General features: G+C 66.4%; 48 protein-coding genes, 2 tRNA genes and 2 pseudogenes. 24 read left to right on the top strand and 28 right to left on the bottom strand.

Annotated elements, in window-relative coordinates:
* Positions 1-38: 38 nt before the first annotated feature.
* On the top strand, positions 39-989 hold the full coding sequence (locus F813_RS0112575; RefSeq protein ID WP_017926832.1) for a PDC sensor domain-containing protein: 951 nt from the start codon (positions 39-41) through the stop codon (positions 987-989).
* A gap of 515 nt (positions 990-1,504) precedes the next feature.
* Positions 1,505-3,796, top strand: coding sequence for an EAL domain-containing protein (locus F813_RS0112570; protein ID WP_017926830.1), 2,292 nt, complete (start codon positions 1,505-1,507; stop codon positions 3,794-3,796).
* Positions 3,797-4,165: 369 nt separating this feature from the next.
* Here F813_RS0112570 and F813_RS0112565 read toward each other — a convergent pair whose 3' ends face one another.
* Complete coding sequence (locus tag F813_RS0112565; RefSeq protein WP_017926829.1) at positions 4,166-4,777, bottom strand: bifunctional 2-polyprenyl-6-hydroxyphenol methylase/3-demethylubiquinol 3-O-methyltransferase UbiG; 612 nt, start codon at positions 4,775-4,777, stop codon at positions 4,166-4,168.
* A gap of 113 nt (positions 4,778-4,890) precedes the next feature.
* Between F813_RS0112565 and F813_RS0112560 the strand changes: the two genes are divergently transcribed.
* Positions 4,891-8,025: an error-prone DNA polymerase gene (locus tag F813_RS0112560; protein WP_017926828.1), complete on the top strand. Its 3,135-nt coding sequence runs from the start codon at positions 4,891-4,893 to the stop codon at positions 8,023-8,025.
* A 27-nt stretch (positions 8,026-8,052) separates the two neighbouring features.
* Here F813_RS0112560 and F813_RS0112555 read toward each other — a convergent pair whose 3' ends face one another.
* Positions 8,053-9,483 carry a mannose-1-phosphate guanylyltransferase/mannose-6-phosphate isomerase gene (locus F813_RS0112555; RefSeq protein ID WP_017926827.1) on the bottom strand — a complete coding sequence of 477 codons (1,431 nt, stop codon included), beginning with the start codon at positions 9,481-9,483 and terminating at the stop codon, positions 8,053-8,055.
* 5 nt (positions 9,484-9,488) lie between these two features.
* Positions 9,489-10,835 carry a phosphomannomutase/phosphoglucomutase gene (locus tag F813_RS0112550; protein ID WP_017926826.1) on the bottom strand — a complete coding sequence of 449 codons (1,347 nt, stop codon included), beginning with the start codon at positions 10,833-10,835 and terminating at the stop codon, positions 9,489-9,491.
* Between the two features lie 183 nt (positions 10,836-11,018).
* On the opposite strand from F813_RS0112550, the gene F813_RS0112545 reads away from it, so the two are divergent.
* A complete protein-coding gene (locus tag F813_RS0112545; protein WP_012982498.1) occupies positions 11,019-11,780 on the top strand; it encodes a class I SAM-dependent methyltransferase in 762 nt (253 codons plus the stop codon).
* A 79-nt stretch (positions 11,781-11,859) separates the two neighbouring features.
* On the opposite strand, the gene F813_RS0112540 is transcribed toward F813_RS0112545, so the two are convergent.
* The 4 genes from F813_RS0112540 to F813_RS0112525 form a co-directional block, all read right to left on the bottom strand.
* A complete protein-coding gene (locus F813_RS0112540; RefSeq protein WP_017926825.1) occupies positions 11,860-13,134 on the bottom strand; it encodes a diguanylate cyclase in 1,275 nt (424 codons plus the stop codon).
* Between the two features lie 68 nt (positions 13,135-13,202).
* Positions 13,203-13,595: a CBS domain-containing protein gene (locus F813_RS0112535; RefSeq protein WP_012982496.1), complete on the bottom strand. Its 393-nt coding sequence runs from the start codon at positions 13,593-13,595 to the stop codon at positions 13,203-13,205.
* Between the two features lie 13 nt (positions 13,596-13,608).
* Complete coding sequence (locus F813_RS0112530; protein WP_012982495.1) at positions 13,609-13,956, bottom strand: hypothetical protein; 348 nt, start codon at positions 13,954-13,956, stop codon at positions 13,609-13,611.
* Complete coding sequence (locus F813_RS0112525; protein ID WP_017926824.1) at positions 13,953-15,473, bottom strand: DUF1538 domain-containing protein; 1,521 nt, start codon at positions 15,471-15,473, stop codon at positions 13,953-13,955. Before F813_RS0112525 ends, F813_RS0112530 begins: the two co-directional genes overlap by 4 nt.
* A gap of 60 nt (positions 15,474-15,533) precedes the next feature.
* Here F813_RS0112525 and F813_RS13715 point away from each other — a divergent pair.
* A pseudogene (locus F813_RS13715) lies at positions 15,534-16,237 on the top strand (SDR family NAD(P)-dependent oxidoreductase).
* A gap of 92 nt (positions 16,238-16,329) precedes the next feature.
* Positions 16,330-16,980, top strand: coding sequence for an OmpW family protein (locus F813_RS0112515; RefSeq protein WP_012982492.1), 651 nt, complete (start codon positions 16,330-16,332; stop codon positions 16,978-16,980).
* A gap of 6 nt (positions 16,981-16,986) precedes the next feature.
* Here the strand turns inward: F813_RS0112515 and F813_RS0112510 are convergent, their stop codons facing one another.
* Genes F813_RS0112510 through F813_RS0112500 form a run of 3 tightly spaced genes read right to left on the bottom strand, consistent with a single transcriptional unit; the run spans position 16,987 to position 20,553 of the window.
* Positions 16,987-17,406, bottom strand: coding sequence for an HIT domain-containing protein (locus tag F813_RS0112510; RefSeq protein WP_017926822.1), 420 nt, complete (start codon positions 17,404-17,406; stop codon positions 16,987-16,989).
* Complete coding sequence (locus F813_RS0112505; RefSeq protein ID WP_017926821.1) at positions 17,403-19,379, bottom strand: M1 family metallopeptidase; 1,977 nt, start codon at positions 19,377-19,379, stop codon at positions 17,403-17,405. The genes F813_RS0112510 and F813_RS0112505 overlap by 4 nt, the downstream gene beginning before the upstream one ends.
* Before the next feature lie 13 nt (positions 19,380-19,392).
* A complete protein-coding gene (locus F813_RS0112500; RefSeq protein ID WP_051048364.1) occupies positions 19,393-20,553 on the bottom strand; it encodes a ChaN family lipoprotein in 1,161 nt (386 codons plus the stop codon).
* Between the two features lie 89 nt (positions 20,554-20,642).
* Between F813_RS0112500 and F813_RS0112495 the strand changes: the two genes are divergently transcribed.
* Both F813_RS0112495 and F813_RS0112490 read left to right on the top strand, forming a co-directional pair.
* The gene (locus F813_RS0112495) at positions 20,643-21,431 is read left to right on the top strand and encodes an FkbM family methyltransferase (RefSeq protein WP_017926819.1); all 789 of its coding nucleotides are present in this window, start codon (positions 20,643-20,645) and stop codon (positions 21,429-21,431) included.
* 32 nt (positions 21,432-21,463) lie between these two features.
* Complete coding sequence (locus F813_RS0112490; RefSeq protein WP_017926818.1) at positions 21,464-22,267, top strand: creatininase family protein; 804 nt, start codon at positions 21,464-21,466, stop codon at positions 22,265-22,267.
* Between the two features lie 9 nt (positions 22,268-22,276).
* Here the strand turns inward: F813_RS0112490 and F813_RS0112485 are convergent, their stop codons facing one another.
* Complete coding sequence (locus tag F813_RS0112485; RefSeq protein ID WP_012982486.1) at positions 22,277-23,668, bottom strand: M17 family metallopeptidase; 1,392 nt, start codon at positions 23,666-23,668, stop codon at positions 22,277-22,279.
* An 88-nt stretch (positions 23,669-23,756) separates the two neighbouring features.
* Here F813_RS0112485 and F813_RS0112480 point away from each other — a divergent pair, with 88 nt between their 5' ends.
* The 4 genes from F813_RS0112480 to mnmD all read left to right on the top strand — a co-directional run bounded on the left by F813_RS0112480 (position 23,757) and on the right by mnmD (position 29,068).
* On the top strand, positions 23,757-24,734 hold the full coding sequence (locus F813_RS0112480; protein WP_012982485.1) for an ABC transporter ATP-binding protein: 978 nt from the start codon (positions 23,757-23,759) through the stop codon (positions 24,732-24,734).
* The gene (locus tag F813_RS0112475) at positions 24,731-25,513 is read left to right on the top strand and encodes an ABC transporter permease (RefSeq protein ID WP_012982484.1); all 783 of its coding nucleotides are present in this window, start codon (positions 24,731-24,733) and stop codon (positions 25,511-25,513) included. The genes F813_RS0112480 and F813_RS0112475 overlap by 4 nt, the downstream gene beginning before the upstream one ends.
* 111 nt (positions 25,514-25,624) lie before the next feature.
* Positions 25,625-27,148 carry a peptidoglycan DD-metalloendopeptidase family protein gene (locus F813_RS0112470; RefSeq protein WP_369759351.1) on the top strand — a complete coding sequence of 508 codons (1,524 nt, stop codon included), beginning with the start codon at positions 25,625-25,627 and terminating at the stop codon, positions 27,146-27,148.
* Positions 27,149-27,208: 60 nt separating this feature from the next.
* Complete coding sequence (mnmD, locus tag F813_RS0112465) at positions 27,209-29,068, top strand: tRNA (5-methylaminomethyl-2-thiouridine)(34)-methyltransferase MnmD (protein WP_017926816.1); 1,860 nt, start codon at positions 27,209-27,211, stop codon at positions 29,066-29,068.
* A 352-nt stretch (positions 29,069-29,420) separates the two neighbouring features.
* Here the strand turns inward: mnmD and F813_RS0112460 are convergent, their stop codons facing one another.
* The 4 genes from F813_RS0112460 to F813_RS0112445 form a co-directional block, all read right to left on the bottom strand.
* The gene (locus F813_RS0112460; protein WP_017926815.1) at positions 29,421-31,697 is read right to left on the bottom strand and encodes a diguanylate cyclase; all 2,277 of its coding nucleotides are present in this window, start codon (positions 31,695-31,697) and stop codon (positions 29,421-29,423) included.
* Positions 31,698-31,843: 146 nt separating this feature from the next.
* A tRNA-Leu gene (locus tag F813_RS0112455) sits at positions 31,844-31,930 on the bottom strand.
* 43 nt (positions 31,931-31,973) lie between these two features.
* Entirely contained in the window at positions 31,974-33,947 is a 1,974-nt protein-coding gene (locus tag F813_RS0112450) for a M48 family metallopeptidase (protein WP_017926814.1), read from the bottom strand.
* A 9-nt stretch (positions 33,948-33,956) separates the two neighbouring features.
* On the bottom strand, positions 33,957-34,541 hold the full coding sequence (locus F813_RS0112445; protein ID WP_017926813.1) for a LemA family protein: 585 nt from the start codon (positions 34,539-34,541) through the stop codon (positions 33,957-33,959).
* A 140-nt stretch (positions 34,542-34,681) separates the two neighbouring features.
* Between F813_RS0112445 and F813_RS0112440 the strand changes: the two genes are divergently transcribed.
* From F813_RS0112440 to F813_RS14215, 5 genes are all read left to right on the top strand, one after another.
* Entirely contained in the window at positions 34,682-35,506 is an 825-nt protein-coding gene (locus F813_RS0112440; protein ID WP_012982478.1) for a motility protein A, read from the top strand.
* Positions 35,507-35,508: 2 nt separating this feature from the next.
* A complete protein-coding gene (locus F813_RS0112435) occupies positions 35,509-36,327 on the top strand; it encodes an OmpA family protein (RefSeq protein WP_017926812.1) in 819 nt (272 codons plus the stop codon).
* Between the two features lie 119 nt (positions 36,328-36,446).
* Positions 36,447-37,352 carry an HPP family protein gene (locus F813_RS0112430; protein ID WP_017926811.1) on the top strand — a complete coding sequence of 302 codons (906 nt, stop codon included), beginning with the start codon at positions 36,447-36,449 and terminating at the stop codon, positions 37,350-37,352.
* A gap of 75 nt (positions 37,353-37,427) precedes the next feature.
* Positions 37,428-37,504 (top strand) — tRNA-Arg (locus tag F813_RS0112425).
* A 62-nt stretch (positions 37,505-37,566) separates the two neighbouring features.
* Positions 37,567-37,893 carry a hypothetical protein gene (locus tag F813_RS14215; RefSeq protein ID WP_012982475.1) on the top strand — a complete coding sequence of 109 codons (327 nt, stop codon included), beginning with the start codon at positions 37,567-37,569 and terminating at the stop codon, positions 37,891-37,893.
* On the opposite strand, the gene F813_RS0112420 is transcribed toward F813_RS14215, so the two are convergent.
* Entirely contained in the window at positions 37,801-38,568 is a 768-nt protein-coding gene (locus F813_RS0112420) for an arylesterase (protein WP_017926810.1), read from the bottom strand. The genes F813_RS14215 and F813_RS0112420 overlap by 93 nt on opposite strands.
* Between F813_RS0112420 and F813_RS0112415 the strand changes: the two genes are divergently transcribed.
* On the top strand, positions 38,567-39,277 hold the full coding sequence (locus F813_RS0112415; RefSeq protein WP_026148284.1) for an ABC transporter ATP-binding protein: 711 nt from the start codon (positions 38,567-38,569) through the stop codon (positions 39,275-39,277). The genes F813_RS0112420 and F813_RS0112415 overlap by 2 nt on opposite strands.
* The gene (locus F813_RS0112410) at positions 39,274-41,796 is read left to right on the top strand and encodes an ABC transporter permease (RefSeq protein WP_017926808.1); all 2,523 of its coding nucleotides are present in this window, start codon (positions 39,274-39,276) and stop codon (positions 41,794-41,796) included. Before F813_RS0112415 ends, F813_RS0112410 begins: the two co-directional genes overlap by 4 nt.
* Positions 41,797-41,811: 15 nt before the next feature.
* Here F813_RS0112410 and F813_RS0112405 read toward each other — a convergent pair whose 3' ends face one another.
* Positions 41,812-42,693: an undecaprenyl-diphosphate phosphatase gene (locus tag F813_RS0112405; protein WP_017926807.1), complete on the bottom strand. Its 882-nt coding sequence runs from the start codon at positions 42,691-42,693 to the stop codon at positions 41,812-41,814.
* A 260-nt stretch (positions 42,694-42,953) separates the two neighbouring features.
* Here F813_RS0112405 and F813_RS0112400 point away from each other — a divergent pair, with 260 nt between their 5' ends.
* Both F813_RS0112400 and F813_RS0112395 read left to right on the top strand, forming a co-directional pair.
* Entirely contained in the window at positions 42,954-43,385 is a 432-nt protein-coding gene (locus F813_RS0112400; RefSeq protein WP_012982470.1) for an Rrf2 family transcriptional regulator, read from the top strand.
* Positions 43,386-43,408: 23 nt separating this feature from the next.
* The gene (locus tag F813_RS0112395) at positions 43,409-45,073 is read left to right on the top strand and encodes an ExeM/NucH family extracellular endonuclease (protein WP_017926806.1); all 1,665 of its coding nucleotides are present in this window, start codon (positions 43,409-43,411) and stop codon (positions 45,071-45,073) included.
* Here the strand turns inward: F813_RS0112395 and F813_RS0112390 are convergent.
* The 10 genes from F813_RS0112390 to F813_RS0112345 form a co-directional block, all read right to left on the bottom strand.
* A complete protein-coding gene (locus tag F813_RS0112390) occupies positions 45,070-46,002 on the bottom strand; it encodes a mechanosensitive ion channel family protein (protein WP_012982468.1) in 933 nt (310 codons plus the stop codon). The two genes, F813_RS0112395 and F813_RS0112390, sit on opposite strands and share 4 nt — an antisense overlap.
* A 9-nt stretch (positions 46,003-46,011) precedes the next feature.
* Positions 46,012-46,818 (bottom strand): hypothetical protein, encoded by an 807-nt coding sequence (locus tag F813_RS0112385; RefSeq protein ID WP_012982467.1) that lies wholly within the window; start codon positions 46,816-46,818, stop codon positions 46,012-46,014.
* Between the two features lie 66 nt (positions 46,819-46,884).
* The gene (locus F813_RS0112380; protein WP_012982466.1) at positions 46,885-47,970 is read right to left on the bottom strand and encodes a PA0069 family radical SAM protein; all 1,086 of its coding nucleotides are present in this window, start codon (positions 47,968-47,970) and stop codon (positions 46,885-46,887) included.
* Between the two features lie 92 nt (positions 47,971-48,062).
* Entirely contained in the window at positions 48,063-48,554 is a 492-nt protein-coding gene (locus F813_RS0112375) for an O-acetyl-ADP-ribose deacetylase (RefSeq protein ID WP_012982465.1), read from the bottom strand.
* A 7-nt stretch (positions 48,555-48,561) separates the two neighbouring features.
* Positions 48,562-49,026, bottom strand: a complete 465-nt coding sequence (locus F813_RS0112370) for a hypothetical protein (protein ID WP_012982464.1) — start codon at positions 49,024-49,026, stop codon at positions 48,562-48,564.
* Positions 49,027-49,149: 123 nt separating this feature from the next.
* A complete protein-coding gene (gene pyrC / locus F813_RS0112365; protein WP_012982463.1) occupies positions 49,150-50,187 on the bottom strand; it encodes a dihydroorotase in 1,038 nt (345 codons plus the stop codon).
* A 66-nt stretch (positions 50,188-50,253) separates the two neighbouring features.
* A complete protein-coding gene (locus F813_RS0112360; protein ID WP_012982462.1) occupies positions 50,254-50,511 on the bottom strand; it encodes a DUF167 domain-containing protein in 258 nt (85 codons plus the stop codon).
* 5 nt (positions 50,512-50,516) lie between these two features.
* Positions 50,517-51,263: a class I SAM-dependent methyltransferase gene (locus tag F813_RS0112355; RefSeq protein ID WP_017926804.1), complete on the bottom strand. Its 747-nt coding sequence runs from the start codon at positions 51,261-51,263 to the stop codon at positions 50,517-50,519.
* A gap of 72 nt (positions 51,264-51,335) precedes the next feature.
* A complete protein-coding gene (locus tag F813_RS0112350) occupies positions 51,336-52,229 on the bottom strand; it encodes a hypothetical protein (protein WP_026148283.1) in 894 nt (297 codons plus the stop codon).
* A gap of 164 nt (positions 52,230-52,393) precedes the next feature.
* Positions 52,394-53,251 carry an alpha/beta hydrolase gene (locus F813_RS0112345; protein WP_017926802.1) on the bottom strand — a complete coding sequence of 286 codons (858 nt, stop codon included), beginning with the start codon at positions 53,249-53,251 and terminating at the stop codon, positions 52,394-52,396.
* A 118-nt stretch (positions 53,252-53,369) separates the two neighbouring features.
* On the opposite strand from F813_RS0112345, the gene F813_RS0112340 reads away from it, so the two are divergent.
* Entirely contained in the window at positions 53,370-55,571 is a 2,202-nt protein-coding gene (locus F813_RS0112340) for a bifunctional (p)ppGpp synthetase/guanosine-3',5'-bis(diphosphate) 3'-pyrophosphohydrolase (protein ID WP_017926801.1), read from the top strand.
* A 106-nt stretch (positions 55,572-55,677) separates the two neighbouring features.
* On the opposite strand, the gene F813_RS14335 is transcribed toward F813_RS0112340, so the two are convergent.
* Positions 55,678-56,142 carry a hypothetical protein gene (locus F813_RS14335; protein WP_012982457.1) on the bottom strand — a complete coding sequence of 155 codons (465 nt, stop codon included), beginning with the start codon at positions 56,140-56,142 and terminating at the stop codon, positions 55,678-55,680.
* A gap of 344 nt (positions 56,143-56,486) precedes the next feature.
* Between F813_RS14335 and aat the strand changes: the two genes are divergently transcribed.
* Both aat and F813_RS14330 read left to right on the top strand, forming a co-directional pair.
* Positions 56,487-57,254 (top strand): leucyl/phenylalanyl-tRNA--protein transferase, encoded by a 768-nt coding sequence (gene aat, locus F813_RS0112335; RefSeq protein ID WP_012982456.1) that lies wholly within the window; start codon positions 56,487-56,489, stop codon positions 57,252-57,254.
* 283 nt (positions 57,255-57,537) lie between these two features.
* Positions 57,538-57,671: pseudogene (locus tag F813_RS14330) on the top strand (IS110 family transposase); the annotation flags it as partial.

The following is a 57,671-nucleotide window of genomic DNA, read 5'->3' as shown; positions in this document are numbered from 1 at the left end:
ACGGTATCCTCCGAGCGAAGGCCATGAGTGAAGCGACAATGACGGCGGTGGCCCGGCAGCGACTGCTGCTCCAGGGGCAACTGTCGACCGCACTGGCGCGGCTGGTGACCCCCTGTGCCGAGAGATGGGGCAATCGTGAGGCCCTGGAGCAGCGGCTTGCGGTGGCCCTGGGCGCGCTGCCGTCCTGCAAGTACCTCTATGTGCTCGATCATCGCGCTCACCAGGTGACCGCCAACGTATCCCCAGAAGGCCCCTTGCCAGACCAGGCCGGACGGGATCGCAGCACCCGGCCCTACGTGGCCGATGCCCTGGCCGGTGCCGAGTTCTCCATGTCGTCGGCCTATATCAGCCGCAATCGGCGCCGCCCTACCCTGACGGCCGTGCAACGGCTGACTCAAAGCGACGGCACATTGCTGGGATTCCTGGGGGCGGACTTCGACCTGCGGGAGCTGCCCCTGACCCGCGACCTCTATCAGCAGCCGGACCAATGGATGCAGCTGAAGGGGGATCCAGCGATCCGCGGGGGCCTGTTCAACCAGCATCGGGTGGACAGCCCGCTCGACACCCGTATCGACGAGGTACTGGACCTCCTGACCGAGCTGGTGGCCGCCCACGGCGTATTCCACGGCAAGCTGCATTTCTCCAGTTCCCGGGCCACCTTGTGGCTGCGCGACGACCCATTCCGCTACCGTTTGCTGGACTACGAGGACCTCACGGATCCCGGGATCTGTCTCGCCTATCCCCAGCGGACCTACCCCGAGGAGGCATTACTCTCCACGGAGCAGGTAGCAGCGGTGTTCCGTACCTTCCGTGAGCTGCGCTTCATGGACGACACGATCTACCTGCGCTCAGGCTCCCTCAATATCTTCAACGGCATGGTTGGCCTCAACTTCTCCTGTGACGGGTCCCACTACATGAGCGGGCAGGAGTTTCTCGCCAAACGCCTGGACTTCTGGCTGGGCTCCGGAGAAGAGCACGAACACCCGTAATCCCTCGGCGTCCGGGGGGTTACCTTAGGATTTACCCCGCAGCGCCCCGAGCGAAGGGCAACCTGGGCAAGGATCACAACGCGTCGTAATGGCCCCCGATCGCGAAGATATACATGCGAAAGTGGACACCCATCTTGTTCACATGGCGCCACAGCCCCTTTCTCTCGCAGGAGCCCAGCCCTCTGGGCGATGGGGCATTGGACATGCCCGCTCGGCGAGAGGGCTCGCCTCCTACAGTGGGTAAGCTCCAGCCTCGGTGACGCACAGGCGCAAGCGCTTTGGGGCGGTATCGCCGTTTCGCTGAGGGCTGGATTCCGGCGCAGATCGCTAATGGATCGAGGCAGTACCAAAAAACTCAACCATGCGTGGAAGGGTTGTCTATAGTTCACAAGACACATTCCAAGAGGACTTCGAATCACATGGCCGATGCTTCCGGCAGCACCCCGCAGGCGAAGTCCTCTCCAACTCCATCCGATAACACCACCAGCCGGGAGTTTGTCCGGGGCCTGCCACGGATGGTCGCCGACCTGGCCGACCGGTGGTACATGATCCGGCAGCGGGGCTGCCGCCATGTGGACCTGGGGGAGATCCGCGCGCTGACCCGGGTGATCGCCGGAGGGCTGGCCGGGACGGCGCTGAAGGAGGCGCTGAACACGGCGCGGCGCATTGACGAGCGCGTGGCCCAGCACCTGCAGAGCCCGCTGCCTCCCAGCTCCAACGAACAGGAGACCATTGGCGCTCTGATCCTGCGCCTGCAGGGGACGCTTCCGGATGATCTCGCCGCGTCGGAGGGGCACCCGGCGGCTCCGGAGGCCGACAGTGTGCCGACTCCGGTTCCCGACCGGCTGCGGGTCCAGTTACTCGGGCCCGCAGGCGCGCCGCGGGACGAACTGGCATTGCAACTGGTGGCCTGCGGCTTCCGCGTGGACGCCTTTGCCAACCTGCAAGAGGCGGCTCATGTCGAATCGACGGCAACGCCTCATGCACGCGTCGTCCTGTCAGCGCCACCGGGTCCGCCGACACCGGACGATGAGACCCACCTGCCCAACATCCTGGTTCTGCACGGAGCCCAAAGTGGAGAACAGCCGAAGACGCTGGACGACTGGGACGCGGTCCTGACCATGCCCACGATTCCCTCCGAAATGGCCGCGACACTGGAGGGCCTGGTGGACTCCAGCCCGTGGGACCCGCTGCGGATCATGCTCGTCACCACCGGGCAGTCGGTCTCCCCGACCCGCGCCCTGCAGGAGTCCCCGGCGCTCGACATCCAGCGTCTCTCGCCGGTGGACGACGTGCCTGGCCAAGCGCTGGAGAGCCTGCCCGAGGCCATTGTGATCGACGTGGACATCGCGGCCGACCAGGCCGCGGCCCTGTCCCGCTCCCTGGATCAGGATCCGTCGCTGTTCGACATCCCGCGTGTTCTGCTGACGCCACCAGAAGGCCCTGGAGCCGAGCCGAGCCCTCGGCTTGCGCACATACCGCCGGAGGCGGCGCCCGCGCGTGTCCGTGCAGAGGCGCGCCTCTGCCGCCGACGTCGTCGGGCCGGGCGCGCCCCCGGCACCCTGCGCTCCGGCGATCTGGCACCTCTGCTCGCCCACTGGCGCGCGGGGCTGGCGACTCAGCCCGGGATGGTCGCCCTCGCCTGTATCGAATGGGACGAGGCCTCGAGTCTGATCCGGGAACAGGGGGTAGCCGGTTTCTCGCTGCTTCAGCGGCGTCTGCTGGGACGAATCTCGTCGGGCCTGGCCGCGGGCGAGCGCGTCACCCGATTCAGCGAGAACGCAATCCTGGTGCTGCTCAACCGCGTCGACGCGGAAGCCCTGTCGGACTGGGGTGATGCCCTTTATGCGAAGGTCCCGGCGCCGCATGGTGCCCCGAGCCACGCGCCGTCCCCGGGTTTGAGCATCGGTATCACGGCACTGGCCGACCTTCCCGCGGCGGATGCGGTGGATCAGTCTTTGGCGCTTTGCGCGCAGGCCCGCCGAGAGGGCGGCAACCGTATCCAGCTGGATCCGGCGCTGGTCACACCGGAGTGCGGTGCCGCACAGCAGCAGCACTGGCGCCAGGTGATCACCCGGGCGATTCACGAGCAGCGCCTCTTTCTGGTGTATCAGCCCATCGCCAATATCGCCGGCTCTGATAACGCCGAGCGTTACGAGGTCCTGCTCCGGATTCGCGATCCGGAAGGGCATGTCCAGCTCCCCGGCCCGTTCGTGAACATGGCCGCGCATCTGGACCTCGATCGAGCGCTGGACCGCTGGGTACTGACCAACGCGGTGGACATCCTGGCGGCCCGACTGCGCACCCATCCCGATTCGGTGTTCTTCGTCAAACTCTCGCGGGGATCACTGCGCGATCCGGAACTGGTCGGCTGGCTGGGTCGCATCCTGGCAGATGCGGCCCTGCCGCCTCGGGCACTGGTGCTGCAACTGGCGGAGGAAGACATCGTGGCGGATCCGGAGCAGGCCGAACGGGTCACCGGGGCGTTGCGCGATATCCAGGTGGGAATGGCCGTGGAACACTTCGGTCTGGCCAGCGACCAACCGACCCAACTCCTGCGCAGCCTGCGACCGGACTACGTGAAGGTCGCCCGTCCTCTGACCCACGGGTTGCACGATGCCGCCGACAAGCTCGCACGCCTGGAGCCACTGCTGAACATTGCCCGCGCCAGCGGCGCCCGCACCATGGCGGCTTATGTCGAGGACGTGGATGGCCTCGCCCTGCTCTGGCAATCCCAGGTCGATCTGGTCCAGGGCAACTTCCTGCGCCAGCCCGATGAAGAGCTGCGCTACGACATCGAGTTCTAGCGCACGGTGCGGTGGTGCCTTCAGTCGCAGGAGGGCCCGGGGCCTACCTTCGGATTAAGCAGGCCGGAGCGGTACCCGAAGAGGTCACCCCATCCTGTTCACATACCGCCACAACCCCTTTTTCTTGTAGGAGCCCAGCCCCCTGGGCGATGGGGCGCTGGACATGCCCGATCGGCGAGAGGGCTCGCCTCCTTCAGTGGATAGAGCCCGGCCTCGCCAATGATCCGGCGTGCCGCATGCTGCACAAGCCCCCTTCTCCGGTAGGAGCCCAGCCCCCTGGGCGATGGGGCGCTGGACGTGCCCGATCGGCGAGAGGGCTCGCCTCCTGCAGTGGATAGAGCCCGGCCTCGGCGGCGAGCCGGCGTGCTTTCAGGCAGGGCTGGCGGGTCGGGTAATGGCAAGGACGGATGCACGCGTCCCGTGACTCGCGAGCGTGGTGAACTCGTCGATCACAAACCCCGCCCTCGCCACCTGCTCCCGAAACGCTTCTTCGTAGGTCACGCGGCCGAAGTCGATGGTCGTGATGCGTCTGAGCAGGGGTTTGAAGCGTTCCATCCAGCGGGAGGGGCGAGTCTGGAAGGTCTGGGTGAAAAAGACCTTCCCCTCCGGCTTCAGCAAGCCGCGGCAGTGGCGCAGCGCGCCGTCGGGGTCCGGCAGGAGCATGAAGCTGGCGGAGAAATAGATCGCGTCATACGGACCGCCCGCGTGGTCGTAGATCGATTCGAGGCGGGCCTCGGCACAATCGGCCAGGGGCGAGTCGCGCAGGGCTTGCCGGGCGTGCTTGATGTAGTCGGCATCGATGTCGATCCCCGTGATGACGAACCCCCTCGCGCACGCCGTCTCGGCATTGGCGAGCAGCGCGCCGGCGGTGCCGATGCCCACGTCCAGCAGGGCCGCCCCTTCCGGCAGCCGCCGCATGACCTCGGCATACCACTGCGAGGTCAGGCGCAGGATCAGCAGGTTGTAGATAGCGCTGCGCATAGGAAATTCGTCACTGGGATCGGCCGGTAGCGGGCCTACCATACCGGAGCCGGCGCACCGGCTCGAAGCCAGGGTTTCTTGCCAGTCTGGAATACTGTTTATATAAACAGTATATGGATGCCACTGCCCCCGAACCACCGGAGTACGCCGAGCTGACGGCCATCAGCAACTTCTCGTTCCTGCGCGGGGCGTCGCACCCGGAGGAGCTGGTGGAGCGGGCCCGGGCGCTCGGCTATCGCGCGCTGGCGCTGACCGATATCGCCTCGCTGGCCGGCGTGGTGCGCGCGCACGCGGCGGCAAAGGATTGCGGGTTGCACCTGATCCTGGGGGCCACCTTCCAGCTCGCGGACGGCCCCGCTCTGACCCTGCTGGTGCGCAATGCGGCGGGCTACGCCGCGCTGTGCCGCCTGATCACTCAGGCGCGCGGGGCAGCGGACAAGGGGCATTACCACCTGACCCGGGCGGACCTCGACGTCCTGCCCGCCGAGGCGCGGGCTGGCTGGCACGTCCTGCTGCGTATCGAACCCGAGCCCGCAGAACCGGCGCTCGCCGAAGCCGTCCGCTGGCTGGCCGGATGGGCCACGCCGGGTCAGGCCCATCTGGCGGTCAGCCAGTTGCGTACGCCGGAGGATGCCACGCTCGCAACCCGCGCACGACAGCTCGCCGAGGCGACGAGACTCCCGATCGTCGCCTGCGGCGACGTGCACATGCACAGCCGGGGCCGGCGTGCGTTGCAGGACGTGCTCACCGCTCTGCGCCAGCGCACCACGGTCGCCGAGGCGGCCCCGGCGCGCTTCCCCAACGGCGAGCGCTGCCTGCGCCCGCGCGACGACCTGGCCACGTTGTATCCCGCCCTCTGGCTCGCGGCCAGTGTGCGGATCGCGCGGGACTGCGACTTTTCGCTGGATGCGGTCACCTACCGCTACCCGACCGATCCCCTGCCCCGGGACACGAGCCCGGCCGCCTACCTGCGCGAGGAAACCCTGAAGGGGGCTCGCCAGCGCTGGCCCGACGGCATCCCGCCGAAGGTGACGGAGCAGATCGAGCGCGAGCTCGGGATCATCGCGCAGCTTGGCTACGAGCCCTACTTTCTGACGGTCTACGACATCGTGCGCTTTGCCCGCGGCCGCGGGATCCTGTGCCAGGGGCGCGGCTCGGCGGCGAATTCGGCGGTTTGCTACGCACTCGGCATCACCGAAGTGGACCCCTCGCGCTCCAGCATGCTGTTCGAGCGCTTCATCTCCGCCGAGCGCGGCGAGCCACCGGATATCGACGTCGACTTCGAGCACGAGCGCCGCGAGGAGGTCATCCAGTACATCTACCAGCGCTACGGCCGCGAGCGCGCGGCGCTGGCCTGTACCGTGATCCGCTACCGCCGCCGCAGCGCCCTGCGCGACGTCGGCCGCGCCCTGGGCATCTCGCGCGCACGACTGGATGCGCTGACCGCGAACCTCGCCTGGTGGGACGACGGCATCCCCGCCGAGCGGCTGCGCGAGGTCGGGCTGGACCCGGATGGCGCCCTGGCCCGGCAGTGGCAGGCCCTGACCGCCGAGCTGCTGGGCTTTCCCCGCCACCTGTCGCAGCACACCGGCGGCTTCGTGATCGCCGAGGGCCGGCTGGACGAGCTGGTGCCGATCGAGAACGCGGCAATGCCGGAGCGCTCGGTGATCCAGTGGGACAAGGACGACCTGGATGCCGTGGGCCTGTTGAAGATCGACGTGCTGGCACTGGGCATGCTCTCCTGCGTGCGCCGCGCGCTGGAGCTGATGGCGCGCCACCGGGGCCGCGACTGGGGCCTGGCCGACGTCCCCGCCGAGGACCCGGCGGTCTATCGCATGCTGCAGAAGGCCGACACCCTGGGCGTGTTCCAGATCGAGTCGCGCGCGCAGATGAGCATGCTGCCGCGCCTGAAGCCGGCGAACTTCTACGACCTGGTGATCGAGATCGCCATCGTGCGCCCCGGCCCGATCCAGGGCGAGATGGTGCACCCGTACCTGAAGCGCCGCGCCCACCCGGAGCGGGTGCGCTACCCGAACGCAGAGGTGAAGCGCGTGCTCGGGCGCACCCTGGGCGTGCCGATCTTCCAGGAACAGGTAATCGAGCTGGCGATGGTCGCGGCCGGCTTCTCCGCCGGCGAGGCGGACGGGCTGCGCCGCGCGATCGGCGCCTGGCGCCGCACCGGCCAGCTCGCGCGCTACCGCGAACGCTTGATGGACGGGATGCGGCAACGCGGCTATCCGGAGAAATTCGCCGAGCAGCTGTACAAGCAGATCCTCGGCTTTGGCGAATACGGCTTTCCCGAGTCCCACTCGGCCAGCTTTGCGCTGATCACCTATGTCTCGTCCTGGCTCAAGTGCCATGAACCGGCGATCTTCGCCAGCGCCCTGCTGAACAGCCAGCCGATGGGCTTCTACGCCCCGGCGCAGATCGTCGCCGATGCGCGCCGCCACGGCGTGGAGGTACGCCCGGTGGACGTGCGCTGCAGTGACTGGGACTGCACGGTGGAGCCGGTGGCCGGGAGCGCCACGCTGGCCCTGCGCCTGGGCCTGAACCGGGTCGGCGGGCTCGCGCAGGCCGTGGCCGAGCGTGTCGTCGCCGCGCGCGCCGAACGCCCGTTCGCGGACGTACCGGATCTGGTCGCCCGCGCTGCACTCACCCGCGCCCAGGCCAATCGCCTCGCCCGCGCCGACGCCCTGAAGGGGCTGGCCGGCAACCGCCACCAGGCGCGCTGGGCGACCGAGGCGGTGGAGGAACCCCTGCCCCTGTTCGCCGACGCCCCGGCCGAGACGGTGCGCGAGGCCGACGTAACCCCGCTGCTGCCGCGCCCGGATGCGGTGGACGACCTGGTGCAGGACTATGCCACCCAGGGCCTGAGCCTGGGCCCGCACCCGCTGGCGCTGATGCGCCCGTTCCTGGAGCAAAGACGTTTACCCACCGCCGCCCGGCTACTGGAACGCCCCGGGCACCCCGGCGCCCGCTATGCCGGCCTCGTGATCACCCGCCAGCGGCCCGGCTCGGCCCATGGCACGGTATTCCTGACACTGGAGGACGAAAGCGGCACGCTGAACCTGATCGTCTGGCCGGACCGGGTAGAACGCTTTCGCGCCGAGGTCCTGCACGGCCGCCTGCTGGAGGCCCACGGCGAGTGGCAGTACAGCGAGGGGGTCGGCCACTTGATCGTGCAGCGCCTGATCGACCGCAGCGACTGGCTGGGCGAGCTGACCACCCGCTCCCGCGACTTCGGCTAGCTCGAGGGATCGCCTCTCGGGCGGTATTCAGACGCGCCCGTAGAGGTCCTCCAGCCGCACGATGTCGTCCTCGCCCAGATAGCTGCCGGACTGGATCTCGATCAGCTCCAGCGGGATCGCGCCCGGGTTTTCCAGCGAGTGGATCTGCCCGATCGGCACATAGGTGGACTGGTTCTCCGTTACCAGATAGGTCTCTTCGCCGTTGCGCACTCGCGCGGTGCCGCTGACGACCACCCAGTGCTCCGCGCGATGGTGATGCATCTGCAGCGAGAGCTTCGCCCCGGGTTTCACGGTAATGCGCTTGACCTGATAGCGCCGCCCGACGTCGACGCACTCGTAGCAGCCCCAGGGGCGATACACCGCCGGGTGGTCCACATGCTCGCTGCGGTTGTCCGATTTCAGCCGCTCGACGATGCGCTTGACGTCCTGCACGCGATCACGGTCCGCCACCAGTACCGCATCACGCGTGGCGACCACCGCGAGGTTGCGCAAGCCGATCCCCGCGACCAGCAGGCCATCGGCATCGACCACACAGCCCTCGCTGTCCTCCAGCAGGCAATCGCCGCGCAGGGTATTGCCCTGCTCGTCGGTGCCGCGTACCCCGGCCAGCGCGGACCAGGAGCCAATGTCACTCCAGCCCGCAGCCAGGGGCGTAACCGCCGCGCGGTCGGTGCGCTCCATTACGGCATAGTCCACCGAGATGTTCGGGGCCCGGGCAAACGACTCCGGGTCCACGCGCAGGAAATCGAGGTCCTCGCGCGCGCCCTCCAGCGCGGACTGACAGGCCGTCACGATCTCGGGCTCGAAGCGCTCCAGCTCCTGCAGATACTGCGAGGCGCGGAACACGAACATGCCGCTGTTCCAGAGATAGCCCCCCTGGCTCAGGTACTCGCTTGCGGTGGCGGCATCGGGCTTTTCGACAAAACGCGCGACCCGCGCACCGGCCTCGCCCAGCGACTCGCCCTGCTGGATATAGCCGTAGCCCGTTTCGGCCGTGAGCGGCACGATCCCGAAGGTGACCAGATAGCCGGCCTCCGCCAGCGCCACGGTGCGGCCCACGGCAGCCTGGAAGGCATCGCCATCGCCGATGTGGTGATCGGCGGCCAGGACCAGCAGCAAAGGGTCACGCCCCTCTGCCCGGGCCTGCAGTGCCGCCAGGGCAATTGCCGGGGCCGTGTTGCGCCCCTCCGGCTCCAGCAGGATGCGCGCCTGCTCGACACCAATCGCCCGCAGTTGTTCGGCGGCCAGAAAGCGATGCTCGACGTTGGCCAGCACCAGCGGTGGCGCCGTGTGCAGGCCCTCCAGTCGGGTGACGGTCTGCTGCAGCAGTGTCTGGTCGCCGGTCAGGGGCAGGAACTGCTTGGGGTAGTGGCTGCGCGACACCGGCCACAGCCGCGTGCCGGTCCCGCCCGCCAGGATCACCGGCTGCAGTTGGTTCTGGATATCGGCAGGCGCCATCGTTGTTATCCCCGTATCAGGCGGGAAAGCTCTTCCACGCGGCGCTCCAGCAGGGCTGGATCGGCACGGGTTTCGACGTTCAGCCGCAGCAGCGGCTCGGTATTGGAGCTGCGCAGGTTAAAGCGCCAGTCCGAGAATTCGAGGCTGACCCCATCGGTCCGATCCTCCACCCCGCCCTGCCCGGCAAAGGCCTTCAGGACGCGGTCGGTGGCCGTTGCAACATCCGCGACCTCGAAGTTCAGCTCGCCGCTGCAGGGGTAGCGGGCCATGCGCTCCGCCACCATGTCGCCCAGCGCCTGGCCGCGCCGCCCCATCAGTTCGGCCACCCGCAGCCAGGGCAGCATCCCGCTGTCGCAGTAGTAGAAGTCCCGGAAGTAGTGGTGGGCACTCATCTCGCCGCCGTAGATGGCATCCTCATGACGCAGCCGCTCCTTCATGAACGCATGCCCGGTTTTCGACTGTATCGGCTCGCCACCCGCGGCTCGCACCATCTCGATGGTGTTCCAGGTCAGGCGTGGATCGTGGACGATCCGCTCGCCGGGTTGTCCGGCTTCCAGACAGGCCTGCGCCAGAAGCCCCACGATGTAGTAACCCTCGATGAAATTCCCCGCCGCATCGAAGAAGAAGCAGCGGTCGAAATCGCCATCCCAGGCCACCCCCAGATCCGCCCCATGCCGGCGCACGGCATCCGCCGTCGCCGCGCGGTTCTGCGGCAACAGCGGATTGGGGATGCCATTGGGAAAATGTCCGTCCGGCTCGAAATTCACGCGGATCAGCTCGAACGGCAGATGCGGTTCCAGTGCCTCCAGCACCGGGCCGGCACCACCATTGCCCGGGTTCACGACTACGCGCAGCTTCGGCAGGGCCTCGCGGTCGACCGATGCGAGCAGTCTGGCGATATAGTCTGGCCGGTGATCGAGTGGATGCACCTGGCCCTGCGGCATGGGGTGGAAGTCGCCGCGCTCCGCGCATGCCCGGATCGCCTGCAGCCCGGAGTCGCCACTGATCGGACGTGCCTCGCTGCGCACGAGCTTGAGTCCGTTGTAATCCAGCGGATTGTGGCTGGCGGTGACCATCACCCCGCCGCCGGCCCCGTAGTGCGCAGTCGCAAAGTAGACCTCTTCGGTCCCGCACAGGCCGATGTCGGCCACATCGCTGCCGCCAGCGGTCAGTCCTTCGGTCAGGGCCTGGGCCAGTGCCGGGCTGGACAGGCGGATATCGTGCCCCACTACCGTGCGGCCAGGACGGACCTCTTCGGCAAAGGCGCGTCCGATGGCGTATACCACCTCGGGGTTGAGTTGATCCGGCACGCGGCCGCGTACGTCATACGCCTTGAAACAATCGATCTTCATGCAGTTCCCTTCCGGCCCCCTCCGACTCCCGGCCCCGCCGGCAGCGCGCAATCCTTTCTCCTCATGATACATAGCAGAGCCGCGGCATGATGCGACGGGCGTTACAACGAGCCGAGTGCCGTTACTTGACGATCAAGCGTCATACCCCCGACCATGGTGGGTTTATCAAACGAGGAGAAGCCGATGAGTGAGCCGCAAGTGAAGACCGAGGAGAAGAAGCAGCATTTCGACGATATCTACGTCGCCGAGACCCCGGTGCCGTTCAAGGAGCGCATCATCGACGCGCTCGATTACATCTCCGACGACTTCAACCGGCAAACCTTCGACCGGCTGATTCTCCCCTGGGCGCAGCAGCAGGCGGAAGCAGGCAAGACCCTGAACTACGTCGACCTGTGCTGCTGCTTTGGCAACACCACCATGGCGGCCGTGCACGGTATGGATGTCGAGGCAATCCGCGCCAACTGGGCCGATGAGCAGGCCTGCAAGATGGTCGCCGCCCCGCGCCGCCTGCCCATCAGGACCACCGGGATCGACATCTCCGGCAACGCCCTGGCCTACGGCAAGAGCGCGGGTCTGTTCGACCAGACCTTCGAGGCCGACTTGAACCAGGCCGACGCCGAGACGCGCAACGCGATCGAGCAGTCGATGGAAGAGGCGGACATCGTCATCTCCACCGCGTCGCTGGTTTATCTGGACCCGCCGGCCATCGAAAGCCTGGTGGACGCCTTCGCACGCGGCAAGGGCGAAGGCTACATGCTGGTGAATTTTCTCAACCCCTTCGCACTAGAAAAAGCGGACGCCACCAAGCGTTTGTTGCTGAATCGTCTGGACTTTGTCGGCAGTACCGCGACCCGTCACCGTCGTCTTTCCCCGCTGGAGCAGGAAAATTACCCCGGCGAAGACTGGGCCCTGCTGGAAATCTGGGTGCTGCGTCGCCGCGGATAAGCCGTTTCCGGCGCGTCCGCGCACGCATGAAAAAGGCCGGCGTCTGCCGGCCTTTTTTGTGTCTGAAGAATCGGCTGCCCTACAGGGCCACGACCCGATCACGCCCTGCCTGCTTCGCCTGGTACATGGCCTCGTCCGCGCGCCGCGCGAGGAGCTTCGCGCTGTCGCCGGAGGCGAGTTCGGCGACCCCGAAGCTCGCCGTCACACACGGCACCCCGGGCACGCTCATGGTGGAGACGGCCTGGCGCAGTTTCTCGGCCAGGGCCGTCGCCCCGACCAGTCGCGTCTCAGGCACCACGATGATGAACTCCTCGCCACCCCAGCGACCCAGGGTGTCCGCGTCGCGCAGCTCCGCGCTCACCGTTTGCGCCAGCGCCTTGAGGACCTCGTCACCCGCCTCGTGCCCGTACTGATCATTTACCGCCTTGAAGTGATCCAGATCGAACATGATCAGACTCAGCGGACGACCATAGCGCTGGCTGCGCTCGATCTCCGCCTCCAGCGTGTTCCCGAGGCTTAGCCGATTCGCGACGCCGGTCAGCCAGTCGGTATGCGCCACCCGGCGAATCTCGTCTTCCATGCGCACCCGGTCGGTCACATCCTTGCCCAGGGCGACGTAATGCGAGATTTTGCCATGGTCATCGAGCACCGGGGTGATGGTCTGCTCCAGGTGGATCAGGGAACCATCGCGGCGCCGATTCAGGAATTCGCCCCGGAAGCTCTCGCCGCGCTCCAGTGCCCGCCACATCCCTTGATAGAACGCGTCATCCTGGCGGCCCGACTTGAAGCGCCGGGGATTCTCGCCCAGCACCTCGCTGCGCGAGTAGCCCATCAGCTCCTCGAACGCGGCATTGACGTAGGTGATCGTGCCTTCAGGATCGGTAATCAGCACCGGGTCCCCGGACACTTCAACCGCCGTCGACAACAGCCTTAGCTGCTCATCGCGTGCCCGTTCGTCCGTCACGTCCTGTTGCAGGGACACATAGTGGGTGACCCGCTCGGGCGCCTCCTCGGCATACACGGGGGAGATATACGAGCGCACCACGTACGTGCTGCCATCCTTGCGATAGTTGATGACCTCGCCATCGAAGGTCTCGCCTGCACTGAGTGCAGCGCGCAGGCGGTCGAGGATTACCCGTGATGTCCGCGGGCCCTGCAGCAGGCGCGGGGTCTCGCCCAGCACCTCGTCCGCCGCGTATCCCGTCATCTGCTCGAATCCAGCATTCACGTAGACAATGCGCGGCCCGTCGTCGAGGTCCGCGTCCGTGATCAGGACGGAGTGGCGCGACTGGTCGATGGCTGCATCCAGCAGCCGGAGTTTCTCGAACCCCTCGATGTACGCGACAGTGGCCACGGGACTCCTTTGAAGTGGATTAGCCTGGGACCGGTACTACCGGTCCGAGTGTCCCGCGGCGTGGAGGTTCATTCCATATCCGCCATTTCGAGAATCGATCCCACGATATCGCTGGTGGTGACGATTCCTTCCAGGGTATTGCCCCGCAGCACGACCAGGCGCCGGATGCCCTGATTGACCATCAGCCGGGCCACGTACTTCACATCCATCTCGGCCGGTACGGTGATCACCGGCTTCGCACAGACATCATAGACATTGGAGAGGTCGATATCGCCCTCCTCCGCGACGATGGTCTTCAGGATTGTCGTGTAGGTGATGATGCCGTAGGCGTCGTGCTCGTGCTGCTTGTCCACCACCAGGGACTTGACGTTGTGCCGCCGCATCAACTGCATCGCCTCGCGCAAGGGCGCGAGCGGCGACACGGTAATCACATTGGACTTCAGGATGTCGCTTACCAGCATGCTCGAGTCCTCCTCAGATTTCTTCCTTAACGTGTTCCTGGAACTGCTCGATCTGCTTGCGTCCGATCCCGGCCAAGTGGGCAATATCCACGGTGAATGCAACGCCGCGCGGGTCGCCCTCGAGTTCCAGGTCCTGGCTGACGGCCTTGAGCACGTTCAGCGCGACCTTCTTCTCCAGCACCCACATCAATACGGACTGGCTGCCCTCATAGGTCATCCCCAGAAACGTCTTGCGCGCCTCCGCTCCGATGCCGCGGGCATCCATGATGGTCACACCACCGGCACCCGCGACCTTCGCAGTTTCGATGGCGCGCTGTTCCAGATCGTCCGGAAGCACGGCGATCAGTGCCGAAAATCTCATGGCGAATCCTCCTGTTGCGCGCGGCCCCTGCCGGTCCAGCGCTCGTAGATATCCACCACGATGGCGTAGACCATCACGGTGACGATGGGGAAGATCGAGGCAAAGGCAATCAGGCCGAAGCCGTCGATCAGGACATTGCGGTCTTCCAGGTGGGTGGCCAGGCCGATGCCGAGGGCCGTCACCAGGGGCACGGTCACCTCGGAGGTTGTGACCCCACCCAGGTCGAAGGCCAGCGCCACGATCTGCTTGGGCGCGAGAACCGTCAGCACGATCACCAGCAGGTAACCACCCATGATGTAGTGATGGATCGAATCCCCGGCCAGGATGCGGTGGACACCGATGGTGATGCCGATGGCCACGCCCAGCGCGACCAGGATGCGGATTACATTGCCGCGCAATGAACCGCGCGCGGCTTCCTCGGCCTTCTGGCCAATCGCGATCAATGCCGGCTCCGCCATCGTGGTCGCGAAGCCGATGGAGAACGCGAACAGATAGACCCACAGGAACAGTTCGTTCGTGATCAGCTGCTCGGCCATGCTCTCGCCGATCGGGAACAGGCCCAGCTTGAGCCCCACCACGAAGGCGTACAGGCCCAGCACCACCAGCACGAACCCGAAAATGACCCGGGGCAGATACGGGATGCGCTTGCGCAGCACGAAGTACTGGAACACCACGATCACCGCGATGATCGGTGCCACATCGCGCAGCATCAGCAAGAGGTCCATGCCCATCGCGGACAGCCAGTGTTCCTCGCCCGCGCCCGGCAGATCCGTGTCCGCATCCATGGCCGCGGTCTCGCCATTGCCCGGGGCATCGACCTCCGCCCCGGCAAACACGATGATCCCGTACAGCTGCACCGTGATCATCGGCACCATCACCGCCAGTGCCACCAGGCCAAAGCCATCGCGCAGCGGGTTTCGCCCGCTGATCGAGGCCGCCAGGCCCAGGCCCAGCGCCGCCACCAGCGGCACGGTGACGATATTGGTGGTCACCCCGCCCGAGTCGTAGGCCAGCCCGACGATCTCTTCGGGGGCAAAAAAGGTGACCAGCACCACCAGCACGTAGCCCGTCAGAATGTACCAGTGCAGCGGGTGTCCCATGACGGTGCGCAGGATGCCCAGCGCCACCACGGCACCCACCGACAGCGCGACGATCAGGCGCAGAACGAGGCCCTTGATGCGCCCCTCGCTGATCAGCTCCGCCTGCTCGGCCACCGCGATCAGGGCCGGTTCCGCGATCACCGTGGCGAAGCCGAGGGTGAAGCCGAACGCCATCAGCAACAGCAACGAGCCGCGCCGGGCCAGGGCATTCGAAAGGTTCTTCCCGATGGGGAAGATCCCCATCTCCAGGCCCTGCAGGAACAGCGCCACGCCAAAGACCACGATGGTCAGCCCGACCACCATGGACAACAGCCCATCCGGCACCGTGCGCAGCACCAGCGCCTGGAACACCGCGACCACGATCACGATGGGCGCCAGATTGCGCGCCGCATGGCCCAGCGTGTGGAGAAAGTTCATGCGCTCCCTTGCCGAGGCATGGCCCCGGAATCAATTCCCCGCGCGGCGGTCGCAGGCAGTATGGAATCCCTGCAGATACCCTATCGCGCCGTGGTCATCGGTGCCACGGGCGGGCTCGGCGCCGCGTTCGTCGAACACCTCGAAAACGACCCGAACTGCGAACGGGTAGTGGGACTTGGCCGCCACAGCGAGCCGCCGGTGGATCTCCTCGACGAGGCCAGCATCGAACACGCCGCTGGCTGGCTGCGCGCACAGGCTCCGGATTGGGAGCTAATCCTGGACGCCACCGGCATCCTGACCCTCAACGGCCACGGGCCGGAGAAGCGCTTGCGCGACCTGGACCCGGCGATTATGGCTCGCTCGTTTGCCATCAACGCCATCGGCCCGGCCCTGCTGTTCAAACACCTCGCGCCTTTGTTGCCGCGTCAGCGCAAGGCATCCTCGCCACGCTGTCGGCCCGAGTCGGCTCCATCGAGGACAATCAGTTGGGCGGATGGGTGAGCTACCGCGCCTCCAAGGCCGCGCTCAACCAGGTCGTCCGCACGACGGCGCTGGAGCTGCGGTTCAGCCATCGCCAGGCCACGGTGATCGCCCTGCAGCCCGGGACCTGTGCAACCCGCCTGTCGGAGCCCTATCGGGCCCGTGCCCCCGAGGTGCTCGCGCCGGAATACGCAACCGGCGAACTCCTGAAGGTGCTGGATCGTCTGGACGCGTCGAACTCCGGGGAATTCTACGACTTCGAGGGTCAGCAGCTGCCGTTCTAGAAACCGATGCCGCGCATGATCTGCATCAACAAGCGCTAATGCGAGGCGGGCAATAGTACCTCCGAACATTCACATTGTCGGAGGAACCGAACATGCGCCGTACCCTGACCTTTCGTGCCCTTGCCCTGGCCGGCCTGCTGGCCCCGGCGGCCCTGATCCCGGCCCATGCGACCGCCTCCAGCGCGGATGTCTCCGCCGGCGACTGGCTGCTGCGCGGCGGCCTGATCTACATCTCGCCCAAGTCCGACAACGGCGAACTGACCCCGGCCGATCTGAGCGTGGACGTCGGTTCCAGCACACGCCCGACCGGCACCGTGACCTACATGTTCACCGACAACCTGGGCCTGGAATTGCTGGTCGGGATCCCGTTCAAGCACGACATCGCACTGGAAGGTCTGGGCAACGTCGGCTACACCCGCCACCTGCCGCCGACCCTGAGCCTGCAGTACCACTTCAACACCGGATCGGCGTTCCGCCCGTACCTGGGGGCCGGCGTGAACTACACCCACTTCTTTGACACGACCACTCGCGGTGCACTATCCGACAGCCGCCTGCGCCTCGACGATTCCTGGGGTGTCGCCCTCCAGGCCGGCATCGACATCGCGCTGGACGACAACTGGTTCCTGAACACCGAGGTGCGCTGGATCGACATCGAGAGCACGGCCCGCCTGAACGGCCAGCGTATCGGCACGGTCGAGGTCGACCCGTGGACCTTCGGGATGAACGTCGGCTACCGCTTCTGAACCGACCTAGCCGAGCCCTGCCACGAGGCCGAGGACCCGCTGCATGCGGTCCTCGGCCTCGTTCTTTTGCAGGCCCCGCTCGGCGGGGACACCCCAGACCGGGCCCGGCCAGGCCGGATCGCCCGGCTGACGCGCGACATGGTGCAGGTGCAGCTGCCCGACAATATTGCCCAGCTTGGCCACATTCAGGGTCTGCGGCTCGAAGGCCGCCTGCATCGCCCTCGCCAGCGCCGTGGACTCGCGCGCCAGAACAGCCGCATCGTCGGAATCAAGCTCATGCAGCTCGCGCAGGCCTGCACGACGCGGGACCAGGATGAACCACGGGATTGCCGCGTGATCCATCAGCAGCAGCGTCGACAGGGGCCAGTCCGCGACGAACCAGGTGTCCGCGCGCAGGAGCGCATCCAGCGCGAACGCCTCCTTCATTGCAGTTCCTTCCAGATCCCCGGCGTGGCCCAGTGTCCGGTGCTGCGCTGGTCCCCTTCCAGCAGGACATAGCTGTAGTGCGCCCGGTGGCGCAGCTCGCCCGCCAGTGCGCGGCGTTGCTGCGCATCGGGACCCGCAATCACGACTACATCCTCGCCGGGCACGGCCCAGGCGGCGGCGTCCGGGGACTCGGGCAGATCGCTGTCGATCGACGCCGGCGATTCCGGCCAGTCGCGGGCGCGGAGCCAGTCGCGCACCGATTTGGGTTCGCCCAGTACGATGCGGGTCCCTTCCACGTTCTGGCTCTGTTCGGCTGCGCGCCCCAGCCAGGGCGCGACCTCGACCGGCCGCGCCGAACCCAGCGCGATCACCTGCGTGTCCGGGTCCAGTGCGGCGCGGCGCAGGATCGCCGGGGATTCGTCTTCGGCCAGATGGCGAAACAGCCGCCAGTCCGGGTCCGCGGCGACGCGCAACGGCTTGGCATCCAGCTCCACCACGAACGACTTTTCGCTCTCGGCCAGTGCCAGCCAGAACGTCTCCGACCCCTGTTCGCTCTCGACCACAAGCGGTACCCGCAGATCCCAGGGTTTGTCATCGCCGGACTGACGCAACGTGCCCGACAGCGTCCACCCGTTCTCGTCCTGGTCGACGGCGAGATCGGCCAGCTCGAGCCCCGGCGCGCCGCGCCGCTCGATCCACTGGCGGAAGAACGGCTCCAGATCCTCGTCGGTAGCGGAATCGAAGGCCGCGATCAGCGCATTCCAGTCTGCCTCGCGTCCTTTCCAGTCGCTGTAGAGCGTGCGAGCACCCTCCAGAAACGCCTCGCGCCCGATCCAGTCCTCCAGCATCCGCCAGATCATCGCACCACGGTGATAGCCGGCGATGCGCAGCGCGCCCTGGTTGCCACCCTGGTATTCGCCATGCGCGCGATCTTCGTCCGCCGGGAGCGCTGCGTAGTCGCGCAGCCACTGCCCCCGCTCCTCGCGGCCCTCGCCTGCCTCCCGCTTGAACTGGTAATCCGCCATGTAGGTGGTCAGGCCTTCCGACCAGTTCCCGCCCGAACGGTCGACGTAGACCCCCGTACCCCACCACATGTGCAGGACCTCGTGCCCCAGCGAGGTATGCGGGATGAACGGGAGCGGGATCACCTGTTCGCCCAAGAGCGTAAAACCGGAAAACGCCAGCCCCACCGGCTGCGGCGAGGCCGCCACCGTCAGGCTGCTGTAAGGATACGGCCCGATCTCGGATTCGAAGCGCTCGATGTACTCGGCGGTCTTCTCGCGGTAGGTCTCGCCAAAGGCCTCGTGCAGCGACTGCGGGAACAGGGTGCGCACCTGCCACCCATCGCCCTCGATCACGCCCAACTCCCAAATGCCGGAGGCGAGCGCCAAATGGCGCGCAGCGGGGTGTTCGTAAAGGGCTTGATAGCGCTCGCCCACGCGCGTGTCATCGATCAGCGAGCCGGAGACCACGGCCTTCTGGCCACCGTCCACCGTCAGTTGAATCCGCATGGGAACGGGCTCGTCCTCCAGCGCGGGATACCAGCCGGCTCCAGCCGGCAGGAACCCGGCCTCCTCGCCCAGGAATCCCGATCCCGGCCGCGCCTGGTCAGGCTGCGACAACCGCGCGCCATACTCGACGACCAGGAGGCCGGTACCCCGCTTCGTCAGGGCATCGCCCAGCTCCAGCCACCCCGACTCGGTCAACTCGTATTCGATGGAATCGCCATCCAGCGTTACGGCGTCGATCCCCATGGCGGGATCAAGGCGCAATCGGCTCGGCGGGCTCCGGTCCAGGAGCTCCAGGTCCAGCACCAGACGCCCGTCGAAGCTCGATTCGCCCGGGTGCAGGTGCACGTTCAGGCCGATCGGGAAGTCGGAATCGAGTTCGGCGTAGTCGTTACCGGCCGCCGAAGCGACCACGAAGCCCAGCGACGCCAGAAGGCCAATCGAGATCCACCATGCCGCGCGCATATTGCCCCCTCGTTTACTCGGCGTACGGGAATCGGGCTACGCGCTCTTCCGGCTGGCCGTTGCGCTCGATCTCCAGCGGCAGCCACGTCCCCGGGGTCACGCGCTGCACGATCCGTTGCAGATCCGACGGACGCTCCACTGGCTGGTCGCCGGCGCGAAGGACTCGGTCGCCCCCTTCCAGCCCGGCCGCCTCACCCACGGAGCCGGACTGGACACCCTGGATAATTACGCCGCTGTCCTCGTCGCCGCGTAGCTGCACTCCGAGGACGGGCGAGGTGCGGTCGAAGCGATCGCCATCGGCAATCCCGAACACCGCACGCGCCAGGTCCGGATCGGCCGCCGAGCAGTCCTCACGGTATTCGCGGGGCAGCAGGACCGGGGCCTGCTCAAAGCCCAGATCCGCCAGCTGATGCGGTACGCCATGGCCATACTGCAGGTGGCCGGAACCGATAATCCCGACCACCAGCGGCGGCTCGTCGGAAGCCTCCAGGATCTCGGCGATGCCGGCGGCCATCATGCGGTCCCAGGCCAACTGTGAGCCGATGAACCGATCGGAGTCGCGCTCCATGCCCGCCGGATGGCGCTCCATCACCCCCAACAGATACTCACGGTATGCCTCCGGCGGATCAGCTGGCTGACTGACCCCGTAACGCTCATCCTCCGGTACCGCCTCCCAGCCCTCTTGCCCAAGGCGCTGTACCAACGTGCGTTCGGCGTTCAGCGCCACCAGCGGCACATCATGGACGCGGGCGAAATGCAGAATCGGCCAGTACAGCTCCGGGTCGAATCCCCAGTGGGTGTACCAGTCGCTGTCGCGCAGGAACGCCTCCGCATCCAGCTCGCCGGTCACCCACTGATCCAGCACCGGCTGCACCGAGCGCGGCAGCATCTCGAGCCCGATCACCATATCCGGGCGCTGCCCGTGCAGGGCCGCCAGCGTGCCCAGCTGCCAGCGGTGATGGTCCATACGATCGTGGCGCTCGCCCAGGAGTACCGCATCCGCCTGCGCCAGTTCGGTAAACAGCTCCGTCCGGTCCAGCTCCTCGCCCGCGGGGGTCGCCCACTGGCCCGGGGCCGGACAGGCCGCGCCCGCCACGCCAGACAACATCGGCCCGACCAGCAGGGCGGCGATTATTACGCCAGGACCCCGCCATCGGATTGCTCTGCTTTGCATGCCATTCTCCTCTGGGGACCGGCCCGGTCCCGACCCTACTCTCCGACCCCGTGATGGCTGCCACGTTCCGCGTCCGGTAGCCTGCCATTATGGACACGTCCGAGGACACCACCACGCGCAACCGGCTCCCCCAGCGCCTGCAGGCATGGCTGGGCACGCTGCGCTCAATGGCGATCTACTGGCGTCCCGGGCGCCAGGCCGGCCTGCGCCGGCTCTATTCGGTATTCGTCCAGCCCGGCGATCTTGTGTTCGATATCGGGGCCCACATCGGTGATCGCACGCGGGCCTTCGCCGCGCTCGGGGCGCGCGTGGTCGCGCTCGAGCCACAGCCCCAGATCCTCCTGCTGCTGCGCAAGGCCACCGCGAGGCTTTCCGATGTGCGGATTCGCCGCGAGGCCGCAGGCCCTGAAAATGGTACCGCGCAACTGGAGGTCAGTCGCAGCCACCCCACCGTCTCCTCCGTCTCGCGGCGTTTTACGCGCGAGATTGCCCAACGCAACCGCAGCTTTCGCAATGTGAGCTGGGACGAACAGATTGCGGTCCCAATGGTCACGCTGGACCAGCTCATCGTCGATCATGGCCTGCCAGCCTTCTGCAAGATCGACGTCGAGGGACTGGAGGCCGAGGTCCTGCGCGGCCTTAGCCAGCCGATCCCCGCCCTGTCGTTCGAGTTTGTGGCCGGCGCCGAGGAGGTCACCGAGGACTGTCTTGCGCACCTGACCGCCCTGGGGGACTACGAGTACAACCTGATCGTGGGTGAACAGCGCCACTTCCGGTTCGACACCTGGCAGGACGCGGGGGCCATCCGCTCCTGGCTGGAGCAGCATGCGGATCGCGTGGGTTCCGGCGACATCTATGCCCGGCTGCGCGGGGCTTGACCCGGGCGACGCTCGCGGACAACGCTGCCTGAATGGACACCCGCAACCTGATCCGCTGGCAGGACCTGACCACCGAGGCCGTTGCCGACCATGCCCGTCGCGACGCGGTCGTAGTGCTGCCCATGGCCGCGATCGAGCAGCATGGCGCCCACCTGCCACTGGACACGGACCTGCGCATCGGCCTGGGCCTGCTGGATGCGGCGGCGCCACTCCTCCCGAGTGACCTCGAGCCGCTGGTACTGCCGCCGATGGCGATCGCCACCAGCGCCGAACACACCCATTTCGCCGGGACGCTGAGCCTCACACCGGAGACGGCGCTGGCCCTGTTGCGCGAGATCGGGGCCGCCGTCGCCCATGCCGGCTTTCGCCGCCTGGTGCTGGCCAACAGTCACGGGGGCAATACCGCGATTATGGAGCTCGCCGCGCTGGACCTGCGCCGGGACCATGGACTGCTGGTCACCAAGCACCATTACTTCCTGCAATACCTGCCGGACACTCTCGACATCCCCGAGCGCGAGCATCGACATGGCCTGCACGGCGGCCTGATCGAGACGGCAATGATGCGCATGCTGGCACCGACACTCGTCCAGATGGATCGCGCGCAAGACGCCCGTTCGTTGGGCGAGGACCTCGAGGACACGACCCGGCGCCTGGGCCCCACCGGCGAAACCGCATTCGCCTGGATGGCGGACGACCTCAACCCCGGCGGCGTGGTGGGAGCCGCGGATCGCGCCACTCCCGAGCTGGGTCAGGTGCTGATCGACCACTACGCCAAGGGGCTGGCCCAGGCAATCACCGATACCGCCGCCTTCCCGATCGAACGTCTGGCCCGCTGACGACCCCACTTACGCTTTCTGGCGGGCGTAACGCTCTTCCAGTGCCCCATACAGCGCGCGCAGCCCCATCGCCTCGCCGCCCTTGGGGCGGCCCGGCCGGGCGCGGACGTTGAACGCCATGATGTCGAAATGCAGCCAGGGCACGTCTTCCGGCACGAACTCCTTCAGGAACAGCCCCGCCGTGATCGCGCCGGCATAGCCGCCGGTCGAGCTGTTCACGATATCGGCCACATCGCTGTCCAGCATGTAGCGGTACGGGGCATGCAGCGGCAGCGGGCAGACCGGGTCGTCCCAGGCCCTGGCCGGGGCTTCCAGTGACTTCGCCCAGGCATCATCGCTGGCAAAGACGGCGCTGATCTCCGTGCCGACTGCGACGCGGGCCGCGCCGGTCAGGGTGGCGAAGTCCACCAGCAGGTCCGGGTGGAAGCTCCCGGCCCGGTCCAGCAGGTCCGCGAGTACCAGCCGTCCTTCCGCGTCGGTATTGTCCACCTCGATCGTCTTGCCGTTGCGCGCGGTCAGCACATCGCCGGGGCGGAACGCACGCGAACCCACCGCGTTCTCCACCGCGCCGATCAGTACCGTCAGCCGCACCGGCAGTTCCGTCGCCATAATCAGGCGCGCGAGGCCCAGGACGATCGCGGCCCCGCCCATGTCCTTTTTCATCTGGCGCATGGAGTTACCCGGCTTCAGGTTCAGGCCTCCGGAATCGAAACAGACGCCCTTGCCCACCAGCACCACGGACGGGGCACCCGCCGGGCCCCAGGTCAGTTCAATCACGCGCGGGCCATGCGCGCTCGCCTCGCCCACCGCATACACGCAGGGGTACGACTTCTCCAGCGCATCACTGTCGCTGACTACGTGCAGGCTGCAGCCAAAGGTTTCGGCCAGCTCGCGCGCGGTCAGGGCCAGATTGGCCGGCATCATGTCGGCGGCCGGCGTGTTGATCAGGTCCCGGGTCATGGCAATGGACTCGATATAGGCCTGCACCCGCTTGCGGTCCACTGCTTCGGGCCAGACCAGCCGCGGCGCCGGCCGATCCTCGGCCGCGCGGTAGCGGTCGAAGCGGTAACACCCCAGGCCCCAGCCGATCGCCGCCTGCTCCTGGGTCGCCGGCTCCAGCCCGTCCGTCTCAAGACGATAGAGCCCGGTGGCCAGGGTCTCGGCGGCTGCGGCCAGCATCCACAGCGGCGTCCCGGCATCGAACCCCACCAGGACCGCGGCCACCCGTCCCTGTTCGCCCGGCACGCGCAGAACCTGACCGTCCTTGCCCTCGAAGCGGGCCGCCTCGGCCCACGCGCGCCAGGTCGGCGGTGCCGCCTCGAGATGGGCTTCCAGGGTGTCGGTGGTAACGGGTACCAGATCGATGGCATCGTCGGCGGCGTCAACAAAGACAGAATCCACGCGGCTTTCCTCCCGGTTCGGCCAAAACGGCCATAATAACGTCCGTCGGCCGCCCCGGCCGGTACACCCACCGCCACAGGATGTGAGCATGACACCAGCGCTGGAAATTCGCGGCCTGCGCAAGATCTACAAGAACGGATTCGAGGCCCTCAAGGGCATCGATCTCGAGGTGGCGCCCGGGAGTTTCTTCGCCCTGCTGGGTCCCAATGGCGCCGGCAAGTCGACCACCATTGGCATTATCACCTCGCTGATCAACAAGACGGCCGGCGAGGTGCGCGTGTTCGGGCACGACCTCGACCGCGATCAGCAGGCCGTGAAGCGCTCGATCGGTCTGGTCCCGCAGGAGTTCAACTTCAACAACTTCGAGCCGATCGGCGAGATCGTGGTGAACCAGGCGGGCTACTACGGCATCCCGCGCCACGAAGCCTGGCGACGCACCGAGCACTACCTGCGCGAGCTGGGGCTGTGGGAGAAGCGCAAGGACATGGCGCGGACCCTGTCCGGCGGGATGAAACGGCGCCTGATGATTGCCCGCGCCCTGGTGCACGAGCCCCGTCTGCTGATCCTGGACGAGCCGACCGCCGGCGTGGACATCGAGCTGCGCCGCTCGATGTGGGATTTTCTGCGGCGCATCAATACCGATGGCCGCAGCATCATCCTGACCACGCACTACCTGGAAGAGGCGGAGTCCCTCTGTCGCAACATCGCGATCATCGATGACGGCCAGATCGTCGAGAACACGACGATGAAGCAGCTGCTCGCGAAGCTCGAGACCGAAACCATGGTCCTGGACCTCAGCGAGCCCGTCCGGCAGCTGCCCCACGACTCCGAAATCCCGCTGCGCCAGATCGACGAACTCACCCTGGAGGCCGACATCCAGCGCGGGCAGCACCTGAACGACCTCTTCCGTGTGCTGGACCATGCAGGGCTGCGGGTTCAGAGCATGCGCAACAAGTCGAACCGACTGGAAGAGCTGTTTCTCCGCATGACCCGTAGCGACGCCGCCCCGAGCCACCTGACTCAGGGGGCCGAGGGCGCCGCCGAACAGCCGGAGAACCCGCAATGAGCGCTCGCCACCTGCACGACTACTGGGTCGCCTTTCGCACCATTGTGACCAAGGAGGTGCTGCGCTTCGCGCGTATCTGGGTGCAGACCATCCTGCCACCGGTGATCACCACCGCCCTGTACTTCATTATCTTCGGGGGGCTGATCGGCGAGCGCATCGGCGACATGGACGGCTTTCGCTACATGGACTTCATCGTCCCCGGGCTGATCATGCTGGCGGTGATCACCAACAGCTACTCGAACGTCGTATCGTCCTTTTTCGGCTCAAAGTTCCAGCGCCATATTGAGGAGATGCTGGTCTCGCCAATCCCGAACAGCGTAATCATCCTGGGTTTTGTGTTCGGGGGGGTGGCCCGCGGGCTCAGCGTCGGCGTGGCGGTCCTGCTTGTTTCCCTGTTCTTCAGCCCTCTGAGCATCCACAACATCGGCGTGATGCTGGTCGTCGTCCTGCTCACCTCAATCCTGTTCGCGCTGGCTGGACTGATCAACGGCGTATTCGCCCGCACCTTCGACGACATCGCGATCGTGCCCACTTTCGTGCTCACGCCCCTGACCTATCTCGGCGGCGTGTTCTATTCGGTCAGCCTGCTCCCCGAGTTCTGGCAGGGCGTGTCGATGCTCAACCCGATCCTCTACATGGTGGACGGATTCCGCTACGGCAGTCTTGGGTCCAGTGACTTCCCGATCATGGTCTCGTTTGCCGTAATTGTGGCCTTCATCGCGGTCTTGTACACGGCGGCCCTGATACTGTTGAACAAGGGGATCGGGATCCGGTCCTGATGCATCACGACAATGCCACCCTGCCCGCGACTCCGCGCAACGTGGGCAAGAGGGGGTTTATTACCGGAAAAAACGTGGTATAAAGCGGAAACTTTTCCGGGTAGAGGCCATATGGGCGTCAAACGAAAGATTCCACCCGTCTTTCTTCTCGGCGCGGCCGGGCTCGCTGTAGCAATCAGCGCCAGTCTCCTTCTCGCTTCACAACCCGCAGAAACCTCGCAACCGCTGGACATTGCAGCGCTGCAGGCCGGGTCCAACGGCAAGATGTCGCCGATGGTCCCCAGCATTTCTTCCAATGGCCGGAATGGTCAGGCCGAGCGTCTCTCGCAGTCGCGCCATACGGCGCCAGCCGAACACACCGGTTCGCACTTCGATGCCGAAGCCACCAAGGTGGCCTACGCGACCGATTTGATTAATGATTCCGGCTTTGACGACGAGACCGACTACCCCACCTCCTACGAAACCTTCGACCTCGACGAAGGCGACGACCGCGTGGTGGAAGACGACCGCTCGGACTGGAACACCCATACGCTAGACCAGGGCGAACGCCTGACCAGCCTCTGGCAACGCGACTGGGATCTGCCGCTGGCGACCCTGTACCGCCTGCTGGACGACGACGAGAACGCCTCCATCCTCAATCGTATCCGGCCGGGTCAGGAGATCGAGTGGCAGGTCGACGAGGAAGGCTACCTGACCCATCTGCGCCTGTGGACCGACCGCGCCAGCGGCTACGAGTGGGTCCGCGAAGACGACGGTTGGGATTTTGAACGGGGCGAAGTCGAAAACGGTCGCGAAGTCAGCCATATGGTGATCAGCGCCGAGATCGAGGGCAATATCTCCGCCGCGTTGGCCCAGCGCACCGATCTTTCGCCACGCGCGGCCGGTGCCATTGCCGTATTGCTGGATCGCTACCTTCCGGTCCGCACCCACGCCCGCAGCGGTGACGAGTTCACCCTGCTGCTGGAGATGGAAACCCTGGTCGGTGACGACACCCCGCACAACCTGCGCCTGCTGGCGTTTGACTACGAAGGTCAGCGCATTTCGGTGCGCGCCGCGCGTAATACCAACGGCCGCTTCTACACGCCGGACGGCGAGAGCCTTTTGCCACCATTCGACCGCCGCCCGTTCTCGGGCAATTACCGCATCAGCTCCAACTTTGACCCGCGTCGTCGGCATCCGGTGACGGGTCGTGTGGCCCCACACTCCGGCACCGACTTCGCGATGCCGATCGGTACGCCCGTGAACGCCCCCGCCGACGGACGCGTCACCCGAGTCGAGAACCACCCCTATGCCGGGCGTTTCATCGTCATCGAACACGGACAGGGATACTCCACTCGCTATCTCCACCTGCACCGGCAACTGGTCAGCGTCGGAGACACCGTGAAACGCGGGGACCGTATCGCGCTATCCGGCAATACCGGCCGCTCAACCGGGCCGCATCTGCATTACGAGATCCACGTGAACAACCAGCCGCGCGACCCGATGCGCGTCGAACTCCCGGAAAGCGAGTCGCTCGCGGGCGAGGAACTGGAGAAGTTCAAGAGCCTGAGCCAGACCCTGCTGGCGCAGCTCGACAACAGCGAACGCAACACGCAGGTCGCATTCACGCCCTACGACGAGTTGCTGAGCCAGTAACGCATAGCCTTTGCTACAGGTTGGCACCTCACCTCGTTACAGGTGGGGCGCGCTTCGATTGTGACCCCCGTACATTCTCCTGCTATCCCGTGTGAACCACTGACGCAGGCGCACCTCGTCTGGCGCGACGGGCGTCCGTACGCACCCGAGTACCAGGACGCCTATTTTGGTTCGGACGATCCCGGCGCCGAGGCCTTCGAGGTCTTCATCCAGGCCAACGAGCTCCCGCGCCGATTTGCCGCCGGCGGAAGGGTGGCCATCGGGGAAACGGGTTTTGGTACAGGCCTCAACGTCCTGCTGACGCTGCAACAGTGGCGGCAACACGCGCCGCCCGGCGCCTTCCTGTCGATACTGAGCCTGGAAGCCCATCCGTTGTCGCTCGACGATCTGCGGGAGGTCCATCGGCACCTGGACCTGGACGACGCAGACAGCCAGGCCCTGTGCGCGCAGTATCCGCCGCCGATCAGCGGCCTGCACCGAATTGTGTTCCCCGGAGCCCGGGCCATCCTGACGCTCGGTCTGGGCGATGCCGCCCCCCTGCTGGCGCAGATCCGCGGCGGTATCGATGCCTGGTTCCTGGACGGTTTCGCGCCGCGTTCGAACCCGGGCCTGTGGAATACGGCGGTCTTTCGCCAGATCGCGCGGCTTTCCCACCCGGGTGCCACCTTTGGCACCTATACCGCGGCCGGTCAGGTACGCCGGGATCTGGAGGCCGTGGGATTTGCAGTCAAACGCGCCCCGGGACATGGCCAGAAGCGTGAACGCCTGCAAGGCTGCTATCGCGGAACCGTACCGGACGCGCACAAGCGGCCCCGGGTTGCGGTCATCGGTGCCGGCGTTGCCGGGCTCGCCTCTGCATTTGCATTGCACAACAGAGGCTGCGAAGTCGGGGTATTCGACCCTGCCGGCGCCGGGGGCGGCGCGTCCGGAAACCCGGCCGCGGTCCTGTTGCCCAACCCTCACCCCAAAGACACGGAGCTGAATCATCTGGCCCTCGCCGGCATGCGCTCGACCCGTGCCCTGCTCGGCGAAATTACCGTACAAACCGGCATTGACCCCGTGCTGGCGGAAGGCGTCTCCTTTCATGGCGTCAGCGCCCATGGCCGCAAGCGGGTGCAGCGCCTGCTGCGCGCAGGGCGGGAGCACACCGGGGCGTTGTTCGAGCCCGAGGGCGGGCCGGATTCGGGTCCGGAGCCACGTCTGTACTATCCCGGGGGGTGCGGCCTTAATCTCGCCCGGCTTTGTACGGCCCTCGCGCAGTCGCTCCCGCCTGTGGAGACCCGCCTGATCACCGGTCTGCGCCTCACCGACGAGGGCCTGATACTGGAAGCCGAACCGGCCGAATCCAACGCCGATCCTCTCCCATGGGATCACGTGATCGTCGCAACGGCGGCTTCCGGGTTGCACACCCTGTGCCCGGAACTGGAACAGGTATCGACCGTTTCCGGGCAAATGACGCGGGTCCGTGCCCCGCTCCCGGACTGGGGCGGACAGGTCGCGACGGGACAGGGGTACTGCATCCCGCTCGGTCCGGGCGAGGCCTGGATTGGGGCTACGTATCGGCGGACACAGATGCCGGATCCAGCGGACGCCGCACCCGACACCACTCCCCGCGCCGAGGACGACCAGCTCAACCTCGAACACCTGAGCTGGATTCCCGGACTCGGCGACCCCGCACAGGTCGAGACGCTGGAACGCTGGGCGGGGACCCGTGCCGTGGTACGCGATCGCTTGCCTCTGGCCGGTGCGAGCCTCCGCGACCCCCGCCGCCGGATCTGGCTGAATGTGGCCCACGGCTCGCGCGGGCTGCTGTACGCGCCCCTGGCCGCGGAATTGCTGGCTGACCGCCTGCTGGGTCTTCCGGAACCGCTGCTGGACAGCACCTCTGGCCGCCTCGACCCGCAACGCCCCCTCTCCTAGTCGCGAAGAACACGCCCCACTAGGGAGATGCTGATTGAATCGCGCGTCCGCGCTCGAGTCGTTTTTGCGTGCGTTTAATGCGCGGTGACGGCCGTGCAGTCATTCTGCACAAAGGAGCCGCAACGCCGTTCCCACGCCCGTTTCTGATAACAACGGGCGGCCGAGCCCCTGCTTTGAATGGCTGGTGGGGTTGGTGCCCCCTGTTCCCCGATCCTGCGTTGCGCCCCGAATCCATCAAAAACGGGCGGGTAGAACCACTACCCGCTGCCAGAGGCGCCTTGTCTCGGAAAACAGGGGGCGCCAACGCGGACGTGCGATTCAATCAGCGTCTCCCTAGCGGAGTGTTGGCGACTTACGCCCGCGGCGTGGAGCGTCCATCGTTATGGGGTGCATCACCCGCCAGGCCGACATCATTGTGCCCCTGCGCCTTGACCTGATACATCGCACGATCGGCCGCAACCATCAGGTCCGACAGATGCCGGCCTACATCCGGATAGAAGGCCACACCAATACTGGATGTGATTTTCAGCTCCACGAATTCGCCAGGACCGGTGTGGACCTCGAACGTATTATTGAGGTCCTGCTGAACCCGCTGGGCCAGATGAAGGCCCTCTTCACGCTCCTCCAGCGGCGCGGTCAGGACGATGAACTCGTCCCCACCCAGACGGACGAGGACGTCGTCCGGGCGCAGGTGCGATTTCAACCGTTCCGCGACCCGGCGCAAGAGCTGATCGCCCACGGCATGACCATAGCGGTCATTCACCGGCTTGAAATGATCCAGATCGATGAAGAGCAGCGCGAGGCGCCCCCCCTGACGCTCGGCGCGCGCCGCTAACCGCGGGAACGCACGATCCATTGCCGCCCGGTTGGCCATCCCGGTCAGGGGGTCTTCCCAGGCCATGGTCTTCAACTTGACTTCGAGTTCCCGCCGATCCGTGACATCAAGCGCGTGCCAGACAACGGCGGGAAGGCCGTTGATTGCGCGCGCAAGAGGCCGGATCCGTGCCTCGAACCAGCGCGCACCGGTTTCATGCTCGGGGATACCCAGGCGCTTCAGCAGATCCACGTCCAGACGGTATTCGTTCGTTTGCAGTGTCCCCTCGTCGATCGCCCGGTTCACCATTTCCAGGAAGTTCGCCGCCACGTCCGAGGGAAACAACTGATCCAGGGTGTCGCCAAGGAGGGCCGGGGCCATCTCCTGTCGATGGCAAGCCTCCCCGAACACGTGTCGAACCGTTCCCTCCGAATCGACCACAAAAGCATACCCCGGAATGGCCTCGAACATCGCGTCCTGTAGATCCCGCGCCGCCGTCAGTGCGTCGAACAACAACCGGTTTTCATTGACGTCGACGAACGTCAACAGCCATGCACGGCCTTGCTCCCAGTCCACAGGCACCCAGCGCAACAGGAAAAATCGACAGCCCCCTTGAGACACGCATATGCGAACCTCGCGCCCATGTGTCTCGGCCGGCGTATCGGTGAAATCGAGGTTGGGTGGAAGCCGATCGAGATCATCCGGATGCACAAGATCCAGCTGGGCCAGCACCGTATTCACAGGCGGTTGTTGCCCCAGCATCCGAACAAACGCCGGGTTTGCCCAGATGATACGTCGCCCGGATACCACCAGCGTCGGGTCTTCCAGTCGATTCAGCAAACCCCGGTAGCGATCAAGGTCGCGCCGACGGGCCTGCAGGCCCGTCCCAACCCGATAGGTGTACCCGCCGACCGCAAGTGCGGCCACGAACCCCAAGGCCCACCAGGCCATGGGGCGGTCCGTCGCCCTGTACGCCGGGTCTACATCGGCCAATAGTTGCCATTCGCCCCCGGGAAAACGAATTCGATGCCGGTACGGGGCATCCTCGCCGAGGCCATGCGGGTTGTAGAACAACGGGCCGGCCTCGCCCACACCATCCCGGCCGCGCAGGGCCAGCAACAGCGTCCCCCGTTGTTCACCGATGCCCGCACGCTCCAGCAAGGCCTCAAAATCGAGCGCTATGCTGCTGATGCTCAGCTGGTTTGCATGCTCGTCAATGACTAGGTGAGAAGGCCCATCTGGAGCGGGATCCGTGTCCACCGGGGCGCGCACCAAGAGCCCATAGCCACCCTGAACCAGCGGCCAGGGGCCCGCTACGACCACCTCTCGTTCGTTCAGGACTCGGCGAAAGGAATCCGCCTGTTCGGGATGAGTCGCGAGATTGAGCCCGACCACGTCCTCGTTCCCCTCGAGGGGATAGACGAATTCGATGATTGGCCCCCGTGCCAGCGTGAGGGAGATCACCAGGTCTTCATGCCCGCGGTAGATGCGCTCGGCTACGCGCTCGAACTCGTCGCTTTCCAGGTCCGGATGCACATAGGCGTAGGCCGCCAGGCCGATGGTCGAATGCACCAGCCCATTGATCAGGCTTTCCACCTGAGTGCGCAGACTGGCGAGCTCGCCCGCCACCGCGGCACTCTGGCGATCTTCCAGCTCGATCTTCCAGGCGCGATCAATCAGCAGAAACAGCCCGAGGAACACGAGAGCGGCCGCCAGGCCCAGAACAAAGGGACCCGCCGTGGAGTGCGAATCCCGGCCCTCGTGTCGAGGCGCGTCGTCAGGGGCTTCCGTGCGCGTGTGGGTACTGTCATCCATGCCCAGACCTGTCACTACCAGCGGAATACCCACTATGCGCCCAAAACGCCCCCCTGTGAACGGTGAGATCGCTGCTCGGCAAAGGCCCAGAAACATGCTTCCGCGAGGCATGAAAGGTCCAGATAACACGGGCGGAAGGAACGGTATGGTGGGGGCGGCCGGACTCGAACCGGCACAGCCTTGCGGCCGAGGCATTTTAAGTGCCTTGCGTCTACCCGTTTCGCCACGCCCCCGGGGACTCGCATCATACCGGCTGCGCAAGCCCCGTGTGGAGTGTCAGTCGTGCGACTCGCTCCCCTGCGAGCCGTCCGCCATCTCGGCGATGGGCAGCGGGATGTGCAATGCAGCGGCCATGGCGCGCAACAGCTCGATCTCGGCCACCTGAACACCACCGCCGCGCTGAACCGTCGCCAGCATCGCCTCCACCAGTGTCCGCTTGTCCTTGACCCGCAGCTGGTCGAGCCGCTCCAGGGCCTTGTCCAGCACGGATGCCCAGGCGGTACCGGCGGTGGCCTGCTCGAGCTCGGGCGGAGCTTCCGACTCCAGCGGCATGATGCCGGTCAGCGCCGCCACACCGGCATTGAACGCCGTGACAGCCGCTTCGGCGTCGTCCGGGTGACCATGGTGCGCGAGGACCGCCAGCACGTAGCGCGCCTGGCCACTGTTATCGGCCAGTCGCCGGCGGCCGCCCGAACGGGCCTGCGAGGGACGTTCGACATCCCGCAGGTGACGCCGTACAAGCCGTCCGAGCGCATATTCGAAAGCCGACACCCGCCCATCGGCCTGGATCAGCTCGTCCACCAGCCCCGACAAGACCTCACGTTCCTGTGGCGGGTGCCGACGCAGCACGGGGAAAGCCATCTCCAGCAGCGGAATGCGCAGGTCGGGACTCAGCTCCGGGACCTCCTGCAGCAGTTCGCGTACACGCTTCTCGCTGTCTTCACCGCGCGTCTCGAGGATGCACATCAGCTGGGCATCCCTCACCTCGGAGTCTGGCGAAATCAGCAAGTACAGTACCGCCTCGGCGGCCCAGCGGTCGGAATGCACCGAACGTTCCAGGATACTCGGCACCGCAGCGACCAGGAACCCGGCCCCGAGGATATGCGCAAGTCCGGGATCGCCGATCGCATCGAGCAGTGCCTCGGGATGCAGCCCCAGTCCGCTGCCGGCCTTCGGCTCGGCCTGTTCGCGTGCGGCCTCGGCCTCCTGCTCCTCGCGCCGGCGCCGCGCATCTTCCTGCATGCGCTTGTGCAGGGCCTTGAGTTCCGAGGGATCAAACCCCGGCTCGATCTTGCGTATGCGATCCTCCAGCGGCGGATGCGTCGCGAACATCCTGCCCAGGCCGCCATTGACGAACAGCATGTGCCCAACCTCCTCGCTGTTCGCGTTAAGACCGGAATAGCTCGCTCCGATCTTCTTCAGCGCCCCCGCAATGCCCTCTGGCTGCCGTGTGAACTGCACCGCCGAGGCATCCGCCAGGTACTCGCGCTGGCGCGAAACGGATGCGCGGATCCAGCGCCCGAAAAACAGACCGATATAGCCGACGATCATCAGCACCAGGCCGGCGACTACGATCCCGCCGGCGTTGCGGTTGTTACGTGAAAAGCGCATGGCCAAAAGCACGCGCTGCCCGATCAGCGCCATCACCAGAATCCCGAACAGCATCCCCACCAGACGGATGTTCATGCGCATGTCGCCATTGAGGATATGTCCGAACTCGTGGGCAACCACACCCTGCAACTCGGCCCGGTTCAGATGTTCCAGTGCACCGCGCGTGACCGCAATCGCGGCATCCGATGGTGAGTACCCGGCTGCGAAGGCGTTGATACCCGGCTCCTGCTCCAGCACGTAGACCTCGGGCACAGGGACGCCCGAGGCGATTGCGACTTCTTCCACCACGTTCATCAGGCGTCGACGCAACGGGTCTCGCGTGTCGCCCTCGACGCGTGTCCCGCCAAGCTCGCGCGCCACCGCGCCACCGCCATCCCGCAGGCTCAGCATGCGATAGAGACTGCCCAGGCCAATCAGCCCCACGGTGAACGCGCTGGTCCAGCCGACCACCTCCAGGTTGTCGCGAAGAAACTCCCGGGTCAGCCAGGGTTCGCCCGGTGCGGTCGCCTGCGCCTGGCCGAACAACACCAGCGCGATCAGGTTCATCACCACCACAATCGCCAGCACGGCCAGCATGAACAGGCCCAGCAGCCAGCGCGTGCGCCGCTGGGCACGGTCCTGATGCTCAAAGAAATTCATGCCCTGTCCCTAGGAGAAGTTGACCTCGACCGGCTCGCGCTTTTGCGGATCCTCGATCTCCAGCAATTGTGCCGGGCGGAAGCCGAAGTTGTTCGCGATCAGCGTGTTCGGAAACATCTCGCGCAGGATGTTGTACTGCATCACCGCGTCGTTGTAGCCCTGACGTGCGAAGGCGACCCGGTTCTCGGTACTGGTCAGCTCCTCGGAGAGCTGCATCATGTTCTGGTTCGCTTTCAGGTCCGGATAGTTCTCGGACAATGCGAACAGGCGACCGAGCGCCCCCGAAAGCCCCTGCTCGGAGCTGGAGAGCTTCCGCACGGCTTCTGCATTGGTCGGATCGCCGCCCACCTGCTTGAGGCTGTCCATCGCCTGATTGCGCGCCTGGATCACCGCCTCCAGCGTGTCGCGCTCATGGCTCATGTAGCGCTCCGCGACCTTCACCAGGTTGGGGATCAGGTCGTAGCGGCGCGTCAGCTGCACGTCGATCTGGGCAAACGCGTTCTTGTAGCGGTTACGCGCCGTGACCAGGCGGTTGTACGTCCAGACCGCCCAGACCACGAGCAGCACCACAATCGCGATCAGCACCCATTCCATACCGGCCTCTCCCTCAGCGAACAAAGCCCCGAGTGTACGCAGGAACGCCGCCGCCGGCGAACGCAGGGGCCTGCGTGAACCCGGCGCAGCCGTGCTATACCCTGACCCCCATCAACCCCCGGAGCCTTACGGATTCCTGAATGAATCTCTCGACCCTTCTCGGCATTATCGGCAGCCTGCTGGTTTTCGGCAGCGTGATCGCCTTTTCCTCGCAGGACCTGCATGCCTTCCTGAACCTGCCGGGGCTGGGCATCGTGCTCGGCGGTACGATCGCCGCGACCCTGATGAGCTACCCCTTTCACGAGGTGGTGCGCGTCTTCCGTGCGGGGGCGCACGCCATCCGCGAGGAGCGCTACGACATCGCCCGCGACCTGGAAGAGATCGTTCAGGTCTCGCGCTACTGGTACTCGCAGAACCTGCGCGGCGTCCAGCAGCGCCTGGAGCAGGTCCAGAATCCGTTCCTGCGCACCGGCATCCAGCTGGTGATCGATGACACCCCGATGGACGACATCCAGGACCTGCTCAACTGGCGCATGGCCCGCCTGCGCGCCCGCGAACAGGCCGATGCGCAGATGTTTCGCACCATGGCCACCTATGCCCCGGCCTTCGGCATGCTGGGGACACTGATTGGCCTGATCAATCTGCTGCTGACCACCGAGACCGATGACTTCACCATCATCGCGGTCAACCTCGGGATCGCCCTGATCACCACGTTCTACGGCATCCTGCTGGCAAACCTCGTGTTCCGCCCGATCGCGATCAAGCTGGAACGGCGCACCGAGGGCCGCGTCGTGCTGATGACCATGGTGCTCGAAGGCATCATGCTGATGCGCAAGGGCCGCAGCCCGGGGTACATCCGCGAGACCCTGCGTTCGTTCATGGAGAACCACCGCGACGAGATCCGCCAGACCGAGCCAAACGGCGAACCCGATCCGGATGAAGCCGAACGCCAGGAACGCACCTGAGCATGCCCAGCCCCGGATACTCCACCTCCAACCGCGCGGCCATGCAGGCCGAGATGGACGCCCAGGCGGCGACGCGACCGGAACAGGCCTTTCTCGGCTCCTATCCCGGCGAGCGCCAGCGCGATGACGAGCACGCCTGGATCCTCACCTACCTCGACGTCCTCACCCTGGTCATCGTCATATTCGTAATCATGTTGACCTTCATGGACCCGCGCGACGACCGCCCCCTGGCCACCGCGGCCCAGCCCATCCAGCTCGCTCACCCCGATCGCCAGGCCCTCCTCGACCCGTTGGTCGCGCCGCTAATGGAGGACCTCGGCGATCTCGAGGCGCGACCGCATGAACCGCTGCCGGAGGTCGACGACCCCGACCCCGAGGGCACAGCCACCACTGCATCCCGACTGCGCGAGCAGGCGCCGCAGGGAGTCGAGGTCGTCGAACACCCCGGCCGCACCGAGCTGCGCATCCAGGACGAGATCCTGTTCGCCAGCGGGCAGGCCGATCTGCAACCGGAAGGCCGGATGTTGCTGGCCCAACTGGAGCCCCTGCTGGACGAGCACGACGGCCTGATCACCGTCGAGGGACACACCGACAACATCCCGATTGCGACTGAGCGCTTTCCGTCCAACTGGGAGCTCTCCTCGGCCCGCGCCAGCGGCGTGGTCCGCTATCTGCTGGACCAGGGGCTCGAGGCCGAGCGACTGCGCGCCGTGGGCCGGGCCGACACCCAGCCTGTGGCCAGCAACGACACCGCACGCGGCCGTTCCGAGAACCGGCGTGTCGCGCTGATCCTCGAGTCTCCAACGGCCGCGCATCCATGACGGTCGAGGGATTCCCATGCCTGCCCCGGGAATCCCGCAGCACGCAACCCACCACTTGACCGCAGACCCTCCGCCCCTGAAGCTGTGCACCTTATTCAGCTTATGAGCAACTGGCGGACATGCGCACAGGACGCGGCCTCCTACTCGGCGACTTCCTCGACACCACCAATCACAAGGACAAGCTGATCGCCCTGATCGGCGCCGTGGTCGGGCTGTATCTGTCACTGGAGGTCGCGGCCTCGGTCACCGAAAGCGGCATCAACGGCCTCATCCTGGCCTCGCTGGGCGCTACCGCCGTGCTGCTCTTCGCCGCACCCCGGGCCGCGCTGTCGCAGCCCTGGAATGTCCTCGGCGGGCATGCCATTGCCGCGATCGTCGGAGTCGCCGTCCGGCAGGCGGTAGACCACCCGCTGTTGGCCGCCGCGCTGGCGGTCGGCCTCACCGTCTATGCGATGTACTACCTGCGCTGCCTGCACCCACCCGGGGGCGCCACAGCGCTGTATGCCGTGGTCGGCGGGGCGTCGGTCGAGGAACTCGGCCTGCTGTTCATCCTGCACCCCGTGCTGTCCAGCGTGGCCGTCATGCTGATGGTCGCCATAGTGATCAACTACCCTTTTCCATGGCGTCGCTACCCGGCGGCCCTGGCGCGCCTGGACGAGCCCTCACCCGCCGGCCCATCCGGTGCACTGGAACGTGCGGGCTTGAGCCAGGCGGACCTGGAGCACGCGATGCGCGATCTCAATCTGTATCTCGACATGACCGAGGACGACCTGGCCCGCCTCTATCTGCTGGCACGACGCCACCACGAGCACCCGGACGCGATCGATCCTGCGGATATTCGACCCGGACAGTGCTACAGCAACGGCGCCCAGGACCACGCCTGGAGCGTGCGCAAGGTCCTGGCGCGAGATGCCGACCTGATCACGTATCGCGTCATCAGCGGCGCGGGCGTTCCCGAGGAAGGCCGCTGCTCCGTGACGGACTTTGTTGCCTGGGCACACCATCGCCTGGACGCTCCAGGGTGACCATTACCATAGCCTGGGCACCGCCAGGCCCCTTTGGCGAGAATCCCGACACATGCTTATACTCGCGGCGCGGCTGTCTCCGTAGCTCAGCTGGATAGAGCAGCCCCCTCCTAAGGGGCAGGTCGCAGGTTCGAATCCTGCCGGGGACACCATCTTCCATTAGTGGTTCCTTAACGAACTGGTGTCGACGGAAAATCCGCCGTAAGGTACGTCAATGGCGACGCTCACCACGGAACAAGCCGAACGGCTGGTCGATCTCCTGGCCCCACTGATCGGGGTGCAGGGAGAAGTGGACGGCCGCATGGTGGAACTGGTCGAGGTCCTAGACGAAGGCCCACGCGGCGAGCCGGGTATCGCATTAATGGAGACCGGCCTGGACCGCCCGATCCAGGCGAATCAGTACGGCGACCCGCTTTCGCGGCATTCTCTGGTTCGCACCCTGCCGCTGCTATCCGAGGTCGAACGCGACATCCATCCGGTGCTGCGCCAGCTCCTCCCAGAGGACGTCTTGACGGATCTGCGACGGGCGCTCGGAAACTGAAACGGCATCGTCCAGACAGGCTTCTATCCCGCGCATCATGGGCTCCAGGTGGGGCCATACCGCATCCAGCATGTAGGGCTGCGCCTCGGGCGTCGGATGGATCCCGTCATCCATGATCATCCCGTCGCGAAAGGCGACCTCGTGCAGGAAGAACGGCTCGAACACCAGCCCGCGTTCCCGCGCCAGATCGGCGAAGACGGCCTCGAACCGCTGACTGTACTGGGGGCCGTAGTTGGGCGGAATGCGGATCCCGAGCAGCAGGGTCTGGGCGCCCGCCGCGTCGATCGCCTCCAGCATCGCCTCCAGGTTCTCGCGCATGGCCCGTGGCGAGAGTCCGCGCAGGCCGTCGTTGCCCCCCAGGGCCAGGATCACAAGGTCGGGGCTCTCGCGTTCGAGGACCTCCGGCAGGCGTTCGCGCCCCCCGGCCGTCGTCTCGCCACTAATGGAGGCATTCGCCACGTGCCAGGGATGATTGCGCTCGCTCAGACGCTCTTCCAGAAGCCCCACCCAGCTTTCCGCATCGCTCATCCCGAATGCCGCGCTCAGGGAATCACCGAACACCAGCACCTTCGCGGGTTCTTCCCCCGAATTTTCCGAGCTGATGGAATTCGCAAGGCCAAGCGGACTCCATAGCACCGCGAGCCACGCAATAATGACCAGGGAATAACGCCACATGGATGCATCCTCATCTTCGGTTCTGGAAGCCCGCGACCTGCAACAGCGGATCGCCGGACCCAGCGGTGTACTGGATATTCTGCGCGGAGTCTCGCTCTCGGTTCACACCGGCGAGACCGTTGCCATCCTCGGCGCCTCCGGCTCTGGCAAGTCCACATTGCTGGGACTTCTAGCAGGTCTGGACGCCCCAAGTGCCGGAGAAGTTCGCTTGCTGGGGCAAACGATCAGTGAGCTGGACGAGGATGGCCGGGCGGCCCTGCGCGCCGGGCGCGTCGGCTTTGTTTTCCAGTCCTTCCAGCTCCTCCCGGCACTGACCGCCTTCGAGAACGTGCTCCTCCCGCTTGAACTGAACCCCGAGCACGAGGCTCGCTCGCAAACCGAGATCGCCGCCTGGGCCCGCGACGCGCTGAAGCGCGTCGGGCTGAGCGAGCGCGAAGCCCACTACCCGCACCAGCTCTCGGGAGGCGAGCAGCAGCGCGTCGCCATTGCCCGCGCGATCGTGGATCGCCCCGCCGTGTTGTTCGCCGACGAGCCCACCGGCAATCTCGACGGCCAGACCGGTAGCCGCATCATCGAACTGCTGTTCAGCCTGGCCCGACAACCGGATGACCACGGTCAGCGCACGGCGCTGATCCTGGTGACACACGACGCCGATCTCGCGCAGCAATGCGACCGCATCCTCCATATCCAGGACGGCGTGCTGGCATGACACGTCTTTCCGGGCGCGGTGGTCCGCGCGAATGGCTTCGCGGTACCTGGCGCGAGTGGCGCAGTGCCGAACTGCGCGTGCTTGCCGCGGCGCTGGTCGTCGCGGTGGCGGCGGTCGCGGCGGTCGGATTTTTCACCGACCGGGTTGATCGCGGCATGGCACAGCAGGCGACACTGCTGCTGGGCGGTGACATGGCCGTGGTCGGCGACCAGCCGATCTCGGAGGACTGGCTCGCGGAGGCCGAACGCCGAGGCCTGCAGACCGCCCGCACCGCCGCGCTGCCCAGCGTGCTGTTTACCCCCGAGGACGACTCCCGCCTGTCCGCGCTGCGCGCGGTGGACCGTGACTGGCCTCTGCTGGGCGAAGCCCTCGTACGCACCGCCCCGGACGCGGACCCCGAGCTACGCACCGAGGGGCCGGAACCTGGTACGGCCTGGCTGGAGGGCGCCCTGCTGCAGGCCCTGGAGCTGGAGGTTGGCGATACGGTCGAGGTCGGCGAACTGGTGCTGGAAGTGGCCGGCGAGATCGCCCGCGAACCCGACCGCGGCAGCGCCCTGCTGGATATCGCACCCCGGCTGATGCTCGCCTATGACGATCTCGAGGTCAGCGGGCTGATCGGACCCGGCAGTCGCGTGCGCTACGAACTCTTTGCGACCGGCCCGGCGGCGCAGATCGAAAGCTACCGCGACTGGATCGAGGAGCGGCTGGAGCCGGGTCAGCGCCTGCGCGAGCTCGATGACGCCAACCCGGAGCTGCAGGTCGCCATCGAGCGGGCCGAGCGCTTTCTCGGGCTGGCCTCGCTGATGGCAGTCCTGCTGGCCGGCGCGGCGATCGCGGTGGCCGCCCATCATTTTGCCCAGCGCCGCGCGGATGCCGCCGCGGTCATGCGGGCGCTGGGGGCCAGCGGACGCCATGTACTCAGGCTTTATTTTGGTCACGTCCTGATCATTGCCCTGCTCGCCAGTGGTATCGGACTGGTCATCGGATTTGCCGCGCAGTTCGTGCTCTCCGCGCTGCTCGGGGAATGGCTGGCGGGTGACCTGCCGCCCCCGGGGTTACGCCCGGTAGCGGCGGGCCTCGGCGTGGGGCTGATTACCGCGGTCGGCTTCGCCCTGCCCGCGTTGCTGCGCATCGGCCAGGTGTCTCCCCTGCGCGTGCTGCGCCGCGATCTGGGGCTCCCGCCCGCGTCCGTCTGGCTGTCGGGACTGCTGGCCCTGCTGGCCTTCGGTGCGCTGTTGTACTGGCAGGCGGCCGACCCGCGTCTGGCCGCCTGGGTCCTGCTCGGGACCGCGGGCGCGCTAATCGTGCTCGGGGCACTGGGCCTGCTGCTGGTGCTGGCCCTGCGCCCGCTGCGCAATCATGGAGGTATGGCCATGCGCTTTGGTCTGGCCAACCTTTCCCGCCGTGGCGGACTGAGCGCCGTGCAACTGGTCGCCTTCAGCATCGGCATCCTCGCGCTGCTGCTGCTGGCGATCGTGCGCGTGGACCTGCTCTCCGCCTGGGATGCCAGCATCCCCGCCGATGCACCGAACCAGTTCTTCGTCAACATCCAGCCCGGGCAGGAAGAGGCCTTTGCCGACCGAATCGAGGCCTCCGGGCTCGAACGCCCGCAGTTGGACCCAATGATTCGCGGGCGCCTGATCGCGATCAACGACCAGCCGGTCCAGCCCGATGATTTTGACGACGACCAGACCCGGCGTCTGGTGGATCGCGAGTTCAACCTTTCCTACGCGGAAGAACCGCCAGAGCACAACCGCGTGGTGGAAGGCCACTGGTTCCACCACGGGCCGACCGGCGAGGATGCGGACGGCGCATGGTCGGTCGAGGCCGGTTTGATGGAACGTTTCGGTCTGGAGATTGGCGACAGCCTGACCTTCCGAGTGGGCGGGCAACCCGTGCGCGGCATGATCGCCAACGTGCGCGAGGTCGACTGGGACAGCTTCCGGGTCAATTTCTTTGTGATCGGCCCACCCGCTCTGTTGGGCGAACAGCCGCGCACCTACATCACCGCACTGCATGTGCCGGAGGGGATGGGCGCCGAGCAGAACCGCTGGCTGCGGGAATTCCCGGCCGTCTCCGCGATCGACGTCGGCGCGATCCTCGAGCAGGTTCGTGACGTGATGGATCAGGCCACCCGCGCCGTGGAGTATGTGTTCCTGTTTACACTGCTCGCGGGCCTGACCGTGCTGTTTGCGGCTGTGCAGGCCACACGCGACGTGCGCCGCCGCGAGACCGCCCTGCTGCGCACCCTGGGGGCCCGACGCCACCACATCCGGCGGGCGTTGCTGGCCGAGTTTGGCAGCCTGGGCTTTCTGGCGGGTCTGCTGGCAGCCGTCATCGCGACCGCCGTGGGGGGCCTGCTGGCCTGGCAGGTATTCGAGTTCGACTACCGCGTCAACCCGATGACCTTCGTGTTCGGGATTGTCGGCGGGACCCTGGGCATCGCGCTGGCCGGATGGCTGGGGACGCGCAGCGTACTGCGCCAGGCGCCGCTCGGGGTCCTGCGCGGCCCCGAGTGATGGGCGCCACGACCATCAGTGGCCGTACATGATGTCCACGTCGAGGAAACCGAACAGCACCAGGGCCGCCAGCGCCCAGACATAGAAGGAAAAGACCTTCAGGCGCGCGCGATAGAGGAAGAACAACACCATCTTCAGGGAGACGACCCCGACCACAGCCGAGACCACGAACCCCACGATCACCGGCGTCCAGGTCAGATCCCCCAACCCGTTGCCGTTGATCCAGACGTCCAGCGACTGTACGGCGGTGGCCGCCAGGATGGTCGGGATCGCGAGGAAGAAGCTGTATTCCGCCGCCCAGCGCCGCTTGAGGCCCGAGAACAGCGCGAAGGTGATGGTCATGCCGCTGCGGCTCAGGCCGGGCACCAGCGCAAAGCCCTGGGCCACACCAATGATCGTGGCGATCTTCGGCCCCAGCTTGCGCAGGCCCAACGGGCGGCGACTGAGACGGTCTGTCCACCACAGCAGGATGCCCGTGAGCGTGAGCGTACCGGCGATCAGCGTCGGGTTGGCAAACACGTGCTCGAAGCTCGCCTTCAGCGTAAAGCCGATCACGGCCGTCGCGAACACCGACAAGCCGCAAAGCAGTGCCAGGCGCAGGAATAGCATCTCGCGACCCGCGCTTCCGCCCGCCGAGGCCCATTGCCAGCTCTCTCGAGCAATCCCGCCACTCAGGCGCCACAGGCTCTGGCGGAACACATAGACGATCGATACCAACGTGCCGACATGCACCACCAGGTCGAACAGGATCATCTCCGGGCTTTCCGGTGGCGGCAGCGGCTCGCCACTGAGGATCAGCCAGTGCTGGGTCAGTACCAGGTGGGCAGTCGAACTGACCGGCAAGAACATGAAAATGCCCTGCACGACACCGAGCAGGGTGGCAACCCAAACTGTCATTCCGATTCCGGTTTTCTCCCAAAGGCGGGCGCAGTATACGGAAACGGCCCGGGAAACGTTGTTACCGGGTTCGCGCCCCGGCGCTCGGTTTCATATACCCAACGTACTTGTTTTTGCGTCAGCACGCGCTTATCGTACCGTTATACATTCACATAGCCGTATATTTGGCAGCCGACCAACCGAACCCGTGCGACCCGCGAGAACGTACGGGACCTGGCGAGCGCCGATCTGGCCTGCAAACCGCCAACGAGTCACTCCCCATGCAACTCACTCGCTTCACTGATTTCTCCCTGCGCGTCCTGATGTACCTCACGGTTCAGCCCGACGACCAGCGGGTCACCGTCACCGATATCTCCGAACGTTTCGGCATCCCGCGCAACCACCTGGTCAAGATCGTTCACCAGTTGGGCCAGAAGGGGTATCTGATCACCCGCCGCGGCAAGGGCGGCGGCATCTCGCTCGCGCGCGCCCCCGAGTCGATCAATATCGGGGCCGTCGTACGCGACATGGAGCCCAACCTCAAGGTCGTCGATTGCGAGAGCCCGATGTGCCCGATCCTGCCAGGCTGCCAGCTGCGCGGGGTACTGGACGACGCCCGCGATGCCTTCCTCGCCGTACTCGATCAGTACACCGTGCGCGATGTCACCCAGTCACCCGAGCACCTGCGGTCCCTGCTACGCTATAGCGCCTGACCCGCAGACCTGAGGACGCCGCCATGGAACGGCACGTGCCCTCCCGCCGACCGCTATGGGCCGCAACCCTGCTGCTTGCGGCCCTTACGCTCGTCGCACCGCCTGCGCTTGCGCTGGCACCCGCCTGCCCGTCCGATAACGCCAGCCTTACCACCAACGAACTGCTGGCCGACCCGCCTGGGCACGATACACCCGTCGTGCTGGAGGGCATCGTTACCGGCGTGTTCATGGGCAACGATCAACTGGGCGGCTTTTACCTGCAGAACGACGAATCCGACAGGGCAACCGGACTGTTCGTCTATGCCCCGGGCCAGGAGCCAGTTACGCCGGGTGACCGTCTGCGCGTACAGGGCCGGTTTGGCCATCATCACGGCCGTCCCCAGCTCGCCCGCGTCGACGGGATCAAGACCTGTGGCAGCGGCCGTCTGCCCGAGCCCGTGACGCTCGAGCTCCCGCGCGATGCCCAGCGCCTGTCGGACTTCGAAGACGTGCGCGTGCGCTTTGAACAGACGCTGACGGTAACCGGGCACCACGAGCTTGAGCGCTACGGCAGCCTGACGCTCTCCGCCGGCGGGCGCCTGTGGCACCCTGGCCAGACCGGCGAATTCGACGACCACGACCACGCGGAACGCCGCATCGTGCTGGACGATGGCAGCTACCGTGCCCGCCCGGACCCCGTCCCCTATCTCGACGACCAGGGGACACGCCGTGTCGGCAGCCAGGTCACGGGCCTGACCGGTATCCTGACGCATGCCTTCGACGCCCACCGCCTGCACCCGACCCAATCGCCACAGTGGGAAGGTGGCGCCCGGCCCGAGGCGCCCGAGCGGGCGGCAGACGGCGCACTGCGCATCGCCACCGCCAACCTGGAGAACGACTTCGTCACGCTGGGCGAGCGCGGCGCGTCCAGTCGCGCCGAGCGCGTGCGGCAGGAGGCCAAGCTGAATGCCGCCCTGCGCCCCCTGAAAGCGGACGTGATTACGACGATCGAACTGGAAAACCGGCCCGCCGCGCGCGAACGCCTGATCGAACGCCTGAACCAGCACGGCGATATCACCTACCAGGCCGTCCGCCATCCCGCACCGGGGACGGACGCGATCAAGGTGGGCATGAGCTACCGGCCCGATCGACTGGAACTACTGGATGCCGTCGCCGACGGAGACCGCGTGCATCATCGCCCACCGTTGCTCGCATGGTTCGGCACCCTGGACGGCGAGCCCCTGTTCGGGATCGTCGCGGTGCACTTCAAGGCCAAATCCGGATGCCCCTCCAGCGGCGACATCGATCGCGGTCAGGGCTGCTGGAACGAGCGGCGCACAGCGCAGGCCGAACGCCTGGCGCAGTGGATCGAACAGGAGCGTCGCGACGGGCTGCCCGTAATCATTGCCGGCGACCTGAACGCCTATGCCGCGGAGGACCCGCTTCGCCTCCTGCGCGAGGCAGGCAAGCGCGACCTGGTCCATGCCGAACCCGACCAGGCCTACAGCTACGTCTTTCGCGGTCAGTCCGGTCAACTGGACTATCTACTCGGCCCGCGAGACCTGGAGGAACGGGTTGGCAAGGCGGGCTCGTGGGCGATCAACGCCGATGAACCGGCCTTTCTGGGCTTCGACGGAAGCCAGCCCGCCGAGGGGCCCTGGCGAGCCTCGGACCACGACCCGGTCTGGCTGGACCTGCAGCGCGACTAGTCGCGCGTCGAATGTCGCTCGGACTCGGGCGTGTCCCCGTCGGCCTCGGGCGCAGCGGCCTTCTCGGCGGCCTCCGTCTCCTCTTCGCTCAGGTTGTCCCGGATCAGGCGCACCGGGATCGGCCCGCCATCGATATGGCTCAGCGTGCGCTGCGGGAACGGGATCTCGATGCCCGCCTCGTCCAGCGCGGCCTTCACCTGCATGTGCATGCTGTTGCGCAGGTCCAGGAACTTCTCCCGCCGCGCCCAGACCGACAGCTGAATCTTCAGTGCGGAATCCCCGTATTCAAGAAAGATGAACAGCGGCTTGGGCTCCTCCAGACAGACCGGGTTGCGGTCCGCCACGTCCATCAGGATGTCACGCAGCGCCTTCAGATCGGTGCGATAGGCGACCCCGATCTGCATGTCCAGGCGGCGAATCGGGAAGCGCGTCATGTTGGTGATCTGCGACTTCACCAGGCTTTCGTTGGGTACCCGCACCAACAGGTTGTCGAAGGTGCGCAGCTTCACCGACAGCAGGTCGATGGACAGCACCTCCCCGGTCGCGTCCCCCACCTTGATGATGTCGCCGACCGAGAAGGGCCGCTCCCCAATCAGGAACAGCCCCGAGATCAGGTTGGACGCCGAGGTCTGCGAGGCAAAGCCCAGCGCGACCGTCAGGATGCCCGCCGCCCCCAGCAGCACGGTGAGATCGAAACCCAGTTCGCGCAGCCCGGAGACCACCGCCAGAACGATAATCACGTAGAAGCTGATGCGACGCATCAGCATGATCTGCTGGGCATCCATGTGCCGGCCGAAGGCCCGGGTCAGGTTGCGCGAGACCAGTCGTGCCAGGATCAACCCGACGATGATGTACAGGGAGGCCCGCAGCGCGGCGAGGAAAGCGTCGCTGGTCAGGAAGTCCATGGTGCTTTGCATCCAGGCGTCCATCCTTCGTTCCTATTGAAACAGGGCGCTGAACGCCCGCACCATCACATGCCGCCCACCCACCTCGCGCGGCTCGGCAATCCGCTCAGCGCCCTCGGCCTCGGCGGGCGGCCCGGCGTCGATCTTCATCGCCGCCATGTCCTTGTCATCCTCGCGCTCCATGCGGACCGCCGGGGTCCACAGGCGGTTGCGGCGATCGGCATAGACCGGCAGACGCGGCACCGGCAGATTCACGCGCTCCAGGAACAGCGCATCCACCGCCTTGTTGTGGATCGTCAGCGGCGTAACCACGCGATGCGGGCGCTCCGGGACGTCCTCCAGGGCCAGCCGCGCCTGGGTGCGCGTGGCATAGCAGAGCTCGCCTTCCACGGTGTTGGGTCCAAACCAGGTGTCAGAGGGCGCGTAAACCGGGAACTCGTGGGCCCGTGCATCGCCCAGATAGAACTGCACCCAGGCGGGCGAACTGAGAAACAGGGTGACCCGGCCCTGGGCCGGCACATAGAACGGGTTCTCCGGCCGACTGACCATCGGACGGTCAGCCAGCGCGATACGCAATTCCGGCTGGGTGTCGCCGGTGGCACCGGCAAAGCGCAGGCGCTCCGAGAGCGACTCGGGCCACTCGGAATCGGTTGGTACCTCGATATCCAGCGTCGCATCGGCCGCGTCTCGCGGCCGGTCCAGCCCAAGGCGCCATTCCGCTTGGGTATGCTCAAGCCAGATATCCAGCGGTCCCACGGACCAGCGCCCGATACGTCCCCGCGGCAACGACCAGCGGCCCCACCAGGTCGGTCGCTTCCCTGTCTTGTCCTTCTCGGTCATCCCTGGGGGTGTCCTGTGTCCGTTGCCGATGTATTCGCGCCCACTGTAGCGCACTCCAGCCTATTCCTAGAATAGATCCAGCTGTGGGTCGCGCTCGGCCTTCGGCGCGGCGGGCGGATGAAAGCGCGTGGTATCCAGCTCCGCAAGACGCCCCGCCAGACCCGCCCGGCGCCGGGCCAGCCGAAAGCGCTGACGCAGCAATGCGGCATACGGGCCCGTGCCAACCATGCGGTGCCCGAAAGTCGAGTCATACAGTCGGCCCCCATGCGCCTCACGCAGCCGCTGCAGCACATGGTCCGCTTTCAGTGGGTGATGCGTGCGCAGCCAGTCCTCGAACAGCGGCGCCACCTCCCGCGGCAGGCGCAGCAGTACGTACCCGGCGCTCGTGGCACCGGCCTCGCGTGCCGCATCCAGCAGCGATTCCAGTTCGCCATCGGTCAGAACCGGGATCAGGGGTGCCACCAGCACCGCGACCGACACTCCGGCCTCGCTCAGACGACGCATGGTCTCCAGACGTCGCTGGGGGGCGGCCGCGCGGGGTTCCAGGTGTCGGGACAACACCCGGTCCAGGGTAGTCACGGAAATCGCCACCTGTACCAGCCCCTGCTCGGCCATGGGCCCCAGCAGGTCCAGGTCGCGCTCCACCAGCGCGGACTTCGTAACGATGGACACGGGATGACACGCCTCGGCCAGCACCTCCAGGACCTCTCGCGTGATGCGCCACTCGCGTTCCACCGGCTGGTAGGCGTCCGTGTTGATGCCCAGCGCCAGCGGCGTCACGCGATGCGCGGGCCGGGCCAGTTCGCGGCGCAGGCAATCCGCTGCGCCGACTTTGGCGAACAGCCGGCTCTCGAAATCCAGCCCTGGCGATAGTCCGACATAGGCATGCGCCGGCCGTGCGAAGCAGTAGGCACACCCGTGTTCACAGCCGCGATAGGGGTTCAGGGACAGCTCGAACGGGACATCCGGGGACTGGTTCCAGGACAGGACAGTGCGCGGGTGCTCCGGCGTCACTTCGGTACGCAGCGACCGGGGCTCCTCGTCATCGCCCACCCAGCCATCGTCGAACGGCTCGCAGTGCGTGGTCTCGAAGCGTGCCAGGGGCTGGATCGTCGCACCGCGGCCACGAACCGGTCCATCGCCCTGGCTCATCGAAGCGTACCGTCGAGGGAAATTCGGATCCATGTACAAGCGCGAACGCGAGCGCGTGCGTGGATCCATGCTTCATTAGAAGGCAGCATCCGTCAGCGCTCGAGCCGAACCCGGTAGAGGTCCGCATCGGCCGCACTGAATGCGCAGACCAGCAGGCGACGAAACTGACCCTCCTGCGCACGCAGCTGTTCCAGCGCGATATCCGCCGCGCGGTCCTTGGGGAAGCGATAGACACCCGTGCTGATGAGGGGAAAGGCGACCTCGCTCAGGCCGTACTCCTGTGCCAGTTCCAGGCTTGAGCGGTAACAGGAGGCCAGCAGCGTGTCCTCGTCCGCCTGGCCGCCCTGCCACACGGGACCGACGGTGTGGATGATGTATTCGGCCGGGAGGCGAAACCCGGGGGTGATGCGCGCGTCGCCGGTCGGGCAGCCCCCAATGGCACGGGTCACCTCCAGCAGCTCGGGGCCGGCGGCGCGATGAATGGCCCCGTCAACCCCGCCACCGCCCAGCAGGCTCTCGTTGGCGGCGTTGACGATCGCATCCACCTCCAGGGTGGTGATGTCGCCCTGTACGACCGAGATCATGGCTGCCCTAGGCCGGCACCATCCAGAGGGTCAGTGACAGCAGGATGGCCGTCATGCTCAGGCCGATCACCGGCAGCATCATCACCCCGGCCAGTGCCTCGCGCCGGAACAGGCGAAACGCCATGCCTATAAGCGTCAGCGCCCAGCCAAAGGCGACGAAGAACGCCAGTGCGAAGATCTCGTTGCCCCATAGCACGATCAGCGCCACCGGCAGCGCCAGGTTCAGGAACACCACCCCCAGTTCCTGCGAGCCGGCGGCACGCCCCGCGGTCAGCGCGTAGCCATAGGCGGCCCAGACCATCACCATGCCAAAGGCCAGCGCGCCTGCGGCCGGCGACTCCAGCGGCGCGCGCAGGATGGCCGCGCCATGCGGCTCCAGGCCCACGCCCAATGCGATGATCAGCAGGCCCACCCCCACACTGATCAGCAGCCAGAACCACAAGGTTCCGCGTTGTACGTCCGGTTCGGTCATGTGCCCTCCCTGGGGTCGGAATTGGATACGCCGTGCAAACAATGCCTGTACTACCGGGGACCACCGCGACGGCTTGAGGTTCGGCCCCGCCACGGTCGGTGCCGGCTCCGTCACGCCGCGGGGTCAGTGGCGCGCCAGCTGCCAGGCGACCGTCTCGCCCGCGCGCAGCGGCACGCCCGGATCGTGGCCGAACAGCACCGCCTCCGGAACAGTCCAGTCCACCCGCTCCAGCGTGATGCTGTCGGTGTTGCGCGGCAGGCGGTAGAAATCCGGGCCGTGGAAGCTGGCGAAACCCTCCAGCTTGTCCAGCGCATCCACCGAGGCAAAGGCCTCGGCATAGAATTCGATCGCCGCATGAGCCGAGTAGATCCCCGCGCAGCCACAAGCGGACTCCTTCGCATGTCGCGGGTGCGGCGCGCTGTCGGTCCCGAGGAAGAAGCGCGGGTGGCCGCTGGTAGCCGCACGCAACAGGGCCTGACGGTGACCTTCGCGCTTCAGGATCGGCAGGCAGTAGTGATGCGGACGGATCCCGCCGACGAACAGCGCATTGCGGTTGTACAGCAGGTGCTGCGGGGTGATGGTCGCGGCGATGTTATCCGGACCCGACTCGACAAACGCCACGCCCGATTCCGTGGTCGTGTGTTCCAGCACCACGCGCAGTTCCGGGAACTCGCGAATCAGCGGCTGCAGATGCCGTTCGATAAACACCGCCTCGCGGTCGAAGATGTCGACCTCCGGATCGGTCACCTCGCCATGCACCAGCAGTGGCAGGTCGACCCGCTGCATCGCCTCGAACACGGGGTAGCATCGCCGGATATCCGACACCCCGCTGGCCGCGTTGGTCGTCGCCCCCGCGGGGTACAGCTTCACGCCGTGAATGAACCCGCTGGCCTTGGCGGCCTCGATCATCCCGGGCGTAGTCGCCTCGGTCAGATAAAGCGTCATCAGCGGCTCGAAATCCGCCTCATCCGGAAGGGCCGCGAGGATGCGCTCGCGATACTCGGCTGCTGCCTCCACCGTCGTCACCGGTGGTTTCAGGTTCGGCATGATGATCGCGCGGCGAAAACGCCTTGCGGTATCCGGCAGCACGCTGCCCAGTACATCGCCATCGCGCAGGTGCAGGTGCCAGTCGTCGGGTCGGGTAATCGTCAGACGGTTCATGGGATCCTGGAAGGGTCGCGGGAGCCCTGGCGGCTCCATTAAGGAAACGCTGATAATCTCCGGCGATCAGGATAACGCGCGGCGCAGGTCCGCCTCGCTGTAACCCTCGATCGCCACGGTCTTGTCGCGCGCGGTCGCACCCGCCACAACGCTCACGTCACGGGCCGGGCAACCCAGCGCCTTCGCCAGCAGGGCACAAACGGCCTCGTTTGCCCGGCCTTTCTCTGGTGGGGCCTGCACCCGAAGCTTGAGGATATCCCCCATCCAGGGGCCAATCGCATCGCGCTTGCTGCCCGGCGCCACGCGGACCCTAAGGCGAGCCAAACCGCCTAGTCGGCCGGCCGCGTCGCCAGGTAGGCGCTGAACACGCCGAGCTGCACCTCGCGCCCGACGTCGCGGAAACCGACATCCTCCAGCACGCCCATGATCTTCTCCGGCGGCACGCACTCGTTGATCGTGTCCCAGAAATAGCGCATCAGAAGATGCCCATCCGGGTCACGGGTGAGCAGACGGCTGAGAAACGGGATGAAGTCGCGAAAGTAGAACCGCGCCACCTTGAACTGGCGTTCGGTGCTCGGGCGCGAGACCTCGAGGATCATGCAGCGACCGCCCGGCTTGAGCACACGGAAGTACTCGCCAAACAGCTCATGCAGGTCGCGCACATGGCGCAGGCCGTAGCCCATGTAGACGCGGTCGAACTGCTTGTCCGGCAGCGGCAGCTGCTCGCCCAGACCCTCGATGAAGCGCGCCTTGATCGAGCGCCGGGCCACGTCGATCATGCCGCGGCTGGGATCGACACAAGTGATGTTCTCGTCACCGACCACCTTGCGCACCTCGCGCGCCACTGGGCCCGTGCCCGTCGCGACATCCAGGATATCCATGCCGGGCTGCAGGCCGGATTGCTTCAGCGCGTAGCGACGATACGCCTGACCAGTGCCGAGAAAGCCCCAGCGCAGGATGCGGTCGTAATGCGGTGCCGTCCGGTCGAACAGATCGTCGACAAACGCCCGCTTTTCCGACTCGTCGCCGTAGTAGTCCTTCAGTACCGGATGCGGCTTGTACCCCGGATCATTCATCCACTTCCCCCTTCTGCGCGCCGCGCGCGCCCAATACCGTTTCAACGCCCGCGAGAGGCGGGGCCCTGCGGGCTAGCCTTCGCGGTACAGCCCTTCGATCTCTACTAACAGCTCGCTGCGGCAGATATCGCCATGCAGCAGCAGGATATCCACGTCTTCGCCCAGGCACTCGCGCAGATGCCGCTGCGCACGAGGCCCGTCCGCCGGGTGGCGCAGATAGACCTTCAGCATCGACAGGTCACCGGGATCGCGCAACGCCACAGTGCCCTCTTCGGAGGCCGCCGCCAGCAGCACCCCGATGTTGCGCAGGCTCTCGTCGATCTGGGCCTCAAGGTCGTCCGCGTGCCGGCTTTCGTGGCCCACGATGCTGGCCGTCCCGGAGATGAACAATTCCGCGGCCCCGCACGCCTCCTGGCTCATCCGCGCCCGCGCGAACGACGGGCTGCGCGGCCCGTACTGCCGCGGATAGCGAAACGCGCTGACCTGCCGCGGATTCTCGATACGCAGCGTGGTCTCGCGCATGGCGATGAAGTAGATCAGCATGCCGTCGACATGCGTACCAATAGCCGTCGCCGCCGGCAGGTGCCGCTCGAAATCCGGCAGCGCCTCGAACACCCGGGCGCGCCCGGCACAAAAACTGCGGTAGCGCTCCTGGCCGTTCAGTTCCTGGTTGATCGCGGGGAAATAGTTCCAGGCGCGCACCAGGTGTCCGAACCCCCGCTGCTGGCAGGCGTCGAGGATCGCATGATAGGCCTGCTCGGTGATCGCCTCGGGGTCCTCGTCGGCGCCATGCGGCCGATACCAGCAGCCCACGAGCCGATCCCCCGCATGCGCCAGCATCAGGTCATCGATTTGTTCGGTGCGCACCGCGCCCGCCGCATACCAGAGCTCGGGTGCCGCCTCGCGCCCTTGCGGGATCTCCAGCGGCTCGAGCCCAAGGGCAATATCGATCCCGTCCGGGCGCAGCGTGGCCCCGGTAACGCGACCGAAACGCAGCGTGAGTACCGGCGCGTCGCCCCGGCCTTCCTGCCGGCTGATCGCGAGCCCCGGTGGGCCTAATTCAAGCTGAGGCATTCATGCGTCCATGCCGTTCATGACGGGCACAAAAGGCGCCGATTTTAGCACCCCACCTACTCCCCGTCCCGATTCGTCGCATCCTGCGGGCGCAGCTCCAGGCCGGCATCCTCCAGAAACTCGCGCAGGCCCTCAATGTAGCGCGAGCCGGTCGCCCGAAAGGCATCATTGTGCCCGCCGTCCATCTCCATTAGCTGTGCTTCGCCGCCGCTCGCCTCCAGCAGACGCTCTGCATGCGCAAACGGCACGATCTCGTCCTCGCGCGCATGGGCAAACAGCAACGGCGCCTCGATCGCCCCGACCCGTCCCAGCACGTCGTATTCATGCCGGATCAGCGCCCGCACCGGGAGCCAGGGGTAGACCTCCGCCCCCAGATCGGCAGCCGAGGTAAAGGCCGCCTCCAGGATCACGGCCGCAGGGCTCTTGGTCTCGGCCAGTCGCGCCGCCACGGCTGCGCCCAGGGAGCGTCCGAACAGCACGATTTCCTCGGGTTCGTACTCGAGATGCTCGCGCAGCCAGTTCCACGCCGCACGGGCGTCCTCATAGGTGCCCTCCTCGTGAGGTCGCCCCTGGCTCTGGCCGTACCCGCGATAATCGATAATCAGCACCGCAAGCCCCAGATGATGGAACTGCTCGAGCGACTCCAGGCGATGCCCGATGTTCCCCGCGTTGCCATGCAGAAACAGCAAGACCGGCGCATTATCCTCCGGACCCGGCAGGTACCACCCGTGCAGCCGCACGCCGTCTTCGGTCTCAAGCGCCACGTCCTCGTATTCCAGCCCGATGTTCGCGGGGCTGCCAACCACATTGCTACTGGGCATGTAGGTCAGCCGATCCTGCGTCAGGTAGATCAGGCCTACGACCAGGGCGTACCCAACCGCGAGAATCAGCGCCAGTTTGAACAGGTTCAGCATGATTCGATCGTGACCCGGCATGGGTCCGATGGCAAGCCAAACGGGTCGACCGTCGTATGAATCCCCTTCGGACAGAGCCTTTGCCCGGCGGACGGCTGACGTACAATACCAAGCGATCATGCGCCATTCGCTACTCACCAACACCGAGCTGCAGGGCCTGGACCGCGACCCGCTGGTCGCGCGCTTTGCCGGGCCCAACGGCGATGCCGCGTCCGCAGCCGCGCTCGCGGATGCGCTGGACCTGGCGCTCACCTCGGTGGATGCCTCCGGCCTGGAGTCTCATCCGCTGGACGTGGCCGAGGTCCTGCGTCACCTGAACGTCGACCGGCAGACCATCACCGCCGCGCTCCTGGTCAGCGCCTATCTGGCTCGACAGATCGACGAGCGCGCCCTCAAGGAACGCTTCGGCGACTCGATTGCGCGCCTGACCGTCAACGTCGCGGCCCTGGTCAGCCGCAGGTTCGAGGCCCCGGTCGGGCGCCCGGAACAGGCCGAACGCCTGCGCCGCATGTTGATGGCGATGGTCGACGACGTTCGCGCGGTACTGATCAAGCTCGCCTACCGGGTGCAGCATCTGCGCCTGGCCGTGAAGGAACCAGACGACGGCGCCCGCGTGCTCGCACAGGAGACCCTGGACGTGATCGCCCCGCTGGCGAACCGCCTGGGGGTGGGCCAGTTGAAATGGGAGATGGAAGACCTCGCCCTGCGCATCCTCGAACCCGAGACCTACCGCGAGATCGCCAAGGGACTGGAGGAGAACCGCACCGAACGCGAGGCCTATGTCGAGCGCTTCGCCCATACCCTCCACGACCGGCTGGCCGAAGCCGGCATCCAGGCGCGTGTGTTCGGGCGGCCCAAGCACATCTACAGCATCTGGAAGAAGATGCAGCGCAAGCAGACCTCGCTGGACGAGCTCTACGACCTGCGTGCCACGCGGGTAATCGTTGACGAACTCGCCACCTGCTACACCGTGCTCGGCATCGTGCATAACGACTGGCGCCACCTGCCCAGCGAGTTCGACGACTACATCGCCAACCCCAAGGACAACGGCTACCAGTCGCTGCACACCGCCGTGGTCGGCCCCGAGGGCAAGGTCGTCGAGGTGCAGATCCGCACCCGCGAGATGGACGACTTCGCCGAACTCGGGGTCGCCGCGCACTGGCGCTACAAGGAAGGCGGGCGCGAGGATCAGGCGCTCAACCGTGCGATCAGCAGCCTGCGCCAATTGCTGGAGGCCGCGGACAACTCCGACCAGAACCTGCTCGACGAAATCCAGAGCGAACCGCTGCATCAGCGCGTCTTCGTGCTCACGCCCCAGGGCGAGGTGATGGACCTGACCCAGGGCGCCACGCCACTGGACTTCGCCTACGCCGTGCACACCGAGGTCGGTCACCGCTGCCGGGGTGCCAAGGTGGACGGGCACATCGTCCCGCTGACCTACAAGCTGAAGTCCGGCGAACGTGTCGAGGTGCTCACCACCCGCGAGGGCGGCCCCAGCCGCGACTGGCTCAACCCCAATCTCGGCTACCTGAACACCGCCCGCGCCCGCTCCAAGGTGCGCACCTGGTTCCGCCAGCAGCACCAGGACGAACACCTGGCCACCGGCAAGCACCTGCTCGACCGCGAATGCCAGCGCCTGGGCTGTGGTTCGAACCTGGACCGCAACGCACTCGCCGACGCCATGAAGTTCCAGACCTTGGACGAGCTGCTGATCGCGCTCGGTGCCGGCGACATCACCACCAGCCAGATCGCCGGTCGCATCTCCCACCAGCTGCGCGAACAACGCCAGGCGGAAAAGGCCCGCGCCGAACAGGCCGCCCCGCCCCAACCCGCGGAACCACGCCGGGAAAAACGCATCCAGGACGACGAGATCCGCATCCGCGGCGTCGGCGGCCTGCTGACCTCCCGCGCGCGCTGCTGCAACCCGCAGCCGGGCGACGCGATCGTCGGCTTCATCACGCGCGGGGCCGGCGTCTCCGTCCACCGCAGCGACTGCGTCAACATCCTGCGCATGCCGGAGGAAAAACGCGGCCGCCTGATCCCCGTCTCCTGGGGCGATGAGCCCGAGCGCGAACCCATCACCCTCGAGCTCGAAGCGCACGACCGCGCCGGCCTGCTGGGCGAAGTCGGCAATGCCTTCTCCGCCAGCGGCATCAACCTGCTGCGCGTGAACACCCGAACCGACCCCAACGACCGCAGCGTCCACATGGAACTCGAAGCCGAGATCACCGACCTCGGCGAACTCAGCACCCTCTTCGACCGCCTGCAATCCCTCGGCAGCGTCCAGTCCGTGCGCCGCATCCCCAACCGCTCAACCTGACGCCGCCACAAACTCCAGCCGCCCCGCCGGCAACCGCCAAACCTCAGCCAGCCCTGCCACATTCCCTCAGCTCCTTCATCGAATCAGTATGATCTGTGTTTTAGAGTCACGGATTTTGGCGCGGGCGATGACGACCTGTTTGCGTGCAACGGCAGCCAGGGGCAACGGGCTTGGGTTTGCCCCTGGCGAGGAGCCGCTTATAGCTGGTGCTGAGGTCCCGATACCCCAGGGCGACGGACAATGCGGCCATGAACGCGACAGGCTTGACGTCCGCTCGGCCGCCATGGGGTGCGATAAAGGCTTTCACCCGGCACGCATCCGCACAATGGATCGGAAGGTTCAGGTCGGGGGCGACGTCCAGCACTGCGCGTTCGTCGCCCCCGGTCGTTTCGCACACGACCTGATCATGGCCCACGCAGGTCGCAAGGGCCGTATGGAGGGCGTCGGACGCGTTTTCTACACTGAGGGTACGCCCCGCGTGCAAATCGTGGATCACGACATGGGCCCTGGCTACATCGATCCCCAGGCAACGCGGAGTGCCATTAAAGGCATTCAAATCGGTATCAGGCATGATGAAACCTCGACTTCGGATTGTCTGCGGGCGCGCCGCTGCGGCCCAACCAAGTCAACAACAAAAGAAGCCGGCCCGCCGCCGGGCCGTGATGTCGAGGGCCGAATGCCCCATCACGGGTCGGTCGCGGGGGCAGGAGCGAGCCTGGGGGCGGCCAGCCCCAGGCTCGCTCCCAACCACCCCCGTTATCTCGCATCTCCAACAGGCAATCCCGGCTGCAGCGCAGCGAAAAGCCGGGGCCTCCTGCGCTCCGCCCTGTGGCCGAAGACAAAGATCCCGGATCGCCGCGCAGCGGCGTCCGGGATGACCTCGGGTATGCACCGCCCTCCACGGAGAGGCACCCCATGACCGGTGGCCCGCAAATCACCCTGCCCTGGCTCGACCCGGAGCACCCGGACGCGCCATTCCCGGACCCGGCGCATGCCCTGCCCGATCCGAACGGCCTGTTGGCCGCCGGCGGCGATCTCTCCGTGCCACGGCTGCTGAATGCCTATCGCTCCGGTGTGTTCCCCTGGTTCGAGGCCGGGCAGCCGATCCTGTGGTGGAGCCCGGACCCGCGCGCGGTGCTGGAACCGGGTCACTTCCGGATGCACCGCAGCCTGAAAAAGGCGATCCGCAATCGCGGCTACACGGTCAGCTTCGATCGCGCCTTCGAGGCCGTGATCGAAGCCTGCGCCGGGCCGCGCGAGTACGCCGAGGGCACCTGGATTACCGCAAGCATGCAGCAGGCCTACATCGCGATGCACCGCACGGGGCACGCGCACTCGGTGGAGGTCTGGGACGGTCCGCGTCTGATCGGCGGACTCTACGGCGTGGCCGTGGGGCGGCTGTTCTGCGGCGAGTCGATGTTCTCGCGCGAGCGCGACGCCTCCAAGATCGCGCTGGCCTGGCTTTGCCGCCACCTGGTCGCCTGGGACTGGCCCCTGGTGGATGTGCAGATGGAGACTGAGCACCTGCGCAACCTCGGCGCCATCACCCTCCCCCGGCGCGAGTTCATCGCACGCATTCGCGAGCTCACAAACGAACCCGTCGAGCCGGGCCCCTGGTGCACCACGCCGACCCAGAGCCCCCTCGACCCCGACTGGAACACCCCCCCATCACACCCCTCGTAATACCTTTCGCACCACCCCCGTAGGAGCCTGCTTGCAGGCGAAGCCCCTGCCAAAGTCAGACGCGGGCGGAAGCTTCGCCTGCAAGCAGGCTCCTTGTGTCTTGCGGTTCACGGATCGCTACCATGAACCGTATTGGGCTCGGGTAACCCGTCAGGCTCCTGAGGTCACGAACCTGTTCTGTAGATTGGCCCCGAGTCCTTTCTCATCTCGAAGTTTGAACGGTATCCAAGACCCCCCTCCGTGACGGACGGGTGAGGCTGTACGGACAAGGCGAGAGGACGAGATGGCTCATATTGGCGTTGATGTTAGCAAGAACAAGCTCGACTGCATGTGGGTCCGGGATCTGGAGGCGGGCAAGGTGAAGCCCAAGGTGTTCCCGAACCGCCAAGACCAGTACCGGGAGCTGCTGCACTGGCT

The organism is Thioalkalivibrio sp. HL-Eb18 (genome assembly GCF_000364985.1).
Taxonomy (GTDB): Bacteria; Pseudomonadota; Gammaproteobacteria; order Ectothiorhodospirales; family Ectothiorhodospiraceae; genus Thioalkalivibrio.
This window is presented reverse-complemented; position numbering and strand designations above follow the sequence as displayed.

Coding starts and splice junctions, on each gene's coding strand:
- F813_RS0112575 (WP_017926832.1), top strand. CDS start 39: ATGACGGCGGTGGCCCGGCAGCGACTGCTGCTCCAGGGGCAACTGTCG.
- F813_RS0112570 (WP_017926830.1), top strand. CDS start 1,505: ATGGTCGCCGACCTGGCCGACCGGTGGTACATGATCCGGCAGCGGGGC.
- F813_RS0112565 (WP_017926829.1), bottom strand. CDS start 4,777: ATGCGCAGCGCTATCTACAACCTGCTGATCCTGCGCCTGACCTCGCAG.
- F813_RS0112560 (WP_017926828.1), top strand. CDS start 4,891: ATGGATGCCACTGCCCCCGAACCACCGGAGTACGCCGAGCTGACGGCC.
- F813_RS0112555 (WP_017926827.1), bottom strand. CDS start 9,483: ATGGCGCCTGCCGATATCCAGAACCAACTGCAGCCGGTGATCCTGGCG.
- F813_RS0112550 (WP_017926826.1), bottom strand. CDS start 10,835: ATGAAGATCGATTGTTTCAAGGCGTATGACGTACGCGGCCGCGTGCCG.
- F813_RS0112545 (WP_012982498.1), top strand. CDS start 11,019: ATGAGTGAGCCGCAAGTGAAGACCGAGGAGAAGAAGCAGCATTTCGAC.
- F813_RS0112535 (WP_012982496.1), bottom strand. CDS start 13,595: ATGCTGGTAAGCGACATCCTGAAGTCCAATGTGATTACCGTGTCGCCG.
- F813_RS0112530 (WP_012982495.1), bottom strand. CDS start 13,956: ATGAGATTTTCGGCACTGATCGCCGTGCTTCCGGACGATCTGGAACAG.
- F813_RS0112525 (WP_017926824.1), bottom strand. CDS start 15,473: ATGAACTTTCTCCACACGCTGGGCCATGCGGCGCGCAATCTGGCGCCC.
- F813_RS0112515 (WP_012982492.1), top strand. CDS start 16,330: ATGCGCCGTACCCTGACCTTTCGTGCCCTTGCCCTGGCCGGCCTGCTG.
- F813_RS0112510 (WP_017926822.1), bottom strand. CDS start 17,406: ATGAAGGAGGCGTTCGCGCTGGATGCGCTCCTGCGCGCGGACACCTGG.
- F813_RS0112505 (WP_017926821.1), bottom strand. CDS start 19,379: ATGCGCGCGGCATGGTGGATCTCGATTGGCCTTCTGGCGTCGCTGGGC.
- F813_RS0112500 (WP_051048364.1), bottom strand. CDS start 20,553: ATGCAAAGCAGAGCAATCCGATGGCGGGGTCCTGGCGTAATAATCGCC.
- F813_RS0112495 (WP_017926819.1), top strand. CDS start 20,643: ATGGACACGTCCGAGGACACCACCACGCGCAACCGGCTCCCCCAGCGC.
- F813_RS0112490 (WP_017926818.1), top strand. CDS start 21,464: ATGGACACCCGCAACCTGATCCGCTGGCAGGACCTGACCACCGAGGCC.
- F813_RS0112480 (WP_012982485.1), top strand. CDS start 23,757: ATGACACCAGCGCTGGAAATTCGCGGCCTGCGCAAGATCTACAAGAAC.
- F813_RS0112475 (WP_012982484.1), top strand. CDS start 24,731: ATGAGCGCTCGCCACCTGCACGACTACTGGGTCGCCTTTCGCACCATT.
- F813_RS0112470 (WP_369759351.1), top strand. CDS start 25,625: ATGGGCGTCAAACGAAAGATTCCACCCGTCTTTCTTCTCGGCGCGGCC.
- F813_RS0112460 (WP_017926815.1), bottom strand. CDS start 31,697: ATGGATGACAGTACCCACACGCGCACGGAAGCCCCTGACGACGCGCCT.
- F813_RS0112450 (WP_017926814.1), bottom strand. CDS start 33,947: ATGAATTTCTTTGAGCATCAGGACCGTGCCCAGCGGCGCACGCGCTGG.
- F813_RS0112445 (WP_017926813.1), bottom strand. CDS start 34,541: ATGGAATGGGTGCTGATCGCGATTGTGGTGCTGCTCGTGGTCTGGGCG.
- F813_RS0112440 (WP_012982478.1), top strand. CDS start 34,682: ATGAATCTCTCGACCCTTCTCGGCATTATCGGCAGCCTGCTGGTTTTC.
- F813_RS0112435 (WP_017926812.1), top strand. CDS start 35,509: ATGCCCAGCCCCGGATACTCCACCTCCAACCGCGCGGCCATGCAGGCC.
- F813_RS0112430 (WP_017926811.1), top strand. CDS start 36,447: ATGCGCACAGGACGCGGCCTCCTACTCGGCGACTTCCTCGACACCACC.
- F813_RS14215 (WP_012982475.1), top strand. CDS start 37,567: ATGGCGACGCTCACCACGGAACAAGCCGAACGGCTGGTCGATCTCCTG.
- F813_RS0112415 (WP_026148284.1), top strand. CDS start 38,567: ATGGATGCATCCTCATCTTCGGTTCTGGAAGCCCGCGACCTGCAACAG.
- F813_RS0112420 (WP_017926810.1), bottom strand. CDS start 38,568: ATGTGGCGTTATTCCCTGGTCATTATTGCGTGGCTCGCGGTGCTATGG.
- F813_RS0112410 (WP_017926808.1), top strand. CDS start 39,274: ATGACACGTCTTTCCGGGCGCGGTGGTCCGCGCGAATGGCTTCGCGGT.
- F813_RS0112405 (WP_017926807.1), bottom strand. CDS start 42,693: ATGACAGTTTGGGTTGCCACCCTGCTCGGTGTCGTGCAGGGCATTTTC.
- F813_RS0112400 (WP_012982470.1), top strand. CDS start 42,954: ATGCAACTCACTCGCTTCACTGATTTCTCCCTGCGCGTCCTGATGTAC.
- F813_RS0112395 (WP_017926806.1), top strand. CDS start 43,409: ATGGAACGGCACGTGCCCTCCCGCCGACCGCTATGGGCCGCAACCCTG.
- F813_RS0112390 (WP_012982468.1), bottom strand. CDS start 46,002: ATGGACGCCTGGATGCAAAGCACCATGGACTTCCTGACCAGCGACGCT.
- F813_RS0112385 (WP_012982467.1), bottom strand. CDS start 46,818: ATGACCGAGAAGGACAAGACAGGGAAGCGACCGACCTGGTGGGGCCGC.
- F813_RS0112380 (WP_012982466.1), bottom strand. CDS start 47,970: ATGAGCCAGGGCGATGGACCGGTTCGTGGCCGCGGTGCGACGATCCAG.
- F813_RS0112375 (WP_012982465.1), bottom strand. CDS start 48,554: ATGATCTCGGTCGTACAGGGCGACATCACCACCCTGGAGGTGGATGCG.
- F813_RS0112370 (WP_012982464.1), bottom strand. CDS start 49,026: ATGACCGAACCGGACGTACAACGCGGAACCTTGTGGTTCTGGCTGCTG.
- pyrC (WP_012982463.1), bottom strand. CDS start 50,187: ATGAACCGTCTGACGATTACCCGACCCGACGACTGGCACCTGCACCTG.
- F813_RS0112355 (WP_017926804.1), bottom strand. CDS start 51,263: ATGAATGATCCGGGGTACAAGCCGCATCCGGTACTGAAGGACTACTAC.
- F813_RS0112345 (WP_017926802.1), bottom strand. CDS start 53,251: ATGCTGAACCTGTTCAAACTGGCGCTGATTCTCGCGGTTGGGTACGCC.
- F813_RS0112340 (WP_017926801.1), top strand. CDS start 53,370: ATGCGCCATTCGCTACTCACCAACACCGAGCTGCAGGGCCTGGACCGC.
- F813_RS14335 (WP_012982457.1), bottom strand. CDS start 56,142: ATGCCTGATACCGATTTGAATGCCTTTAATGGCACTCCGCGTTGCCTG.
- aat (WP_012982456.1), top strand. CDS start 56,487: ATGACCGGTGGCCCGCAAATCACCCTGCCCTGGCTCGACCCGGAGCAC.